Origin of the sequence: Bacillus sp. FJAT-29937 (assembly GCF_001509555.1) — a bacterium.
GTDB lineage: Bacteria > Bacillota > Bacilli > Bacillales > Cytobacillaceae > Cytobacillus.
Genome location: NZ_LMAS01000002.1, coordinates 288,358 through 346,028, shown reverse-complemented (window position 1 = coordinate 346,028; position 57,671 = coordinate 288,358). Strand labels below are relative to the sequence as shown.

The window sequence follows — 57,671 nt, the reverse complement described above, 5'->3', positions numbered from 1 at the left end:
AAATAACTTTGGTTATGTCCGCCACCAAAAAAGCCCCGTTTTAGGCGACAGGGTTTCCAATGTTAATTATGGAACCATCAATAAGGAGCAATTAGCTGATATCATTTCTGGCTACTGTACAGATATTCCAAATGTAAACGATATATCTACACTTGTGACTGATAAAGAAGTGCTGGTCATTTATCATACAGATTCAGATAATCGCAACATGATTGCTGACCAGGTGAAGAAAACAGCCATGTCTGTCGTTCCTAGATCGTACCATGTATATGTAAGTGATAATACAGCATTGCGTCCCTATGTTGAAAACTTTGCAACGAACAGTCCGAATACAAAAAATGTGAATTTCGGCCTCACCAAAGTAATAAAAGAAATGCTGAAATCTCCTCAAGGGAAAAAGATGGAGAATGGTGAAAATGCAAATGGAGAATTACCGGGCGAGGGAATTAATCGTTAAAAAAAAGGGTTCAGTATTGGCTGCTGAACCCTTTTACTTTTTATGCTTCTTTAAGCTTGATTTCTCCAAGTTCCTGCTGACGCTTAGCAGCAGCATTTACTTGTTCATCTGCATGGTAGGAAGAACGTACAAGAGGACCAGCCTCACAGTGACTAAAGCCTTTGCTTAAAGCAATTTCTTTCAATTCTTGGAACTCATCTGGATGGTAATATTTTACTACTTTCAGATGCTTTTTCGATGGCTGTAAATATTGGCCAATCGTCATAATATCAACATGATGGGCTCTTAAAGCGTCCATCGTTTCAATTATTTCCTCTTTCGTTTCTCCAAGTCCAATCATTAAGCTGGACTTTGTCGGAATATCTGGCTGCATTTCTTTTGCCCGTTTTAAGAATTCTAATGAGCGATTATATTTAGCACGTGCTCTCACTCTTGGAGTAAGGCGCTCAACCGTTTCTATATTATGGTTTAATATATCTGGGCGCGCATCCATCAATGTTTTTAGATTTTCATATACGCCACCCATATCTGAAGGCAATACTTCAATTGTTGTGAATGGGTTCTTTCTTCTAATCGCTCTGACAGTTTCGGCAAAAACAGCTGCCCCGCCGTCTTTCTGATCATCCCTTGCCACTGCTGTTACAACGACATGCTTTAAGTTCATCTTCACAACAGAATCTGCGACTCTTTCCGGCTCCTGCCAATCCAATTCAGTTGGCAATCCTGTTTTGACCGCACAGAAACGGCAGGCACGTGTACAAGTATCCCCTAGAATCATGAAGGTAGCCGTTCTTCTAACAGCCCAGCATTCATGAATATTCGGACATTTTGCTTCTTCGCAAACTGTATTAAGGTTATTTTCCCTCATCATTTTCTTTAAACCGGTATAGTTTTCATTCGTGTTCAGCTTTATTTTCAGCCATTCCGGCTTACGTATGTATTCCTCTTTCGTACTCACTCTCATTCCACTCCCTTTTGTGGCATGGTGCCTGAATTCCTGTATATGATGCAACTGTAACACATGAAAAAGCCTAGGACAAGTTGGAATGTTTTGATTACCATTAATTGATATATATTTATTTCTCCAATAATCACAAACTAAATAAGCATATATGTGAGGAAGGGAGGATTACTTTGAGGATTAAATTAGCTGTTATTCTAACATTGCTTTTTTCTTTATTTTCTCCTTGGATCGGAAAAGCACAAACAGTTGGGAATGAAGTATATAGAAGCCGGATGGAATTATATAAAAGGATTGAAGCGGTCACACACATTCCCTGGTATTATCTTGCCGGAATTGACCAATATGAACGAAATGTAAGGCAAACTAGAAGTAATATCCCAAAAGCTGAAGGACTAACAGGCATCTATATCAAGCCTGAAGAGTGGGCAGGACCTCTAAATCCGGATCCAGCTGACGAACATCCATTATCCATACAGCTTTTTAATGGAAAGGGAATGGATGGCGATGGGGATGGGAAAGCAAGCTTGACGAATGATGTGGATGTTCTCTATACGTTCGCTCAACATCTTCTTTCATATGGAATAGATCATGATAATATCAAAATCGGCTTATGGGATTATTATAAGCGTGATAAAACAGTGAGCATCATTATTGGGAAAGCAAGGCTTTACAAGCATTTTGGAAGATTGGATCTAGATGAACGGGTATTCCCGCTTCCATTAAGAAGCCACTATACTTATAAAAACACATGGGGTGCTGCTCGAGGCTGGGGTGGCAGAAGAATTCATGAAGGCACGGATATTTTTGCCGGGTACGGGGTTCCTGTTAGAGCAACAGCATATGGAATTGTTGAAATGAAGGGCTGGAATCGATTCGGCGGCTGGCGAATTGGTATTCGGGATATTAATAATAACTATCATTATTTTGCCCATTTAAGTGGTTTTGCGAAGGATTTAAAGCTAGGACAAATTGTCGAGCCCGGTATGCTAATCGGCGGTGTTGGAAGTTCTGGTTATGGGCCTCCTGGGACTTCAGGAAAATTCCCGCCACATTTACATTACGGAATTTACAAAGACAATGGCTTTACAGAATGGTCATTTGACCCGTATCCCCATTTAAGGTTATGGGAAAGACAGGAACGGAACAGGAAAAAATAAAAAAAGGGGACTGACTCTTGGAGTTGGTCCCCTTTTAACAAAGCTTTATTATTAATGCCCACCTAAGTAAGCTTTCTTGATTTCTTCGCTGGCCTGCAGCTCGGCGGCAGTACCTGAAACCGTTACGCGTCCTGTTTCGATGACATAGGCGCGGTTAGCAATGGATAAAGCCATATGTGCGTTTTGTTCTACTAGCAAAACTGTTGTTCCTTCACTGTTAATTTCTTCGATTATTTGGAAGATCGTTTTAACCATTAAAGGAGCAAGTCCCATTGAAGGCTCATCAAGTAAAAGAAGCTTCGGTCTTGCCATAATCGCTCTTCCCATTGCCAGCATTTGCTGCTCTCCGCCTGAAAGTGTCCCTGATAACTGTTTACGTCGCTCTTTCAACCGTGGGAAAGTTTCATACACCTTTTCGATATCCTTATGAATTTCTTTAGAATCTTTTCTCAAGAAAGCCCCTAACTCTAAGTTCTCCTCAACGGTCATGTTTGCAAATACACGCCGTCCCTCTGGTACATGTGAGATCCCCGCCTTCACAATCCCCTGAGCAGCCTTTCCGCCAATAGAGTCACCTAAATATTGGATGGTTCCATTTTTTGGCTTTAGAAGTCCGGATAAGGTTTTCAGCAGAGTACTTTTTCCAGCTCCATTCGCACCAATAAGGGTAACAATTTCGCCCTCGTTAACTTCTAAAGAAACCCCTTTAAGAGCTTGTATATTCCCATAAAACACGTCAATTTTATCTACCTTAAGCATCTTTTGTAACCTCCTCACCTAAGTAAGCCTCGATGACTTTCGGATGATTACGAATTTCTTCCGGTGTTCCCGCCGCAATAAGCTGTCCATGGTCCAGTACATAAATTCTTTCACAAATACCCATAACTAAATTCATATCATGTTCAATCAATAAAATCGTCAAATCAAATTCATTACGGATAAAAGCAATTAACTCCATAAGCTCATGCGTCTCCTGCGGGTTCATCCCGGCTGCTGGCTCGTCAAGCAATAGAAGCTTTGGACCTGCTGCTAGTGCCCTCGCAATTTCCAATCTCCTTTGCTGACCATAAGGGAGGTTTTTTGCCTTTTCATCCTTAAAATTTTCTAATTGAAAAATCTTTAGAAACTCAATTGACTTTTCCTCCATCTCCTTTTCTCCCGAGAAATGAGATGGAAGACGGAAAATCGAGCTTACAATCGAATGCTTCGCTAAAGAATGATAAGCTACCTTAACATTATCCAGAACAGAAAGTTCATTGAAAAGACGAATATTTTGGAAGGTACGACTAATTCCTAGGCGCGTCACCTTATAGGGAGGCAACCCATTTAGACGTTTTCCTTCAAAAAGAATGTCACCTTCTGTTGGCACATAAACACCAGTCAGTAAGTTAAAGCTTGTTGTTTTTCCAGCACCGTTCGGTCCAATTAGCCCAACTAGCTCACCTCGGTTAATTTCCATGCTAAAACCTTGAACAGCTTTTAATCCGCCAAATTGAATACCTGCTTCTTTAACCTGAAGTAATGGTGTATTGCCCATGCTAGCTACCTCCTTTCGCGCTTTTCCACTTAAATAAATCAGTGATTTCACGTGTACCCATTAAGCCTTGAGGACGATATAACATCACGATAACTAACACAAGACTGTACATAATCATCCGAGTTTCCGGGTAATCCTGCAAGAAGGTTGACACTAATGTTAATAATATCGCTGAAATAACCGCTCCTGATAAGCTTCCAAGCCCGCCAAGTACAACAAATATTAAAATATCAAAGGATTTTAAGAATCCGAAGTTTGTTGGCTGAATAATATAGAAGTTATGAGAATACAAACCACCCGCAATGCCGGCAAAGAACGAGCCGAGTGCAAACGCGATAACCTTATAATAGGTCGTGTTGATCCCCATCGCATCCGCTGCAATTTCATTTTCACGAACAGAAATACACGCTCGTCCATGTCTTGAATTCGTAAAGTTCATGATGACCAAAATCGTTACAAACAGACAGATGAACGTATAGGTCCAAGTCGTTAAATGGGAAACCTGCATACCGGCGGCTCCACCAACATAATCAATATTCAGGAATACAATCCTGATAATTTCCGCAAAACCTAAAGTAGCAATGGCCAAATAGTCACCTTTTAAACGAAGGCTCGGAATCCCAACGATAAGTCCCGCAATTGCTGCCATGAGTCCGCCCGCTATTAACGCAATTGGGAGTGGAAGATGAAGCTTCATCGTAAATATAGCTGAAATATAAGCCCCTACCGCCAAAAATCCAGCATGTCCAATCGAAAATTGCCCTGTAACTCCTATAACTAAGTGAAGGCTGACTGCTAAGATGATGTTAATGCCTATAAAGATGAGTGTATTTGAATAAAACGGGTTTAAGATTCCAGCACCAATTAGAAATTGCGCAACCCCATAGACGATGACAGATAAAATTAAAAATAGCCAAAATCCTTTTGCCTTTTTCATAGAATTTTTCACCTACACTTTCTCTCTAGCATTTTTACCGAAGATGCCCGACGGTCTAAATAATAGGATTAAAATGAGAATAATAAATGCTGCTGCATCTCTCCATAAAGAGAAACCGAAAGCGCTAACAACTGTTTCAACGATTCCAAGCACAAGTCCGCCAACCATCGCTCCCGGAATAATCCCGATTCCTCCTAAAACAGCGGCAACGAATGCCTTTAATCCCGGAATAATTCCCATTAGTGGTTCAATTTTTGTGTAATACACACCAAAAATAACACCTGCAGCTCCTGCCATCGCTGAACCAATAGCAAATGTAGCAGAAATCGTATTGTTTACATTAATCCCCATCAAACGGGCTGCGTCCATATCATGTGACACCGCACGCATCGCCTTACCAATTTTGGTTTTATGGACGATGAATTGCAAAATTAGCATTAGAATAATAGAAACGGAGAGAATTAATAGAGATTGGCTGCTGATTTGAGCACCAAATACATTAAAGGATTTGTTTGCTAAAACATTTGGATAAGCTTCTGGCTGCGCACCTCGAATGTAAATTACTCCATATTCGATAAGAAGGGAAACTCCGATTGCCGTAATTAAAGCGGCTATTCGAGTTGCATTGCGGAGGCGCTTATAGGCAATTCTCTCAATGAGAACCCCAAAAATCGCACAAGCTGTCATCGCGATTAATAATGCCGGGAAAAATCCTAATCCCCAGCCTGCGATTGCATAAAATCCAATAAACGCACCGATCATAAAAACATCGCCATGCGCAAAGTTTATTAATTTAATAATTCCATAAACCATCGTATAGCCTAATGCAATTAACGCATAAATACTGCCGAGTGAAATACCGTTAATTAATTGCTGTAACCATTCCATGAATACTCACTCCCTTAATAGAAAAGCATGGGTGCTGAACCAATTAATTTAATAGCTTTGACTGCTTTTCGACAAAATTTTTACCATTAAGAATGGAAAATGGGGGGATAGGATAATCCCCCCATTTGCTGTGGTTAATCTTAAGGATTAACTTTTGTTTTGAATTTCTGCTTTCCATCCACATATTCAAGAACGGATGCTGATTTAATTAAGTGGTGATTTTCGTCAACTGTAATCGTACCAGTGATTAATGCTAAATCCTTTGTCGCAGCAAGAGCATCTTTAATTTTCTCTGAATCAGATGTAGTGCCAGCACGTTTCATTGCATCTACAAGAAGGTATACAGTGTCATAACCAAGTGCGTTGAAAGCATCTGGTGATTTACCGCTATTCTTGTCTCCGTAAGCTTTAACAAACTTTTGGATCGTTGCGTCTGGATCTTCAGCAGAGTAGTGGTTAATAATGAACGTATTATTTAATGCATCTGCACCAGCTAATTCCACTAGCTTAGGAGAATCCCAGCCATCTGCTCCCATTAAAGGAACTGTAATACCCATTTCTCTAGCTTGTTTAACAATTAGACCTACTTCTTCATAGTATCCAGGAATGAAAATGAATTCTGGATTAGAAGCTTTAATACGAGTTAATGTTGAACGGAAGTCTGTATCCTTAGCTACATATGACTCTTCTGAAACAATTGTACCGCCAGCTGCTTCAAAAGTTTCTTTAAATGAAGCGGCAAGTCCTTTTGCATAATCACTTGCATTATCAGCAAAGATTGCTGCATTTTTTACTTTAGCATCATTTAAAGCAAAGTTAGCTGCAACTGTTCCTTGGAATGGGTCAATAAATGCCGTACGGAATACGAACTCATTTACAGATCCATCTTCACGTACAGTAACAGTTGGGCTTGTACCAGATGGTGAGATTAGAACAGTCTTATTATCGTTAGCAATTTGGGCTTGTGCTACTGTATTTCCACTTGTAGCTGCACCGATGATTGCCGTAACTTTATCTTGGCTCGTTAATTTAATAGCAGCATTTGTTGCTTCAGCTGCATCTGATTTATTATCAACTTTTACAAGTTCGATTTTCTTGCCATCTACACCGCCAGCCGCGTTGATTTCTTCAACAGCTAGCTCAACCCCAGAAGCAATTCCTGAACCGTAAGATGCAACACCGCCTGAAAGTTCTAAGTTAGCTCCAATTTTAATTGTATCTCCACCCTTGGAACTTGAACCGCCTGAATCTGCTTCCTTACTGCCGCTGCAGCCAGCAAGAATACCAGCCATTAATGTTGTAGCCATTAAGACTGATGTGATTTTTTTCTTGAAAACCATTTTGTTTCCCCCTTTTTTTCTATTCTGATTGTCCAAACATTTTGTAACATAGAAGGATCTTTTGAGTTAGATTAATAGTTTAGAAAAATCTATCTGCAACCTCCTATTACAAGTCAGACTAATTTCCTAATTTTAAACAAATAGATTAGGAATTAAAACATTTCTGACTATTTGTTTAATATATTGATAGTATATTATTTTTCAATTAGTCTGTCAAAACAATATTTTCCCAATAGTATCACTTTTTTAAAATAGTTTCGTAAATTTGTTGATTTTATAGTACTTTTTACTATAAATATGGTACTGAAGCGTTAAATTTCTATAGCCAAAAAAGACCCTTCTATATTAGAAAAGGTCTTAATAAATATTATTCAATTTACAGCTCAAGTTTTTTCTTCAACTACAAATAAAACCTTTGTTTTAAGTTGATCAATTAAAAGTGGTATCACAGCTAATAATAATGACGTTCAGCTCCTGCTTTAAATCAATCTCATAAGGAGTTACTTTTTCACCATGATACTCCATGACTCTAATAATTGGGCGGTCACCCAATCCCGTATTTTGTCCGCAAACAATTCCTTTTCGTCCATCATTAAGAACGACCGACAAACCAACTGGATAAATAGCAACCGCTAAGCGAAAGGCTTCAATCACCTTTTGATCAAATAATGCTCCCGAACCAGCATAAAGGATTTCGAGCGCTTCACTTGGGAGCATCGCTTTTCTATAAACTCGATTAGAGGTAACTGCATCAAACACATCTGCCACAGCAATTATTTTTCCGAAATAATGAATATCCGGTCCTAGCAATCCTCTTGGATAGCCTGACCCGTTCATTCTTTCATGATGCTGATAGGCGCAATGAGCCACTAAAAGAGGGATGGTATGTACCTTTCTTAAAATTTCAAATCCATCCTCCGCGTGCTTTTTTATAGCTTCAAACTCATGATCCGTTAGCTTTTCAGGTTTTAAGAGGATTTCTAACGGGACCTTGAGCTTTCCAATATCATGGTAAATTGCCCCAAGGCCTAATATTTCAAGCTCTTTAGCCGTTAGCTTTAATTCCATTCCAATCGCTAAGGAATAAAGAGTGACATTTAGTGAATGAATAAATATATAATTATCATGTGTAAATGCATCTGAAAGAAGATTTAGTAATTCCTTTTTCTCCTTTATTTCTGTTAAAAGACTGCGGATGATGTCAGATAATCGCTTTGAAGCCTTATCAACAACAAAGGAACCAGTAAGATTCGAGACACTTTGAATTTCCTGAAACGTGCTGCTGATCGTTTGAATAGCTTCCAGACGCTTAGTATCTGATATGCTTCCGTAATACTCTATATCTTCTGTTCCGTCTTCTTTTATAAAAATATAACTAATGCCTAAATCCTTAAGGCGCCGAATCAATGATTCTTTTAATGTTATTCCTTCATTTAATAACACTTGACCCTTTTCATTGTAAATAGGTTTTGCAAGGACTGCACCGGCCTCGATTGAAGTTGTTGTAACTAATCTCATGAAATACACCTTTTCATTGTGAAGTTCCATTATCTGCATGAAAAATTAGAATATTTTTCTACTTATTGCGACATTTTTCCTATTATTTCTACATTAACCTTTTGAGGCCGAATATTTCAACCTACAAAGGTCCTGTTTTTTTATAAAAAGATGGGATAAGAGTTATAAATTAGACATAAAAAAGAGGCACCTTCAACAGGATGCCTAAATCATCTTCAATAGCGCCTCTCTTCCAACCATCCCTTTATGGATGCCCAAAGCCTCGGCTTCATATGTGACTGATTCAAGTGGAGCATTAAGAAGCTGATCGATCGTTTTCACACCCACCGCTCTTCCTGCAATGACTTTCCGGTCTTTAAGCTTCTCATTTAATAATGCGACATCTAGAGCACCGCACATAATATATCCTTTATCGTTTGTCACAACAAGTAAATTTGTTTTGGGCAATTGCACAGAGACACATAGAAATGAGTGTCCCTGAATGTCTATCGGCTTTAAATCAATCAATGAAATAAACACTCCTTTCCCTTCCCATAACAAAGTATGCACAGCTAAGGGAAAGCGTGTATTTATGAGTAGACTAGTTTGTGGAATATTTTACATCGCAGTCAGTTTAAAAAAGATTTAATTGCCTTGGGGCTAAGTCATTGTATTCTATATTCAATAAATCAATTAGCTGTAAGGCATTATCGGCTGCGTCTCCGCCAGAATTATTGTTAAAAACGATATATACCGTTTGGCATCCTTTTTTCAATTTCTTAATGTGTTTGACCCATTCAGAAAGCTCTTGATTGTTATAGCGATATAAGTATCTGACTTCCCGCCAGTTATCAGCGGTTTTCTTTTGCCAGCCGTGTACATTCCTGCCATGAAAGCGAATAAGCACTTTTTCATTATTAGCCGTTTCTAACACAGTTGGTACGGAGCCCGATCCAGCCTGAGGTTCATCACAAATAGAATGGATCCAATTTTCTTCTTTCATAAATTGAATAGTCTTTTCCTTGTACTCGGGTTTAAACCATGATTGGTGCCTGAATTCCAGCGCACAAGGAAGATCCCCCATCTTTTCCTTACACCAGCGCAAATAATCTACATTCGGCTTCTTACAGTCAAACCAAGGCGGAAATTGAAAAAGGACCATCGCTAATTTATTTCCTTCTATATAAGGCTGCAAAGAGTCTTTAAAAGCTGTAAACATTTCATCCTTATCTTGAAAAGGAATTTCCCCTCTTTCGTGACCAGTCATACCTTGGTAGGCTTTTACGATAAATTGAAAGGATTCAGGAGTGTTTTTCACCCATCTCTCCGAATTTCTCTTCGGCTGGACGGCATAGAATGATGCGTCCACCTCTACTGTAGGAAAATATCCGCTATATTCCTTTAATTTATCTCTTGGAGAAATATTTTGAGTATATAAGCTATCATGATCTCCCCATCCTGTTACACCGATTAGAATCATAGAGGCACCTCCTTGTGAACTTATTAGCATACTTTATAAATGTTTGTGCTATACTGTTTTCGTGCATATAATTTGATTATCGTGCATATATCGGGATTATCGTGCATATAACCAGATTATCGTGCATATACCAAATTTAACGTGCATATTTCAAGTTTAGCGTGCATTTAGAAGGTTTATTGAAACGATTTCGTGTTTTCACGCTTATGAACATGTTAATCAGAAAAAATCCGCCGCCAATGATGGCAAGCGGATTTTCGTATTATATTAGCCGATTGAACCTTCCATCTCGAACTTAATCAAGCGGTTCATCTCAACTGCATATTCCATTGGAAGTTCTTTCGTAAATGGCTCGATGAAGCCCATTACGATCATTTCAGTTGCTTCTTCCTCGGAAATGCCGCGGCTCATGAGGTAGAATAATTGCTCTTCAGAAACTTTAGACACCTTCGCTTCGTGCTCTAAAGAGATGTTATCGTTCATGATTTCGTTGTATGGGATCGTATCAGAAGTTGATTGATTATCCATAATTAACGTATCACACTCGATATTCGCACGTGCACCATCTGCTTTACGGCCGAATTGAACGATTCCGCGGTATGTTACTTTACCGCCTTGCTTAGAAATTGATTTCGATACGATCGTTGAAGAAGTATTTGGTGCAAGGTGAATCATTTTTGCCCCTGCATCCTGGTGCTGACCTTTACCTGCTAATGCGATGGAAAGAGTCATACCGCGAGCGCCTTCTCCTTTTAAAATAACAGCTGGGTATTTCATCGTTAATTTGGAACCGATGTTTCCGTCGATCCACTCCATTGTAGCATTCGCTTCACAAACAGCACGCTTTGTTACAAGGTTATAAACGTTGTTTGCCCAGTTCTGGATTGTTGTATAGCGGCAATACGCATCCTTCTTAATGATGATTTCTACAACAGCACTGTGAAGTGAATTTGTTGTATAAACAGGAGCTGTACAACCCTCTACATAGTGAACATGTGCGCCTTCATCAACAATGATTAGTGTACGCTCAAACTGACCCATGTTTTCAGAGTTGATACGGAAATAAGCCTGTAATGGCGTTTCAACCTTAATTCCTTTTGGAACGTAGATGAAAGATCCGCCAGACCAAACAGCTGAGTTCAGGGCAGCAAACTTATTGTCTGTTGGAGGAATAACCTTCGCCCAATGCTCACGGAAAATGTCTTCATTTTCACGTAAAGCAGAATCTGTATCTTTAAATACGATTCCTTGTGCTACAAGATCTTCCTGCATGTTATGGTAAACAACCTCTGATTCGTATTGAGCAGAAACCCCTGCTAAATACTTTTGTTCCGCTTCTGGAATTCCAAGCTTATCAAACGTTTGCTTGATTTCTTCAGGAACTTCATCCCAAGAACGCTCAGTTTTCTCAGATGGTTTTACATAATACGTAATTTCATCAAAGTTTAATGACGCTAAATCTCCGCCCCACTGCGGCATTGGCATGCTGTAGAAATGCTCTAAAGATTTCAAACGGAAGTCAAGCATCCATTGTGGCTCTTCCTTCATCTTCGAAATTTCTTCAACAATTTCTTTTGTCAGTCCGCGTTTTGATCGGAAAATGGAAACGTCTTTGTCGGCAAAACCATATTTATAATCGCCGATTTCTGGCATCTTTTTTGCCATCGTCGTATTCCTCCATTCGTTGCAATAGGAGAGATCATTCCCCTATTGCAAAAATATTTTAAGCCCAAGACAGCATTAAATTATTCGTTATTCTTTCAAGCCTTTTTCCATTGCCTTCCACGCTAGTGTTGCACATTTAATTCGTGCTGGGAATTTGGCAACACCTTGCAAAGCTTCGATATCTCCAAGGTCTAAATCAACATCATACTCTTTTCCCTGCATAATATGTGAGAAAACCTCTGAAAGCTTCAATGCGTCTTCAATGTTTAAGCCTTTTATTGCTTGTGTCATCATGGAAGCTGAAGACATGGAAATCGAGCAGCCTTCCCCTTCGAATTTCGCATCCACTACTTTTCCCTCATCAAGCTTTAAAGTTAATTGAATACGGTCCCCGCATGTCGGGTTATTCATATTAATCGTTAAGCTATCATCTTCCAGGACCCCTCTATTACGGGGATTTTTGTAATGGTCCATGATTACTTGTCTGTATAGAGTATCTAAATTATTAGAAGACATCGCTGAAATACTCCTTTGTTTTGACAAGCCCTTTCACAAGCTTATCAATCTCTTCTTCTGTATTGTACAGATAGAAGCTTGCTCGCGCTGTCGCCGAAGCTTTCAGCCATTTCATTAGCGGCTGTGCGCAATGATGGCCAGCACGGACAGCTATTCCTTCAGCATCCAATACAGTTGCAACGTCATGAGGGTGAACATCATCAAGGTTAAAAGTAACAACACCCGTACGCTTCGATGCTTCCTTCGGTCCGTAAATCGTGATGCCCTCAACCTGTGACATTTTCTCCAATGCATAAGCCGCAAGCTTATGCTCATGAGCCTCAATATTTTCTAATCCAATCTCTTGAAGGAAATCAATAGCGGCGCCTAGTCCAATTGCTCCGGCAATAATCGGCGTGCCGCCTTCAAACTTCCAAGGGAGTTCCTTCCAAGAAGATTCGTATAATCCGACAAAATCAATCATTTCCCCGCCAAATTCGATTGGTTCCATGTTCTCAAGAAACTGCTTTTTCCCATATAGGACGCCAATGCCTGTCGGGCCGCACATCTTATGACCTGATAAAGCAAAGAAATCACAGTCTAAATCTTGGACATCCACTTTTAAATGGGGTGCACTTTGCGCGCCATCCACAACCATGATAGCTCCATTTTCATGAGCAATTTTCGCAATTTCTTTAACTGGGTTCACAACACCAAGTACATTGGAAACATGCATAATGGATACGATCTTCGTATTACTTGTGACAAGTTCTCTCACATCAGCAAGAGAAATCGTTTCATCCTCTTGAAGAGGTATATATTTCAGAACAGCACCTGTATGTTTCGCCACTTGCTGCCAAGGAATGATATTACTATGATGCTCCATATATGAGATAACAATTTCATCGCCCTCTTTAAGGTTTGCTCTCGCATAGCTTGAAGCAACCAAATTAAGGGCTGTCGTTGTTCCTCTAGTAAAAATAATTTCTTCCGTTGATTTCGCATTGATAAATTTTCGTACTTTTTCTCTTGCACCTTCATAGCCGTCAGTCGCTCTCGTTCCAAGCGTATGAACGCCTCTGTGTACATTTGAGTTATATTCACGATAATATTTATCTACCGCTTCGATAACCTGAATTGGCTTCTGTGATGTAGCAGCACTGTCCAGATAAACAAGCGGGTTCCCATTGACCTCTTGATGTAAAATTGGAAATTGTTTGCGAATATCCTGGATATTCATTATCTTACTTTCCTTTCGATAACTTCCACAAGCTGCTTGCTAACTCCCTCAATCGGAAGTGCAGTTACAACAGGTGCAAGGAATCCATGAATGACAAGTCGCTCTGCTTCAGCCTTTGGTATTCCGCGGCTCATTAAATAATAGAGTTGAAGCGGATCTACACGACCAACAGATGCTGCGTGCCCAGCTGTTACATCATCTTCATCGATTAATAGAATTGGGTTCGCGTCTCCACGCGCTTTTTCATTTAGCATTAGAACGCGTGATTCTTGTACCGCATTGGATTTAGAAGCGCCGTGTTCAATCTTTCCAATTCCGTTAAAGATGGATGTAGCAGAATCCTTCATCACACCATGCTTCAAGATAAAGCCTTCTGTATTTTTTCCAAAATGAACGATGCTTGTTGTAAAGTTTTGCGTCTGATCTCCGCGTCCTACAACAACTGTTTTCGTATCACCAAATGAGCCATCGCCCATCAAGTTTGTAACATTTTCGTAGATCGTGTTGCTGTCATTCATTAATCCAAGTGCCCACTCAATACGAGAGTCTCTTCCAGCTACACCACGGCGGTTAACATATCCAGTTAGACCTTTTGCAAGTGTATCAACTGCGCCATATTGAACTTTAGCACCAGACTTAGCTAGAACCTCCGTTACAATATTAAATACGCCGCTAGCAGCTTCCATTGTGGATACATAGTTTTCAACATAAGTAACAGAACTATTATCCTCAGCAACAACAATCACGTGATTAAAAAGAGTTGCCTTTTCGTTATCATGAACAAAAACTGCCTGAATTGGTTCAGCAACTTCGACATTTTTTGGCACGTATAGGAAAACTCCGCCATTTACTAAGGCTGCATGTAATGCGGTTAATTTATGCTCATCTGCTTTTACTCCCTCAGTCATGAAATACTTTTGGAGTAAATCACTATGCTCTCTCGCTGCTGTAAAGATGTCTGTGAATATAACACCCTTATCCTGCAGTTCTTTTGAAACAGAAATGTATGTTGGTCTATTGTTACGTTGAATATATAAATTTTGTTCTGCAGCTTCGAGCTTAATTAATGTTTTTACATCTTCCGGAAGCTCATTTAAAGAAGTGTAGTCTTCACTGCCTACAATATGCTGCTCGAACTGTGTTAAGTTCCAGTTTTTTATACTCGTTTTATCAGGTTTTGGCATTGGCAGATTCTCAGAGTTTTCAAGGGCCTTCAAGCGAAACTCTGTCAGCCATGCTGGTTCACCCATATCTTTTGAGAAGGAGCTTACATACTCCTTGCCAAATAATTTTGTTTCTGTCGACATAAAGGATCCTCCTAACAATTACGCTTCTTGGCCAACCGTTTCATCTTCAATACCTAGCTCTTGCTTAATCCAGTCATATCCTTCTGCCTCAAGGCGCTGTGCTAGCTCAGGACCGCCTGATTTTACGATGCGTCCTTGCATCATAACATGGACATGGTCTGGAGTGATGTAGTTCAGAAGACGTTGGTAGTGTGTAATAATTAAGCAGCCGAAATTTTCTCCGCGCATTTGATTGATTCCATTAGAAACAACCTTTAATGCGTCAATATCAAGACCTGAATCGATCTCGTCTAAGATAGCAATCTTAGGCTCAAGCATCATTAGCTGAAGAATTTCATTACGCTTCTTCTCTCCGCCAGAGAAACCTTCATTTAGGTAACGCTGTGCCATATCCGGATCCATTTCAAGGAATTCCATTTGGCTGTCCATTTTACGGATAAACTTCATTAATGAAATTTCATTTCCTTCATCTTGACGGCTATTAATAGCTGAACGCAAAAAGTCTGCATTTGTCACACCATTAATTTCACTAGGATATTGCATAGCTAAGAATAGGCCTGCACGCGCACGCTCATCAACTTCCATCTCAAGAACATCTTCATCATCTAAAGTAACGCTTCCTTTTGTTACTTCATATTTTGGATGACCCATGATTGCAGAGGAAAGTGTAGATTTCCCTGTTCCGTTAGGTCCCATGATGGCATGGATTTCCCCGCCCTTGATTTCAAGATTTACACCTTTTAATATTTCTTTGCCTTCAATTTCAACATGAAGATCATTAATTGTTAATTTAGAACCTGCCATTACTATACCTCCATCAATAAAAGAAGATTTTATCTTACGACGAAGCGCCGCAACCCTCTATTCTCATTTTATTCTCATTACAATCTTATAACAAATGAAAAGTATTAGCAACTCTTTCGATAAGTTAACACTACGATTGTATTGTAAACATAGTACCATTTTTCAGGGTGAACGAATTACTTTTTTAGATTCCATCTTTTAATGTTACCCTTATCCATTATGTTCATGTATAAATGAAATTGCCATGCTTTTTCGCACTTATTGCAAAAAAAAAAGAGAATTAGTATTGAATACTTAATCCCCTTTTTCTTCATTAATATATGTTTGATTTTATGAATGAATCTTTCTTTCGAAATCTGCAAGCATTCGCTGGCTTTTTATATATTCTTCTTGTCGCTTTTTTTCAACCTTCAGTCGTACATCGTGTTTTTGGCTATACAATGCATATCCGACACCATGGGCTCCACGCATTGCTTTCTCCATACCGTGCGTATAATTTAAGTGCAGCTGGTTAATAAAAACCAATCCTTTCGACAAAGCAATTTAAATTCATATAGAAATTTTACATCCACAACTTTTCAATGACAATGTCGATATAAAACGATTTTTTTTGCAGAGAACTTAAAATTCGCCATTTAAACGCTTACATTCATATCATGCTCAAAATATCATTATTTTTATTATGATAGACACGAAAAAAAGCAGACAACTTGTGTCTGCTTTTTGGGCGCGTATTATTGAACTGAAGTTACGGCACCTTGGTATTTCTCTTGAATAAAGTCTTGGATTTCTTTTGACTTAAGTACTTCTACTAATGCTTTAATTTCTTCGCGGTCTTTGTCCTCAGAACGAACAACGACTAAGTTTGCAGGAACAACATCACTGCCTTCGAATGCTACCCCATCTTCTTTAATATTCACATCGCCTTCAAGCGCATAGTTCGTGTTGATGACAACAGCATCTCCTTCTCCGCTTTCAAACGAAGTAGCTAGTAATTTCGCTTCAATTAATGTAGAGAAATCTAGGTTCTTCGGATTTTCAACAATGTCTTCAACTCTTGCAGAAGCTCCGACTCCCTCTTTCAATTTAATAACGCCTTCTCTTTCAAAAATTGGCAAGATACGGCCGTGGTCACTAAATGAATCACTCATAATAATTTTGGCACCGTCTGGAAGATCTTTTAAGCTTTTATATTTCTTCGAATAAACCCCGATTGGCTCTTGATGAATTTCACCAACACTTACAAAATCATAATCTTTGTTTTCTTCCATTTGAAGAGCAAGATAGCCAGGTGTTTGGAAGTAGTTCGCATCAAGCTCTTTATCTCTTAACGTCACATTTGGCAAAATATAATCTGTAAATACTCGAATTTCTAAATCAATGCCTTTTTCAGCTAATAAAGGTTTTGCTTCTTCTAGAATTTCTGCGTGTGGAACGGCGGAAGCACCAACTACTAATTTCTTATTTCCGCCTTCTGTTGTAGGCTCTTCTTTCTTACCGCCGCAAGCTGCTAAAGCAACTGATAGTAAAGCGATAACTAAAAAACTAAGTACTTTTTTCATTTTTTTCTCTCCTTAATCATCTTTTGTCTGTTTTCTTAGTAAAATAATCTCCAATGAATTGGATAATAAACACTATTATTACAATGGCTATCGTTGCTACTAATGTAACAACTGAATTATTGCGCTGAAAACCTTCAAGATAGGCGAAGTGACCTAAACCACCTGCACCAATGACCCCTGCCATTGCCGTAAAGCCTACTAATGATATAGCAGTAACTGTGATTCCGGATATTAATGCTGGTAAAGATTCAGGGATTAGTATTTTAAAAATAATTTGACTATGGCTAGCCCCCATCGATTGCGATGCTTCTATGACACCTTTATCGATCTCCCTCAATGCAATTTCAACCATCCTTGCATAAAAAGGAGCTGCTCCTATAATAAGTGCTGGCAATGCAGCGTTTGCTCCAAGTATAGTTCCAAGCAATAATCTTGTAAAAGGAATTAATAAGATAACTAAGATAATAAAAGGAATCGATCTAAAAACATTTACTACCGCAGCAATGATTGTGTTGAAAAACTTATTCTCCCACACATTCCCTTTATCTGTCAAAAACAACAGCAATCCAAGTAATAACCCAATAATAAATGTAGCAAGGACGGAAATACTTGTCATATAAATAGTTTCTTTAGTAGCAATGATTAATTTTTCCCATTTAATCATCTCGATAAATTCAGCCATTTGCAATCACCTCCACACCCACTTGCTGCAAGCCAATAAACTCAATGGCACTTGCAACCTCTGATTCAGTCCCTTCCAAATGGATAAAAAGGGTACCATACGAACCATTTTGTGTATGTGAAATTTTCCCTTGCAAAATATTCACAGTTACATCGAATTTCCGAATTAATTCGGTGATTAAAGGCTGTCCTGTAGAATCTCCAATAAAGGTTAATTGAACGACTTGACCTTCAGGATATTTCTCAAGAAGATGTTCAATTGTCTCATGTGTTTCCTCCGGTTCAGTTACTTGCTGGAGAAAACGTTTTGTAATTGGTTCTTTCGGATTTTTAAATACTTCTAAAACTGGGCCAATTTCGACTATTTTTCCGCTTTCCATCACTGCAACTCGATGGCAAATCTTACGGATCACATGCATTTCATGTGTAATCAGGACAATCGTTAATCCCAATCTTTCATTAATATCTACTAATAATTCCAGAATTGAATCGGTCGTTTCCGGATCAAGTGCAGAGGTAGCTTCATCACATAACAACACTTTCGGATTGTTAGCCAGTGCTCTAGCAATGCCGACACGCTGTTTTTGCCCTCCGCTTAGCTGAGATGGATAGGCATCCTCTCTTCCTTCAAGACCAACTAGCTTAATGAGTTCATCTACGCGTTTTAATCTTTCCTCTTTCGCAACACCTGCAATTTCGAGTGGAAATGCAATATTTTGTCTAACTGTTCTAGACCAGAGCAGGTTGAAATGCTGGAAAATCATGCTGATATCCTGTCTAGCTTTTCTTAGGCTCTTGCCTTTTATATGTGAAACTTTATTATTAGCCACAACAACGTTCCCGCTAGATGGAATTTCAAGTCCATTTAGCATTCGAATTAATGTACTTTTTCCAGCTCCGCTATAGCCAATGACACCAAAGATTTCTCCTTCGTTAATTTCTAAATTAACGTTGTCTACTGCGGTGACTTGGCCCTGCTTAGTAGCATATATTTTTTTTGCATTTTTAATTGAGATCATAATTGTTCACCCTCTCTAAATCCCATTTACAATATCATAACAGATGAATAAAGAGAATTATTCATGCTCAAACAAGAAAATGCCTTTCTGTTATGAGCAGAAAGGCATAATAAATTTATCCTTCCCCTCATCTTCCAAAGCAAGTCTGCTTTGTGTGAATTGGCACCATTTCATAAAATGACGGTTGCCGGGTTTCATCGGGCACATCCCTCCACCTCTCTTGATAAGAGCATTACATCTATATTCAATTTACACATTAATCTGATTAAGCATTTCAAATATTCATGATTGATATCGTATCATGGTATATAGAGAGCGTCAACGGTAAAATATTGGAATCATCTATCTTTTTACTTATGTGAACGCCATAAATAATTATGCTTTTGCAGTTAACGACGCAACGCCTGTTGCTGCTTCAATTGCTTGCTCTAAATCCTCGATAAGGTCCTCAACATTTTCAATTCCGATTGATAGACGAACTAGATCCTCAGGAACACCTGCAGCCTTCAGCCCTTCTGTATCAAGCTGCTGATGCGTTGTACTTGCCGGGTGAATAACTAAGCTTTTCGCATCACCTACGTTTGCAACATGCGCCCATAGTTCAAGATTATTAATGAAAGTCGCTCCGGCTTCTCTTCCGCCTTCAATACCAAATACGACAACAGAACCCGCACCCTTTGGTAAATACTTATCAACTAATGCTTTATCCGGATGATTTTCACTTCCTGGATATAGAACCCAATTAATAGCTGGATGGGCTTCTAAGTATTCTACCACTTTCTTTGTATTGGCAACATGCTCCTTCATCCGCACATGAAGCGTCTCAAGACCAAGTGCAAATTGGAAGGCGCTTTGCGGACTTAAAGCAGGACCTAAATCTCTCAACAGCTGAACTCTAGCTTTGATAATATAGGCAACTGACCCTAATGCCTCACTGTAAACAAGATTATGATAGCTTGAGTCCGGCTCAGTGAATCCTGGGAACTTTGGAGAATTCCAATCGAACTTTCCACCGTCTACAATAATTCCCCCAGTTGTTGTTCCATTTCCTAACAACCATTTTGTAGCGGAGTGGACGACAATATCCGCTCCAAATTCTATCGGTCTGCATAAGTATGGAGTAGCAAATGTATTGTCAATAATAAGTGGAACCCCATTCTCATGTGCGATTTCCGCAACCTTTTCAATATCTAACACCTTTAAGCTTGGATTCCCAATCGTTTCAGCAAAGACAGCCTTCGTTTTTTCAGTAATCGCATTTCGGAAGTTTTCAGGATCCTCAGGGTCGACAAATTTTACTTTAATGCCGTATTTTGGCAGTGTTACAGCAAAAAGATTATAAGTTCCGCCATATAGGTTCGCGGCTGAAACAATTTCATCCCCAGCTTCAGCGATGTTCAGAATAGCTAGTGTAATGGCGGCCATTCCACTAGCTACCGCAAGGGCACCAACTCCCCCTTCTAACAAAGCAACTCTTTCTTCTAAGACAGTAGTAGTTGGGTTGTGAATACGTGTGTAAATATAGCCAGGTTCCTTTAATGCAAACAAATTAGCTGCATGTTCGGTGTTCTTAAATTGATAAGCATTGTTTTGGTAAATAGGCACAGCTCTTGCTCCTGTTACAGGATCCGGCTGTAGTCCTCCATGTACTCCTAAAGTTTCAAATCGATAGTTTTTTTGTTTCTCTGACATGTTTCATCTCTCCCTTTTTCATGTACAATATTTTGAATTTTTACTTATAAAAAGAAGAGTTGAAAAAAACCCTCTTCACAAGAAGAGGGTTGATATCATCTCTTCTTATCTATCAGAGCAATTGCTCTGCTGGAATTGGCACCGCGTAATATACCGGTTGCCGGGCTTCGTAGGGCCAGTCCCTCCACCTCTCTCGATAAGAATATTTAATTGTTATACTTAAGTTATTACAGTGATATTATCATAATGATTTTAGGCGGTCAAGTCATATTTTAGAAATTTCTGATTTAAATAATTATTTTTTACATAGAAAGAAAAGAGATTCTAACAGTAATATTTTACGGAAGGTTGATTCTACTGATACCTTCTTCCAACGTATCGCCTCTCTTAACTTTTCACTTCCTGTTAATATGGAATGAATGCTTTCTTTGGATCCTGATATGATGGCATCGAAATGTTGTTTCTGATTATCGGGATAAATGGAAATATGGCCATCCAGAAATTTTATCGGAACCTCAACATCCCCGGCTTTGATACAAATTGAAAAGGAGGAATGGACTAACAATTTCTGTAAATGCGATCTACTCTTGACTTCTTCAATAAATGCATCAGTCATCTTTTCCATTTCCTTCACCTCTAAAAACAAACATATTTATTTCTTCTCACTATTTAAATTCAACAAAAGCAAAGACAACCCTCTTATTTCTGTTCGACACGATAAAAACAAAAAAAGACAATGCCTCGACTATTTTCAGCATTGTCTTTCATTTCCCGAGAAATATATCCTTTATTTGCATTTTAAAACTTGAAATATCTATAGCTTCCATCATTTTTTGTCTTATTGTGGTTCTTTAGTCCTACATAATGCTAATTCTATCTTACCTATGATTCAAATCGCCAGGCGATATGACCTGGTATTTTTATAGAACACTCTTTATTCTATCTAATAAAAAGGGAACTGAATGAAAAGCGTAAAGTTTTTCTTGAATATTTCCGTCCTTAATCATGATGAGGCAAGGAACACTTTCTACCCCTAGAATTCCAGCGAATTCAGGCATATAGTTTAAATCGGCTTTCCCCATTAGCTGATCAGGCAGCAGTTGTTCTATTACTGTTAACATTTTACTGGCTAGCTGACACGTTCCGCATAAAGGAGTATACAGATAGACCAAACCTGATTTGCGATCCTTGATAAGCTTTTCAATTTCCTCCTGTGACCATTCCTGCAATGACTATCATCCTTTATCCAAAAACTCTGTGTATACATCTATATTAGCCGATAATAACACGGTAGCAAGATGATGTTCAGGAGCCGTAGCAACCTCGCGATACATACGATCGATATAAAGGTGCTCAGCCTCTGGAAATTCTCTTTTAAATTGCTTTCGAAGCTTTTCCCCTGCAGCATCTGCATCGACTAATATAAAAACATCTTTATCATAAAGCATATCAATCAATTCATCCAGTTTTGTGACGCCTATCGTTCCGTTCGTGCAAATAATCTCAACTGGCTCACTTACTATCGCCTGTACTTTTCTCTTATCTGTTGTACCCTCTACAATAATAACTTTATCCGTAACCGCCTCATCCATTATAATCACCTGAACTGAGTTGTAGTTTTAATCTTCATAAAAGGAATTTATATTTACTATACCATATTCAATATTCTTGATAATGGTGTTGGACTCCTTCTTTTTATATTTATTATTAGGTTGACACATGTCTTTATGCTTTTTGAATTTATTTATTAAACAGAAAAAGAGGCTTCCAATGCGGAAACCCCTTTCATTTCTATGCAAACAGACTTATGTAAGATGTCCAAATGCAAGATTTACTTAATTTATTAATCTTCTTTTACCATTGCTTCATATTGTTCAGCTGTCATTAAATTATCAAGATTTGAATCTGATAACTCAACAACGATCATCCATGCTTTTTCGTATGGAGATTCATTAACGAACTCAGGACTATCGCTTAAATCTTCATTTACTGCGACAACCTTTCCGCTTACTGGTGAATAAAGCTCAGATACTGTTTTAACAGACTCTACGCTTCCGAAAGGCTCGTCCGCTGTTACTTCGTCTCCCACTTCTGGAAGCTCAACGAATACGATGTCACCTAGCTCAGATTGAGCAAAGTCAGTGATTCCAATGCGTACTTGCTCGCCTTCTGTTTTTACCCACTCATGCTCTTCTGAATAACGTAATTCTTTTGGTGTGTTCATTCTAAACCCCTCCATTGTTCTTTAGTTGATCGTGTAATCGATCTCTTCCTTCATCATGGCAAAAAGAACGATGTTTTTCAATCCTTTTTTAATTCAAGCCCATGATTTTTCGAAATCCTCTTCCTTAAAGCCAACAGTTACCTTCTGGCCATCTGTAAGAATTGGACGCTTAATCAGCATTCCATCAGTAGCCAGCAAATCAAGCAATTCGTCATCGGACGAAGATTTGACCTTATCCTTTAAACCGAGTTCACGGTATTTCATGCCGCTCGTGTTAAAGAATTTTTTTAAGTCCAACCCGCTTTTTTTATAAAGGTCCTCTAGCTCGCTGCGGGAAGGAGGATTATCAGCAATATGTACAGCTTCATAGGCAAATTGGTGATCATCTAACCAATTCTTAGCTTTTCGGCAAGTACCGCATTTCGGGTACCAATAAAATGTCATAGCCATTTTTTCACCACCAAAATTATCATTCCATTATTTTCACATATTAAATCACATAGTACCATAATTTTTTATGTAATCATAACTTTGGCTACCAAATGGATAATTCGACAATCTTCCCTATAATCCTTCTTTATTTGAAAATTATTTTTTGTATGTGTTTTTTTCCAACAGCCAAAAGGTCTGGCACAATTGCTAGAAGCAACAGCGCCAGACCCTTATTATTTTATTTCGCTATAAAACAAAACGCTCTGCTTCAATTATTTTTTCAGCTGCTTCGCGTTTCTTCGCGATTACATTAATTGGTGTGTGGCGGGTGAATTTACGCAGTGCCGAAATCATCATTCTTAAAGCATCGCCCGTTTCAACAGCCACAAGGGTTTCTTTTGCATCCTGCTCAATTTTATTAAAAGCTTCCTGACAGAAGATTTGTGTATAAAGAAGCTTTTGCTTGTTCTTCTCCAGTCCTGTCTTCTCAATGGCTTTCTCGGTACGTAGAACTGCCGATTCCATTGCGTATGCATTTGAAATAATGTCTGCAATATTCACTAAAACCTCTTGCTCTTTTTCTAAAGCCTTGCCGTATTTTTGGGCTGCTAATCCTGCAGCAAGCAAGCCAATTTTCTTTGCATTTTTCACTAAATATTTCTCCTGAGCTAAAGGCTCATCACCAGGCTCTTCAGGCATAAGCATCATGAGCTCCTCTTGCAGTGCCGTGGCTTTTTCGAATAATGGCAGCTCTCCCTTGAATGCTTTACGAATATAGGTGCCAGGTACTAATAAACGGTTAATTTCATTTGTTCCTTCAAAAATTCGGTTTATCCGGGAATCGCGATACGCTCTTTCAATTTCGTATTCAGCCATGAATCCATAACCGCCATGAATTTGAACACCTTCATCCACAACGTAATCAAGAACTTCTGTAGAGAAGAATTTATTTAGTGAACATTCAATGGCATATTCAGCAATGGATTTCGCCACTTCCTTGCCATCTTTAACTTCCTCTTCTGACAGTTTGCTCATGCGATCCTCAAACAAGCCAACTGTACGGTAAACAGAGCTTTCTGCAGCATAAATCTTTGAAGCCATTGTTCCGAACTTTTCCTTCGTCAAATTAAATTGGGAGATTGGCGTTTTGAACTGCTGGCGCTGATTTGCATACTGCACCGTAATTTCAAATGCCCGTTTTGAACCTCCTACTGCCCCAACCCCTAATTTATAGCGGCCGATGTTTAAGATGTTAAATGCGATAATATGGCCTCTGCCGAGTTCTCCTAGTAAGTTTTCCTTTGGCACAAGTGCATCCTGGAGAATTAATGTGCGAGTGGATGAGCTCTTAATTCCCATTTTCTTTTCTTCAGGACCAACAGATACTCCCGGGAACTCTCTTTCTACGATAAAGGCTGAGAAATGCTCTCCGTCCACTTTTGCGTAAACAACAAATACGTCTGCAAATGCAGAGTTCGTAATCCACTGCTTTTCACCATTTAGAACATAATGCGTGCCTTCCGCATTCAGTTTAGCTGTTGTTCTTGCACCTAGTGCATCCGAACCTGATCCTGGCTCTGTTAAAGCATAAGCTGCCAACCTATCACCAGTAGCTAAATCCGGCAAATATTGCTTCTTCTGCTCCTCCGTTCCGAATAGAACGATGGGAAGGGATCCAATTCCTACATGTGCACCGTGGGAGATAGAGAATCCGCCTGCACGTGCCATTTTTTCAGCAATGAGCGCCGAGCTTACCTTATCTAATGCTAAACCGCCGTATTCTTCGGGAACATCGGCACCTAGTAGTCCAAGCTCTCCCGCTTGCTTTAATAATTTGACTGTACGATCAAATTCATGGTTTTCTAAATGCTCCACTTCTGGAAGCACTTCATTTATGACGAATTCCTCTGTCGTTTTTGCAATCATTTTATGTTCATCTGTATAATCCTCTGGAGTAAACACTCGATTAGCGGAAAGATCCTCGATTAAAAAACTTCCACCTTTAATTAGGTTATCTGTTTGATTAGACATCATTATTTCCTCCATTCAATTATTTTTGGACTGTTATGTTCATTGGTTAAGACCCTATAGCAGTTCAAATACACCGGCAGCGCCCATTCCTCCGCCTATGCACATGGTGACGATGCCGAATTGCTGATTGCGGCGTTTCATTTCGTGAATGAGAGATAATGTAAGTTTCGCTCCTGTGCAGCCTAGCGGATGGCCTAGTGCAATGGCGCCGCCGTTTACGTTCACCTTTTCTTCGTCTAAGTCTAACTCACGAATGATTTGGATCGATTGGGATGCGAATGCTTCATTTAGTTCAAATAATCCGATATCTGATAATTCAAGGCCTGCTAGCTTTAATGCTTTAGGGATAGCGACAATTGGGCCAATTCCCATAATTTCTGGAGGCACTCCTCCGACAGCGAATGATCTGAATTTGGCCATTGGCTTCAAGCCAGTTGATTCTGCTTTTTCACGGTCCATGACCATGACCGCTGCTGCTCCATCACTTGTCTGGGATGAATTCCCTGCTGTTACCGTTCCAGTAACAGAAAATGCTGGACGAAGCTTCGCCAATGTTTCAATCGTAGAATCCGCTCTTACACCTTCATCTTGACTAAATATCATCTTTTTTTCGATCAATTTATTGTCTTTTCCAATTGATCGTAAAGTTACGTCAACTGGAACGATTTCATCGATAAACTTTCCTTCTTGAATGGCTTTTGCCGCTTTTTGATGGCTTCGAACAGAGAAGGCATCCTGATCTTCACGGGAAATCCCGTATTTTTTCGCAACCTCTTCAGCGGTGTGACCCATGCCCATATAGTACTCAGGAGCTGTTTCCGCCAATTTAATATTCGGACGAGTCACATGACCCATCATCGGAACAAGACTCATTGACTCAGCCCCGCCGGCAATAATTGTATCCGCGTGTCCGATCATAATTTTCTCAGCTGCGTAGGCAATGGATTGTAACCCTGAAGAGCAATAGCGATTAATAGTAATCGCAGGAACTGTATGCGGCAGACCAGCCAATGCACCGATATTTCTGGCCATATTTAAGCCCTGTTCTGCTTCCGGCATGGCACATCCAATAATTAAGTCATCGATATTTCCTTCATAATTTCCTGCCCGCTTTAATGTTTCTTGCACTACAAGGGCACCTAAATCATCCGGTCTTACATTGGCGAGCGTCCCTTTCTTTGCCTTGCCAACCGGAGTGCGGGCCCCTGCAACGATAACCGCTTCTTTCATTGTATTCCCTCTCTTTCCTTGATATTGGAAAAATAACCCTATTATTCTTCTACTATATTAATTACGCAGCGGCTTTCCTTTCACGAGCATATGCTGCATGCGTTGCAGTGTCTTTGGCTCGGCAAGCAGGCTTAGGAAAGCTTCTCGTTCTAAATCTAGTAAATATTGTTCATCCACTTCTGTTCCAAAAGGCACTTTTCCACCTGCAATGACATATGCTAACTTCTTCGCGATTTTCAAATCATGCTCCGAAATATAGCCGGAATAAAGCATGGCCTGTGCTCCTAAAAGTAAAGTAGCCAAGCCAGTTTCTCCTACAACAGGCACCTTTTTGCGGATTGGCGGTTTATAGCCTTTTTCATAAAGAGCTAGTACTGCCTGTTTCGCATCAAATAGAAGGTGATCCCCATTCACACTAATTCCATCAGCAGCATTTAAGTAATTGTTTTTGCGTGCTTCTTCCCCTGATGTAGAAACCTTTGCCATTGCAATCGATTCAAATACTTTGTTGGCAACTTTTTGAAGATCAAATTCTACCCCATTAGGCAGGCTATTAAGATGCTTTAAATAAAGCTCCTTATTGCCGCCTCCGCCAGGAATCAGCCCTACTCCTACCTCCACAAGCCCCATATAAGTTTCACTTGAAGCCTGAATATGCGCAGTTGGGAGACAAACTTCTGAGCCGCCGCCAAGTGTCATGCCAAATGGAGCTGCAACAGTTGGCTTTGAACTGTATTTAATTTTCATCATAGCCTGCTGGAATTGGCGGACGACCATGTCTAGCTCATAAATATTATCATCCTGTGCTTCCATTAGGATCATGGCAAGATTCGCACCAACGCTGAAGTTCTTGCTTTGGTTACCGATTACAAGCCCCTTGAAATTCCTTTCTACCTCATCAATGGAGTAGTTAATCATTTGGATACAGTCGAGGCCAAGTGCATTGCTCTTCGAATGGAACTCTAGCAAAGCAACACCATCGCCTAAATCAATTAGGCTTGCACCACTGTTCTTTTTAATGACGCCTTTTTGCTTTTTTAATCTTTTTAAATTTATATTCTTCGGATTTTCAACTACTTGCTTATATTCGCCATTTTCATAGTAAAAGAGATTTCCATCCTCGGCTTCTTTATAGAAAGTAGAATGACCGTTATCGAGCATTTCCTTTACCCAAACCGGAACCTCAAAACCGGCGTCTTCCATTTTCTTCACGGATTTTTCTACACCAATGGCATCCCAAATTTCAAATGGTCCTAATTCCCAGCCGAAGCCCCATTTCAGTGCTTGATCAATTGCAACAACATCATCAGCAATCGTTCCTAATAAATCAGCTGAATAAAGTAAAGCCGGACTTAATATATTCCATAGTAGCTGGCCTGCACGGTCATCAGCGTATATTAGCGCTTTCATTTTGTTGGCTGTGCCTTTTTCCTGCTTGCTTAATTCAGTTGCTGCTGTTTTCAATTTCTTGCGCGGCCCATATTCTAGGGTATTCGGATCAAGCTCTAGAATGTCTTTCCCTTGCTTGAGGAAAAAACCTTGGCCAGACTTGCTTCCTAGCCAGCCCTTATTAAGCATTTCTTTCATAAAGTCTGGCACTGTGAAGACTTCTTTTTCCTTGCCTTCCACTTGCTCATAAACATTATTGGCCACATGGACAAATGTATCTAAACCGACAACATCCAGCGTTCTAAAGGTGGCGCTTTTTGGGCGGCCGATTAACGGGCCTGTAATGGAATCAACCTCTCCAACACTATATCCGCCTCCCAGCATTTCCTGTAAAGTAACTAACAGCCCGTACGTACCGATGCGGTTAGCAATAAAGTTTGGCGTATCCTTCGCTACAACAACGACTTTGCCCAGCTTATCTTCGCCAAATTGCTTCATAAAAGCTAATACTTTACCGTCAGTGTTTTTCGTAGGAATGACTTCTAACAGCTTTAAATAACGTGGCGGGTTAAAGAAATGAGTACCGAGGAAATGCTTTTGAAAGTCCTCAGAGCGTCCCGCTGACATCGCCTCAACGGAAATTCCGGATGTGTTTGAGCTTACGATACTGCCAGGCTTTCGATAGCGATCTACTTTTTCAAAAACCTGCTTTTTAATATCGAGATTTTCAATGACAACTTCAATGACCCAATCAACATCCTTAAGACGCTCCATGTCGTCATCGAAGTTGCCAGCTTCTATTAATGCTAAATTCTCTTTAGACGTAAGCGGTGCGGGTTTTTGCTTTAATAGCTTTTGGCGGCCTGCTTCACTAATTCGATTTCGTACTGCCTTATCATTAAGGGTTAACCCTTTCGCTTTTTCTGCTTCATTTAATTCCCGAGGTACCATATCCAGCAATAGGGTTGGGATTCCAATATTCGCTAAATGAGCTGCAATACCAGAGCCCATCACTCCAGAACCAAGAACTGCTGCTTTTTTGATTTGTTGGATCAAGTTTATTTCCCCCTTTTACACACTTTGAATGAATACTCATTCACTTTTGTGGCAAAAAAAATATTTCGTGAATGAGTCTTATTATTTATAACTATAAAATATTTAAAATATTTAATCAATATTTTTTGTACATATTGGAAAAATATTTTTTTCGAATTATGATCATAAATTTACACGATTCACTATCGGCTATTTTTTGCTAGTGAAAATGCCCTTATTGGGTACTCTACTAATGGAGGTGATGAATGAATGGCAAGAAGAAAAAAGAATCCTTCGAAGGCTGGGGTCAGTGCTGCAAGTGTAAAAGGGAATGCTGGACCAACTGTTGAAGCAGACGGCGGCGGAAAAGTGAACAGCCAGAATAACCAATTTAAAAAGAGCTAGTCTTAGAGGAAAAATTTACGCTTGGTTCCCGCTACGGGAGATTTTCATGATAGACGGGTACCATTCAAACCTTTTGATGCCCGTGTTCAACCAAAAACACCTTTCAAGGGCATCATTCAATGCTTTTGGTTCCCGCTCCAGTGGATTTTCATGCCAGACGGGCATCATTCGAACCTTTTGATGCCCGTGTTAAGTGAAAAACGCCTTTCAAGAGCATCATTTGCTTCTATGCTCATCATTCAGCTTTTTTATCTCAGCTATTAAAGCTTTCATCTCTTCTTTCGCCTCGGGATATGTTTCATTCCAGTGTTTTGCCAGAGGGGCCATTGATTTGGCGATATATGAATAGATGATCCACGCTTGAACCTTATCCTTTAACTCTTCATTAGAGTCACCGATTAACAGCTCCGTATATTTTTCAAGCAAGCCGTCAAGCTTGGCCTTAAAATCCTGATTCAAAGGGCGGTTCCTCCTTTCAATTTAAATATTGCCGCTTTCTCGAAAAAACCCGCAGCTTTTGCGGGCTTTTTCATCTTAAATATACCAACCTAACCTCTCGCCAAGTCCTTTCGGTCCGGAGCAGAAGGCGGCTTTTCCAGCCAAACGGCTTTTCTGAAAATACGCAAAAAGCGGGGCTGATATCATGATCAAGCATGGATGGCTCGAACAGCCGCCGGGAACGAAGAACAGAGAGCAATTAGCTAGAAAGAAGGAAGGCTGAATATTAGCCTTCTTTTCATTTTCTTAAAAAGTAAATTTTGCCCATTCATTCATATTCTCGCTAATTTCGGTAACAATACTCGTAATACCTACAATGATGGTGATTGGATGAAAAAGTGGATTAGCACAAAGAAAAGCCAACAAAAACAAAGCAGCTGGGAAACAGAACTCAAAAAATCAGAGGATTTCACGCAATCCTATCACACAAGTCAAAAGACAAACATTCATTTTTGCCTAAGTTTTATGTCTACATTAGTAGATGAACAGGTTGTCCAACAGGGAGTTCTTCCTAATTTACTTGAAGATGATTTTCATACAATTGAAGATATTAAAAAGCTTCTGCCCATTGCAGATTTGGAAATATCGGAAGACCCTACAAAAATTATTCAAAAATTATTGAATGGCTACTTATTATTAACCATTGAAAATAATGTGTCGCAGTTTGCTTTTATTGCTGCACAAAAGGAAATTGTTCGGAGTCTATCTCCACCCGAAATTGAATTCTCTGTAATCGGTCCAAAAGAGGCTTTTGTCGAATCACTAGGACAAAACTTAAATTTAATTCGAAAAAGATTACCCGCAAAAGAACTGATTATTGAGGAATATACGTTGGGGAAGTTGTCTAAAACAAGAATTGCCATTCTTTTTATGGAAGGAATTACTGATGAAGCGAATGTCAACACAGTAAGACAAAGGATTAAAGACGTTGAGTTTGATGCCATTACAGACAGCTCCTATATCGTACAGCTTATTAGCGATAATTCAAACTCTCCCTTTCCGCAATTACTAGATACGGAAAGGCCTGACCGTGTTGTTGGGATATTGGCAGAAGGTAAAATAGCCATTGTCGTAGATGGATCACCACACGTTCTCATTACGCCAACGACCCTTGTTGAGTTTTTCGGTTCGTTTGAAGATTATTTCTTAAATTGGATTCTAGCCTCTTTTTTCAGGCTCGTCCGTTTTTTTGCTGTATTGTTTTCAATTCTTATTACGCCTATCTATGTCGCTGTTCTTACTTATCATTATGAGCTCGTCCCTAATGATTTAATCGGAACATTGGTTACGTCAAGAAGAATTGTTCCCTTCCCGCCTATTCTCGAAGCTATATTTCTTGAATTAACAATTGAACTATTAAGAGAGGCGGGAGCAAGGCTGCCGACAAAAGTCGGACAAACAATTGGTATCGTGGGCGGAATTGTGATCGGGACTGCATCTGTGGAAGCTGGACTTACAAGTAATGTCCTTCTTATTCTTATCGCCTTGGCTGCTCTTGCATCCTTTACGACACCCGTATATAAGATGGGCAACACAATCCGCTTGCTAAGGTTTCCGTTTTTGCTATTTGCCCAACTTTGGGGATTGCTCGGGATTGTTTTCTGCTTCTGTATTATGCTAGCCCATTTAATACGGCTAACTTCTCTTGGACGGCCATTTATGGAGCCTATTTATCCATTGAGGGTGAATGACTTAAAAGATACGATCATCAGGCTGCCCTTTTCAAAGGACACTACGCGGCCATACTTATTAAGAACAAAAAATCCATTTCGTTATAGTAAGGAAAAAGCGAATGCCAAAAAAGACATTGATGAATAAGAAAAGCGGAAGCGCCTCGATCACCCCCGACAAGCACAAGACGAGCCGGCAGGAAGGTCGCACTTTACCTTCTTGTGACCTCGAGGGGGTAGGCGCTGGAGCTAGACATTAGGGGGGAAACGTATGCAGAACCAGCAGATACCTGAAGGAGTAAAAGTATCCCCATTTTTCGTATTTTATATAATCACTTCTATGCAAATCGGGATAGGGATTCTCGGATTTCAACGCGTAGTTGTCCGCTATTCAGGGAATGATGCTTGGATTTCTGTTTTGCTCACTGGGCTTTCCCTCCATATCCTCATGTGGATGATTTATAAAATCACGGAAACAGTTAATGGGGATTTTGTCACAGCACATCAATATATTTTCGGAAATATAGTTAGCAAAATGATTGGTTCCATTTGTATTCTTTACTTTTCCTTGCTTGCTTTAACAGTTTTGCGGACATATATCGAGGTTGTTCAAGTTTGGATGTTTCCCGACTTCAAGACCTTCTGGTTTTCCTTGGCATTTTTGCTTCTTTGTATTTATATCATTTTCGGCGGATTTCGAACGGTTGTCGGCATCGCCTTTTTTTCAATGCTCCTGCCTGCTTATGTGCATTTTACTTTTGGCTTTAATTTGAAATTTGGCAATTACGAGCATCTTTTGCCCGTTTTTGATCATTCGATAAAAGATATCCTTATAGGCTCTTATCATATGTCACTCACCTATATCGGTTTTGAAATTGTTCTATTTTTTTATCCATTTATCAAGGAACCGCAAAAATCGAAAAAATGGGCCCATATCGCTCTGTTATTTACTACTTTTATATATACAAGCTTTATGATAGTGACGATTGTTTATTTTTCTGAAGAACAGCTTGAAAAGTCTATATGGGCAACTTTGACGATGTGGAAGATTGTGAAACTGCCTTTTGTCGAGCGTATCGAATACATTGGAATTGCCAATTGGAATTTAATCATCCTTCCAAATGTTTGCATTGCCCTTTGGGTCGCTTCAAGACTGTTGAAACGGGTAATAAATATTAAACAAAGTAAAGGAGTTATATTCATCGCACTAATCATATTAATCATAAGCCCTTTTATTGATACCCGGGAAAAGGTTAGTCTTCTAAATGATATTACTGGACAAGCGGGTTTTGTTTTTAATTATATTTATATTCCTTTCCTATTCATCTGTATAATGATTGCAAAGAAGGTGAAGAAGACATGAAAAATTGTGTAGGGCTTTCTTTTCTTTTAATCCTCTCCATTTTATTATCAGGTTGTGTCCAAAGGAAAGTCATTGATAATATTAATATCGAATCGGCAGCAGCATTTGATAAACTGGCAGAAGGTAAATTCATCGGCACGATTCTCACTCAAGAATATCTACCCGATAAATCAATTAGGAATAACACCTATACATCTGAAGCTAATTTAAGACGCGATCTTATGATGAATCTTCAAAAGGAATCATCCAAACCAATCGTAACGGGCGGCGTGTTAGTGTCGATTTTTGGAGACAAGCTTGTGGACGATGGAATTATTGATTTTGTTGATACTTACCAAAGAGATCCAAGCATCGGGGCAAGAAATTACTTAACAACAGCGAACGGAAGTGCCTTGGAAATTTTAAAAGGGGATTACGGGCCTGAGGGCAATTCAGCCTATATAAATGATCTAATTGAGCATAATATTCAGCACGGGGACATGCCCGATACTAATTTACATATATTTTTGCGTGATTATTATATGAAGGGAAAAGATCCCTATCTTCCTGAGTTAAAACAATTAACCCCAAACAAGATGGAAATAAGCGGATTAAGCATTTTTAGAAAGGATACAGAAGTAGATGTCCTTCCTAAAGAGGATATGTTCTATTTTAAACTGCTAGTCGACAATCATACAGAGGGCAGCTATAGAGTTCATTTAGAAAAAGGGAAAGATGCAGATGTTAAAAGCATAACATCCAAGCATAAATTTAAATTATCGAAAGAAAAACCGTTACATGTCACTATTGACATTAAAATTGTAGGTGTAATTAAGGAATATACGGGTGACAGGTTAACTCCAAAATTAGTAAAAGAGATAGAAAAAAATCTAGAAAAAGTTATCAATGAAAAATGTTTAGAACTGATCAAAAGATTTCAAAAGAAAAAATCGGACCCAGTCGGATTTGGCTTTTTGCATCGAAAGTATATTCGCGGCTATGATTTCAACAAGTGGGAGGATGATTACCAAAATTTAACAGTGAGAGTGAACACGAAAGTGAGGATCGCTGAAACGGGGGTAATCGATTAAAAGCGGGGCGAATAACGCCCCGCTTTTCTAATCACTATTTGAAAACATATACTTTTTATAATGGTAGCGAATGGAGAAAATTAAGCTAAGCCCGAGCATATTTCCCATTAATGAGCTGCCTCCATAGCTAATAAACGGCAGCGGGATTCCCGTAATCGGAAGAAGCCCGATTGTCATGCCAATATTCTGGAAGACGTGAAAAGTGATCATACTAATGACCCCTACACAAATATACGAATAAAAGTCATTTTTCGTTTCCATTCCTATCTTGGTAATCTGATATATAAGCAGGAAGAATAAACTGACTAAAACACTTGCCCCAATAAAGCCAAACTCTTCACCCACGATACTAAAGATGAAATCTGTGTGACTTTCAGGCAAATAAACTTCTCGCGTGCCATACCCTTTCCCGCTCGTTTCTCCCGACCCAATAGCAAGCAGCGACCTCGTTAATTGAAAGCCTGTCGAGCTCTGGTAATTATACGGATCGAGCCATGAATAAATCCGGCCAAATTGATACTCCTTCACACCTAAATACTTCTCCAAAATTTCAGGATGCCAAAGGACGAAGTAAAAAACAATTGCAATCAACGTAAGACCCGTTCCAAAAATAGGTGCAAGCAGCTTCCAAGTAATTCCCGAGATAAAAATCATTCCGAGCAAAATGGAGATAAAAACAAGGCCTGTCCCAAGGTCGGGCTGCTGCATGACTAGCAATAAAGGGATTCCCGTAAATACGCCCAGCTTAATTAAGAGCATGAAGTCCGTTTGGATCGTTTTGATTGGGTTCTTCTGATGATGTTCATCAATCACTCTTGCCAGAACAAGAATGAGAAAAACCTTTACAAGCTCAGAAGGCTGTAACGACCCCATCCCTGGCACTCTGTACCATGCCTTTGCGCCATTAATAACGGGTGCAATACTGCTGGGAGCCACGATTAGAAAGGCCAGCAAAAATAATCCAAAGCTATAGGCATACCAAGAAATCTTCCTTAGCTGCTCTGAATCAAGGGAAATCACTGCTGCGATAATCCCCGTTCCAACCATATACCAAACAATCTGCTTGAGAAGAAAATTCTCTTTATATTGCCCTGTCGTCTGGGCGCTATAAATCGAAATGCAGCTTACCAAAAACAATAAAAACAAAATTAAAACTAAGTTTAAATCAATTCTAGGAGGGGTTGTAGTTTTATTTGTAGACATAGCAAGACAATCTCCTTAATCGAAAAGCGGAAGCCCCTAGGCGCTGGAGCTAGACATTTCTCAAACTCTAAAAAGGTTATTCAGTACAACACTTCATTATATTTTTTTATCGGCCAAATAACAACTTCAGAACGCCGAATGGGTTTATTTCCCTTTATCCAAAATAACGCTCCTGTACATCATCCTTCATCCACTCTATATTATTTGGAACTTGAGGAATAAAATACCCAATAAATAATGGTGTCGTGACTGAGCGCGGCACTACTTTGGCATAGATATCTCCAGCAAACTCGTAAAAGAATAAATTATAGCTCGTACAAGGAAACGGAAAATGATTCAAAATATAATGGGCTGCCGTCTGAATATATTTCGCAAATGCCGTAATATCCTGACTATCGCCTAACTTCACATTGAACTCATAAAATCCAACTCTTGGTGCTATTGAGATGGAAAAAACCGTCCCCTTTTTCTCATGAATGGTTATCCCTTCGAAATCGCTTGCTTGCACCTTTTCGCTGTAATCAATATCCTCTAACCCAATAATCTGCATATGTGGATGAGCAATCGTTCCGCCTGATAATGGGCCATGATTCTTAAAAAAGATCACAGACTTATATTTCTTTGTCCCGATCATTTCCAGCCAATGGGTTAAGCCAAATCGAATTAGCTTATTTAAGTGATCTTCCGGATAGACGGATAGCTCACTATGGCAATCATCCGTTTCAATTAAGACTGTTTGATACGTATGTTCTAGAACAGGAAATTTATTTTTTAATAAGATAATCGAACTGTCTGTCGCTAGAATATCTGTCAGCTTATCCCTTTCGCAAAACGGACAGCTCTGCTCTTTATTACGAATGCTATTAGGCTTTTGCCTCCCAATCCCTGTGTTAAAAAATAGATGAGTATCTCTCATTTTGTTTGCACCTGCTTTTCTATCTATCTACTCTCTATTTTATTGATATTTTTACTTTTTAGCGAGGGGAAGCTATTATGAAAATTTTACAAAAAAGCGCAGTTCATGGACTGCGCTTTTTTCCTTATTCTACCGTTACTTCAACCTCAGTATGTTCATGGAGTCCTTCATCATTTTCTACATGAATTCTTATGATAAACTCACCGCTTGCAGGAAAACTATAATCAGTTTTATATTCCCCATTGGTGCCTTCCGTCATATTCACCCAAGCCGGATTTTGACCTTTTTGAAATATTTCAAGTCTTACCTTCGCCTTTAATAGGGGCTCATTGGATTTTTGCAAATGAACAGCTAAGGCTGTTTGCTCCGCTGCTTTTAATTCATCTGGTTTCTGCAGTTCGATGGAAACGTCACTATCATGATGATGGTGATCATCACCGCTTTCTTCTTGATGTTCATGATGCTCAGCCTCCACTTCACCAACCTGGATTGTTTTTGTTGGCATAGTATGCATATCCCTTGCTGTTACATGAGATTGAACATTAAATAGACCATTTTCTGAGAATGTATAGGCAGCCTCATATTTTCCTTTTTCCGTATGCTCTGCTACAACAAGCTCACTAGCATCTTTTTGTCCTTCTTTCCAAATTTCGAACTTAACCTCATTTGCATCTTCAACCGCTTCATTACCTTGCGAAACTGTAACAGCTAAGGTTACCTCTTCCCCTACCTCTGCTTTTTCGGGTACAGCTAAATCTGCTTCAATAATTTCAGGCAACGCTGCCTCTTCCTGTTGCCCTGTTTTACCGCAGCCAGCTAATAATAAGAAACTTGTACATATAATGGTCATCCACTTTTTCACGTATTTTCCCTCTTCCATAAATTAATATCTTCTAAATAAACTATAGATGTTAATTGTGATAAAAAAATGAAGTTTTCTCGTATTTAAAAGGAACTCTTCTTTTATTAGACTATTGTTATCATAACAAAATAAATGATTATGGGCCTTCAATAGTTTTCCCCTGATGGAATTTCCTAAACGTCTGTTCTGAATCGTACGGGGACTACATATAACAGTTGGGGGTTGTAATGAAAAAACATGAGCGGAAAAAGGGGGAATAAGTGGTATTCAGGGCTCTTATTCTGCTTTAATAGGTAGTAGAAACCTATATTGGAGTGATTAGATGAAGTTCGCCATTATTACTGGAGCATCAAAAGGTCTTGGAGCCGCGATTGCGGAACGAATGATTAATGAAAAAGTTGGTGTGATCGCTGTTTCCAGAACTGAAAATGCAGAGTTACGAGAGAAAGCCTCCGTAAACAACGTTTTCTATCAACATTTCTCATGCAATCTTGCAGTACCCGCGGAAATAGAGAAAAGCTTTCAAGAAATCCTTTCTTTTCTAGATTCGAAAAAAGCAGAAGGCATTTATGTAATAAATAATGCTGGTGTGATTGACCCGATTGCAACAACCGGCACACTTGATCATCAAGCATTGATTGCAAATGTCCAGATTAACTTAATTGCACCCGTGATGATCACGAATATTCTCTTAAAATATGCATCTGCACCTCTTAAAATTGCAAATGTATCATCTGGCGCTGCCGAAAGGGCTATTCAAGGATGGAGTGCCTACTGCAGTACGAAAGCAGGGCTGAATATGTTCACAGAAACAGTCGCTGCCGAACAAAAAACAGCAGGGGCATCACATGAAATCATCGCCTTCAGCCCAGGAATTATGGACACAGATATGCAGGGCACCATCCGTTCCTCTTCTAAAGAGGCATTTAATGATCTTGAAAAATTCAAGGAGTATAAAGAACAGGGCATGCTTCGCCCTGCTCATGTAGTGGCGGATGCATTAGTAAACTTGCTTTTGGAGGCTCAAATAGAAAGCGGGAAAATTTATCGTGTAAACGAGTTAATTTAGATGTATAAAAGAATTTCTAATGGGAACAATATTTACTACAAAGTGTATTTCCCCCTTATTTTAGTGCTTCCGGCTGGAGGCATTTTTTTTGCTATTTTATAATATTTGATACATAAATTGGAGCCTTATGGAAAAAATAGACTGAACATATCAATTCATAAAGGAGCTCTATTATGACGAAAAAGTACAACAAAGGAAGCAAAAATCAAAACTCACCTGCCGCTAATCAGGCAAATATTGTGAGTGGAGATAACAGCAAAGGAAATAAGCGCAATAAGGACCAGAGAAGTAAGACAGAATAACGAAAAGCTCTCCTTCCATAAAGGGGAGCTTTTCTTTTACATACAAATACTTCCCTGTTTTCCTAACAATCAGCCTCAAGACTTATATATAATTAAATCTAAGGCTCAATGATTTCTTGCTTATTATTTTATAAAATGAGGATAAGAAAAGGAATTAATCAGAAAGCAGGGATTTTTTTGAAAAGAATATTAATCATTTTCATCATTTTGATTGGACTATATTTATTGGTGACATCGAATGTAGCAAGCCTCTTTTCTTTTGGAAAGAGTGAAGCAGAGGCTAAGGTGACGAAAAATATTGATCTATTAGAAATTGATGCTTCTTCAATTAAAACGGTGATCATTCCAGAGAAGAGAAGCGATATTAAGGCGGAGCTTGATGGTAAAGGAGAAGTGTCCATTAAGAAAAGCGGGGACAGTATTCAGGTTAACTATAAAAAAAGCTGGTTTAACAGTTTTAGCTTTTTTAATAATAATTCAGTTTTATATATCTATATCCCTGAAAGCTATGACCGCAGCATGGATATTGATGTCGGCTCTGGGTATTTAGTGTTTGAAGGCAAATCGAAAAATCAGCCAATGAATCTTAAAGAGCTTGATATAGACCTCGGTTCAGGAAAAATAGATCTTAAACATTTGAACGTGGATGAATTCCGCAATGATGTTTCCTCTGGCATGATTACAATCAATTCTTTAACAACGAAGGATGGAACTGTAGAAGTGAATTCTGGAATTGTTAAAATCCGACAGTATGAAGGATTGCTAAATGCCGATGTTTCATCAGGACAATTAGATATCCAAATGGATAAAGTTACGGACGATATTGATGTCGAGGTTAGCTCAGGACATTTAAAGCTTGATCTTCCGGAGAATGCTGACTTTACACTAAATGGCAAGGTAAGCAGCGGAATCATTAAATCAGACATTTCCCTTACCGATAAAATCCAAGATAAAAACAAAATCAGCGGGAAATCAGGTAATGGAAAATATCAATTGAATGTCTCTGTATCAAGTGGGCTTGTGAATATTTATTAATAGAAACCTTTAAAAACTGGGTAGCCATATCCAGTTTTTTCATTTTAAAAACAAAGAGCGTGCCCCCAACCTAGAATGTAAAAACAAAAAACGAACCCGCCCTCGAGCAAGTCCGCTAAATAGTTTCGAATATTATAAGGTTTGAAATTTCTCACCTGCTGCTCCTTGTTCGACTACAAGAGGGCACATGGTGATGCTGTAGTTGCAAATCGCCTCAACATCTTGGCGGTCATGGGTCACGATCATACAGGTCATATTTGCTTTTCTTAAGATTAAGAGTAAGTCTTCACGGATGGATTCCTTCAAATCAGCATCTAAATTACTAAATGGTTCATCCATTAATAATAATTTTGGTTTTGGGGCAAGTGCCCTCGCCAAAGCCACCCTCTGCTGCTGGCCACCGCTTAGCTCATGAGGATAGCGATCTCCGAAATCCTCTAAATGGACAAGCTCAAGCATTTCCTGAACACGCGGCTTTCGATCCTTTCTAGCCATTCGCGATAAGCCGAATAGGATGTTTTCTTTCACAGACATATGAGGAAATAAGGCATAATCTTGAAAAACCATTCCTACCCCTCTGTCCTCTGGCTGAACAAATATACGATCATCGACAACTGTTTTGCCTCCAACGGTAATCGTCCCTTTTGTAGGCATCTCTAAACCCGATATTAAGCGCAGTAATGTACTTTTCCCGCTTCCGCTCTGACCTAATATACCAACAATTTCTCCCGTATCCATCGTAAAAGAAAAATCATCAATAATCGGTGTTCCTGTTCGCGTATAGCCAAATTCAAGATTCTTTATGTCCACTACTTTCATCGCTGCACCTTCTTATCAATCATTTGAAATACTACAACCGACAATACACTTATGCCAATAATCATCAAAGATGAAATCGATGCCTCATAGATTTGTTCATCTTTTGCATACTGAAAAGTCTTCGTTGCCAGCGTATCAAAATTAAACGGCCTTAACAATAAGGCTAGCGGAAGTTCTTTGCAAATTTCAACAAATGTTAAAATAAATCCGCTCACTAATGCTCCCTTTATTAACGGTAAATCTACTTTAAAAAATGTCTTCGTCATGCTAAGTCCAAGCATTCTAGACGCTTCAGAATACTTTGTGCCGATTTTCTCAAATCCTACTTCAACCGCATTAAATCCTGTCGCCATAAAACGAATCGCATAGCCGACAATCAGCATAACTAACGAGAGACTCAAGATCAATGGTGCCTTTCCTAATCCTATTAAGGAGTAAACAGGAGCAAGCCATTTATCAAGTGTAATAAACATGGCCAGGACGCCAATCGCGATAATTGCACCCGGAATGGAGTATCCTGTTGTTGTTAATTTTGCTAGAATATAGGAACCCGCCGTGTGTTTTCGGCTTACATTAGCAACGATCACTGAAAGAATGAGAATAATAAAGGTTGATATGGCCGCCACATAAACCGTTTGAAATAATAATGTATAAAAGGTATCGCTCCAAACCTTACTGAATGTCAGCTTTGCCCATGCTAATAACTGTATCAATGGAATGAGAAATCCCAGCAAAAACACGATACCGCAATAGGCAAAAGCAGCAGCCGCCTTTATTCCCTTCAGCTTCATGGGAACAAGCGGTCTTGATTTATTATTTAAATTATATCGGCGTCTTTGCCTCAACAGTCTTTCTAAGAAAAACAATCCAACAATAACGACCATTAGCCATGCCGCGAGCCTCATAGCTGAATCAATATCATACATCCCAAACCATGTCTGAAAAATCGCAGTTGATATCGTGTGGATGCCAAAATAGCTTGTCACCCCATAATCACTTAACACTTCATAAATGACCAATACAGCGCCCGCCACAATTGCCGGTCTTGACAGCGGCAATACGACCTGGATAAAAATCGCAAGCGGCTTCCTTCCAAGCAGCCTAGCATTCTCGAAAAACGAAGAGCTTTGGCTTTCCAGAAAGGCCCTCGTCATTATATACACATAAGGAAAAAGAAATAATGTAAAAATAAAGATGGCCCCGCGTAAGGATGAAATCGACAGCAGCTCCGGGTCAATTTGATAATTAAATTGGTTACGGAATGTTGATTGGATCACTCCTGTATAGCTGAACATCGTCCGATACGTATAAGCAGCGATATAGGGTGGAATAGCGAGCGGCAATAATAATCCCCAGCGAAAGAAGCGCTTAAGCGGAAAATCATATGCTGAGGTAAGCCATGCAAGCGTAACCCCCAATAACGCAGTAAAAATCCCTGTTAATACGACAAGGATTACCGTGTTTGCTACATATGTTTTTAATAAATACTGGCGAATTTGAAACCAATTATCATTTGGCTCCTGAAATAGCGAGAAAAAGATAAACAGGATGGGCAGCAGTATAACCGCCGCCCCCATTAGGCTGATGACCCACCAGCTATTAAAATCTTTTTTAAAGAATTGTTTGATTTGGTTTATACCCATTTTTACTTCCAACCTGTTTTATTAAAAATCTCAATCGCTTTATGGTTATGTTGCCCTAAAGTATCGAAATTAAGCTCTTGCATTTTAAAATCGCCCCAAGTTTGTAATAGTTCTGGTTTCTTTGCTTCAGGATTAACTGGGAATTCATAGTTATTGGCAGATAAATATTCCTGTGCTTCAACACCTGTCATGTACTCTATTAACTTTGTTGCATTTTCAGGGTTTTTGCTATGCTTTGTTAAACCAATTCCGCTAATATTCACATGTGTTCCATTTGTTTCTTGGTTCGGGAAGAAGACACCAATGCTTTCGCCGACTTTTGCCTCTTCTGGGTCTGAAGAATTCACAAGCAATCCAACATAGTATGTGTTCATAATCGCAACATCACCAGTTCCAGCTGCAATCGCTTTTGCTTGGTCACGGTCACCGCCATCCGGCTGTCGAGCAAAGTTATTCACAATCCCTTGCGCCCATTGTTCAGCTTTTTCTTCACCATTTAATTCAATGAAAGAAGCTAATAAAGATTGGTTGTATAGACTTGTTGATGAACGAGCCAATACTTTCCCTTTCCATTTATCTTCCGTTAAAGCTTCATATGTGGAAAGGTCTTCAGGTTTTACACGATCCTTAGAGTACACAATCACACGTGCCCTAGTTGACATTCCTACCCAATTATTATCTTTATCCCTAAAGTGGGCTGGGACATTCTCATTAATAATATCAGATTGAACAGGCTGAAGGACATCATTATTTTTTGCATTAGCGAGAACTCCGCCATCAACAGTAATAAATAGGTCTGCTTGTGTGCTTTCGCCTTCACGCTTTAAACGCTCAATAAGCTCTTCTGCTTCCCCTTTAACGACATTTACTTTAATGCCTGTTTCTTCTGTAAATTTCTTATACACTTCTTCATCGGCCTCATAATGTCTTGCTGTATAAACATTCACTTCTTGATTTTCGGCTTTTTTTGGTTCGTCAGCCGGTTTCTGACCTTCAGAGCTGTTTTCAGCTGCTCCACAGCCTGCTAACCCAACTGTTAATAAAGCACTTGCTAGGAAAGGCTTTAATAATTTTGAAAGTTTCATGTATGAGTCCACCTTTTAATTTATTAATCTGTGATAATGATAATTATTATCACTCGTCTGTTTTTATTCTACTTTTCATTCCATGATGAGTCAACCATTATTTTAAAAATTTCAATGAGTGTTTCTAAACACTTTGAAGAAATTGTGAAAAAAAAGAAGCAGCCCGCAACTGACTGCTTCACATTACTTAATTTGTACTTCTTTTAAATGGCCACCAATTTGCTTCACCAAAGTTTTTGACCATAACTGGGATAAACAATGGCAGCATGATAACCGCGAATAAGAATAATCCGCATATGACAATCGCTGCAATCTGGACTAATGACAGCATTCCAGAAGGCATCATCGCGGCAAAAGTTCCACCTAAAATGATGGCGGCAGAAATAATAACCGTCCCCATTTTCTTCATTGAGAGCAGCATGGCCTCAGTAACAGATAGATTCTTATATTCATTGAAACGATCCATTAAGAAAATACTGTAATCTACTCCAAGGGCGATCAGTATCACAAAACCGAAGAAAGGAACTGCCCAGCTGATGCCGGTATAGCCTAGAATATTGACAAATACCGCTTCATTAATAGCCATTGTTGTAAAATACGTTAAAATTAATGAACCAATAATATAGGCAGGCATGATGATTGACCGGAATAAAAAGACAAGAATAATCGAAATTCCTGTAAGCATTAGAATGACGGTGCGCGAATAATCTTGATCAGACAATTGGCCTAGATCAGCATTCGTGCTCGTTACCCCGCCGACTGCCACCACTGCATTTTCAAGCTTTGTATCTTTCGTTGCCCTTTTAACTGCTGACTTAATTTCATCTACCTGATCTATTGCGTCATTAGAATAAGGATTCGCCTCAAAGATAACATCCATTGTCATGACTTTCCGGTCTTCAGACATATAAACATCTAAAACCCGGGCAAAATCTTCATTTTCCAGTACATCATCAGGCAGGTAAAAACCATCACGTGTGCCAATGCCAGATAAACCCGATAAATAGTTCTGTGCAGAGCCAAGTCCTTCAGATACTTGATTTAATCCTTCTGTACTTTGACTTAAGCCCTCTGTTAGCTGACCAATCTGCCCGCCTAAATCGCCAAATCCAGCAAGCAGCTGCTTCTGGCCTTCATTTAGGCTTCCTAATCCATTTGCTAGCTTTGGAATATTGCTGACAATCTGTCCTTGCCCATCCGCCAATTGATTTAGACCTGAAGCTTGAGCTTCAATTCCTGCGATTAATTGCTGAAGGCCATCAGCAAGACCGCTTTGCCCAGCGATTGCTTTTTCAAAGCCGGCATTGGCTCCAGCCATTCCGCCATTTATTTTTGCTAAGCCGGTATTTAACTCCTGTACATTCGCAGAAAGGCCAGTTAATTGCTGCTGCAGCCCATTAATCGTTTGCTTCATCACCTGATACTGCTGGTCTGCTCCAAGATCTGAATACTTGTTTTCTATATAGCCAAACATCGCACCGTTTGCTTGGGAAATTCCATCAGATAAACCGGCTAATCCGGTGCCAACCTTTTGATAATTCTCCGTTAGGACGTTTAAGTTTCCTTGTAATTCTTGATAGTCTCCAAGCAACTGTTGATAACCTGTTAATAACTCCTCAGCACCCGCTTTTGATTTTTCTAAGCCCGCTTTGATTTGATCAGAGCCGGCGGAGCCTTGTCTGATACCATTTTCAATTTTGGCAAGGTTTGTTTGTACCGCTTGAAGCCCTGTTTGTAATTCATTTGTCCCAGAAATTAACCCTTCAATGCCATTTGTCGCTTCTTTTAGTTTCGGCTCAGATTTTGATAATTCAGTCCCTGCTTCATTTAGGCCTGAACTAATTTTATCAATCCCTTCTTTTCCTTCGCCAAGCCCCTCTTCAAGAGTTTCTGCTTGTTTGGCGACAAAGAAGTCTTCCAAAGGCTCGCCAGTCGGACGCGTAACGGAACGGACGGTGTCCACTAGATCAACCTTCTCTAGCTCCTTGCTGATTTGTTCTGCTAGACTGATATATTCAGGGGAATCCATTTTTTCATCATTTTTCAGCACGATTTTGGTAGGCATCGATTCTCCAGGGCCAAAGCTATCTGCAATGGCATTGAATGCCTTGATTGAGTTCACATCTCCGCTAATTTCCTCTAACGAGTTGTAGGATAATTCCCCGTCATACGTTATGAGGAAGGGCACACAGATTGCCGCGACAATCATTAAGGCTAGAAGCGGGCGTGCCAATGAAAATTTCCCAACCGCTCCCCAAAGCTTGCTTTCCCCATGGTCAGCTGTTTTCTTGGAAGGCCAGAAAACTTTCCGTCCCAGCACAGCCATGAAAAACGGAACAATCGTAAATAAAGCAATTAGAAGTATAGCAACACCAATTGCAACAGCTGCTGCGGACTGATAAAGAATAAATTGCGAAAATCCGATCGCAGCAAAACCAATCATGACGGCAACACCGCTAAAAAATACAGTGCGTCCCGCATTGCGGTACGTTTCTATAATGGCCTCTGCAATACTTTCCTTTTGCGAAAGCTCCTCTTTAAATCGGCTTAAAAGTAAAATACAGTAGTCTGTGCCAATCCCAAATAGAACGGCCACTAAGAAAATTTGTGTGTAACTCGATAACGGAAAATCAAATTTGTCCACCAAAAATCCGACAATGGATTGTGAGGCAAGATAAGTAAATCCAACTGTTAGCAGTGGAATGATTGGCGCAACAATCGATCTAAATACTAGTAGAAGCACAATCAAGATAAAGGCGACCGTAATCCCTTCAGTCTTCTTTAATCCTTCTTGGGAGCTTGTAATTAAATCCTCACTGATAAGCCACTCACTCGTGTAATAATGTTCCACTTTAATATTTTCTAATGTACCGTAAAGGGCATCCCGGAGCTCTTTTGGTTCACGGTCATTCCAGTTGATTGTAACGGATGCCAGAATCGATTTCCCATCCTTTGAAAAGAGCTGATTCTTTAAACTTTCCTCATTAAAGTGGGTAAGTATGTCAGTGATGCCAAGCTCCTTCTCATTATCTTTTAAAAGATTAATAGCTTTTTCAGCTTCCTTTATATCTTCTTTAGAAAGCTTTTTATCATTATGGAAAACGAGAGCCACACTCGTTTCATCACCGCCGCCCTCCTGCTTTCGGACATCATCCATCATTTTTCCAGCGAGAGAGGATGAGTACTCATCAGGGACTTTAATTTGCCCTTTTTCTCGGACTAAATCGGCCATATTGGGAGCTGACATTAGCAGGCCGACAACGATTGCAATCCAGGCGATCATCACAAGCCATTTATTTTTTATTATTCCATTCACGTTTTATTCCCCCACTTGTGAATTCTTACTGTCTATCAAAATTTGGTTCAGCTTTTCATATGTTTTCATAAACTGAGTAATTTCCGCTTGATCAAACTGGGTAATGAAGGACTCAACAAGGTTATAAACACGTTCCTCTGTTTGTGTGAACAGCTCGTTTCCTTTATCTGTTAGCGTCAAGTAAACGACACGCCGATCATTTTCATCGCGGGTGCGTTGAATCAGCCCCTTTTCCCAAAGACGGGAAATGATCGCTGTGATTGCACTTTTTTGCACATAAAATTTCTCGGCTAATTCAGAGGACGTGCATGATCCAACCTTGCGGATATACCTTAATGTATAATGCTGGTCATTCGTTAAATCACTGCCAATTTGCTCCTTCACTAAGCACTCCGCCTTGCGTTGGACGGAAAAAGACAGCTCTATATACTTATCAATCAGGTCTTTGATCACGTTATCCGACATGGATTTGCTTCACCTCCATACTATTTTAATTCTACTGTTTAATTATTCAACTGTTTAACTATTAATGTAATTAACTTTAATGTCCTGTTTTGTGAATGTCAAGCAGAAGATGTGCGGGAATCAATCTGATAATTAATAGGTCAAAAAACAAGCGCTTATCCTTGTTATAGGATAAGCGCATATTGAACAAAGAGCATCAAAATTCGATGCTCTTTCTTCACTTCCACTATTATTAACTAGCTCGATTAGGTTCCTTTATATCTGTTTTTTCATTTGTGTGTATATGCTCATCCTCCTTTAACCATTTAACGAAGGATGCAATCATTAAGATCATAATGAACACAAGAGGCAGTGCGGTAATAATGGTAAGTGTTTGTAAGGCATTTAATGCATCTCCATACATTAATACAATGGCAATGCTAGTTAATAAAATACCCCAGAATACACGATACCACCTTACAGGCTCTTCACCTTCTTTTAAATTTTTTGAAGCAACATCTGCAAGTGTATAGGCACCTGAGTTAACAGTAGTTGCTAGGAAAATCGCTGCAACAAGTACATATATTACAGTGACGATGCCACCTAATGGAAGTGCCTGCAAAGTCGCGAGAATTGCTGCCGTGGCACCTGCATTATTTAATGTTTCAATGACCGGAACCGTATTCGTAATCTCAAAAAACATACTTGTATTCCCGAAAATAGCAAACGAAACCCAGCAGCCTAACGTTCCGCCAATTAGTTGCCCAAAAATAAGCTCCCTAATGGTTCTCCCTTTCGAGATACGAGCAGCAAACATTCCCGTGAATGGAGCATAGGAGAACCACCAGCCCCAATAAAAGATTGTCCATGCTTCACTAAAACCGGATTTCCCTACAGAATCCGTATAAAAACTCATTCTGAAGAAATTTTGAAATAAAACACCTACACTATCAGTAAATGTAGAAAAGATAAAAGCTGTCGGACCAAAGACTAGAACAAAAATAGCAAGTGCAAAATATAGGTATAGATTCCAATCGCTCAATAGTTTTAAGCCTTTTTTCAGACCAAAATACAGACAAATACAGAAGAAGATTGTTAAGCCTAGTACGATACTTAAATTTAAGCCCGTAGTTTTTTCGACTCCAAACCATGTATAGATCCCTTCTGCAATTAACGGAGTTCCTAAAGCTAGTGATGTTCCGATCCCACCCATTAATCCAAACATGAAGCATACATCGATTACTTTTCCAAGCAAACCATCTGCGCGGTCACCGATAATCCCTCGACAAGCAGTACTTAATCTAACTGTATTATATTTCTTAACATAGAGGGCATAAGCGATTGGAATAGAAGGAACACAATAGATAGCCCAAGCCGAAAATCCCCAGTGAAACATTCCATAAGTGGAAGCAAAGGCAGCAGCATCGACACTTTTAGACTCTAATCCGAATGGCGGACTATCATAATAATAGGCCCATTCAATAATCCCCCAATACATGATTCCTGATCCAATCCCAGCTGTAAAAATGAGGGCAAGCCAGCTAAATGTTGAAAACTCTGGTTTCTCACTGCCAAACTTAATTTTTCCATATTTACTAAAGCTAAGCCAAAGTAGAAATCCAAATATTCCAATACAAGCCCATAAATAAAACGGCCCAAACTTACCAGTAATAAAGTTTAATACGCCAGATAAAAAAGCAGTGCCCTTTTCAGGGTTAAGCATAATGGGAACCGTAATAATAGCAATTAGAACTAAAGCCATTCCTAAAATTTGAAAATCAATTTTTCCCTTTTTCATAAAATCCCCCTTATCCATCTACAGGATTAAAGATTGGCAATTTTCAGTAAATTAATTTAATAATAGCGCTGTCCTATAATGCCTAGGCACCTTGTAGGACAGCCTCATTCTTTCAAGACATATGTTCTTCCCTGCTATTTAGAGCCAATTAAAGCTGTAATTTGTTCAGCAACAAAAGTTCCAACTTCCTCCGTAGTAGCCGTTCCACCCATATCAGGCGTAAGGCTTTTTCCCTCAATTAGGATCCGTTCAATAGCTTCTATTATTAGGCTACCATAATTTTCGTGACCAAGAAAATCCATTATTTGACTGGCAGACCAAATCGTTGCCAACGGATTAGCCAAACCCTTACCTGCAATATCAGGGGCAGATCCGTGAATAGGTTCAAACATAGACGGATAGTTTCTCTCTGGATTTACGTTAGCACCTGCAGCTAATCCAATTCCACCGGCTAGTGCAGCTCCTAAATCTGTCAAAATATCTCCAAATAAATTAGAAGTAACCACCACTTCAAACCGCTTAGGGTCTTTAACCATTAGCATAGCAGCAGCATCAACAAGATAGGATGCAGTCTTCACTTCAGGATAGTCCTTGCTTACTTCTTCAAAAACTTGATCCCAGAACACCATCGAATAATTTAAAGCATTGGCTTTGCTAATACTCGTTAAGGTTTTGCCCTCTTTTTTGGCCACTTCAAAGGCATAACGGATAATTCGTTCTGTTCCTTTTCTAGAAAATACAGCGTTTTGGAGCACAACTTCATTTTCTTGGCCTTCAAACAGCCAATCTCCAGCTCCAGCATATTCCCCCTCTGTATTTTCACGAATGAAAAGCATGTCAATATCTTCTCGCTCCACATCTGTTAAAATATGTGGAGCTCCTTTTAACAGCTTAATCGGTCGAATATTTACATATTGATCAAAGCCCTTGCGAATTCTTAGCAATAAATCCCAAAGTGAAATATGATCTGGAACACCGGGGTAACCGACAGCCCCTAGGAAAATCGCATCGAATTCTTTTAAGATTTCCAATCCATTTTCGTCCATCATGACACCATGCTTTGCATAGTACTCGCATCCCCATGGAAAATAAGAGAAATCGAATTGAAAGGATGAATCTTGTTCAGCGATCGTATTAAGAATTTTGACTCCTTCTTGTATGACTTCAGGGCCGATTCCATCGCCTGGAATAACAGCAATTTTATAATGTTTCATTCTTAATCTCCTCGCATCCTTAGGCTTGGTTCACTACAATTAGTTTCATTTCAGTCATTTCTTCTACTGCGTACTTAAGTCCTTCTCTGCCTGTACCGCTATTTTTAATCCCGCCATATGGCATTTGGTCAACACGGAACGTTGGAACATCATTGATCATGACAGCCCCGACTTCTAGATGATCCGCCGCTTTAAAAGCTTCATGGATATTTTCCGTGTAAATTCCAGCTTGAAGCCCGAACTGTGAATCATTCACATAAGCAATCGCTTCCTCAATAGAATTAACCTTGTTTATGATGACAACAGGTGCAAAAACCTCTTGACAGGAAACCTTTTGTTTCGGGTCTACATCCACAATAACAGTAGGAGCAAGAATGCCGTTTTCAGTTTCTCCGCCAGCTAGAATCTTAGCGTGATTTTGCTTAGATTCCTCAATCCATCCTAAAGCACGATCTGTCTCACTTTTTGATATTAAAGAAGAAATGTACGTTTCAGGATCTAATGGATCTCCGATTGTTAATTTTTGTGCCGCTGCTGTAAGCTTTTCTACAAGCTCATCATAAACCTCATTATGGGCATAAATCCGCTGCAATGAAATACATACTTGACCTTGATTTGAGAAAGCCCCAGTGACGAGACGGTCAACAATTTTATCGATCTTGATTCCTTTATCAACGATTACAGCTGCGTTAGAACCGAGCTCTAACGTTGTTTTCTTCAATCCTGCACGGTTACGGATGCCAATTCCAACTGCTGGGCTGCCAGTGAAGGTAATCATTTTGACACGATCATCTTTAATAATGGCCTCACCGACAACGCCACCGGGCCCTGTTACAACATTTAAAACACCATCAGGCAAACCGGCTTCTTGAAAGAGCTCGGCAATATATAAAGCAGATAGTGGTGTTTGAGAAGCTGGCTTTAGCACAATTGAATTCCCTGATGCAATCGCTGGTCCTACTTTATGAGCAACTAGATTCATTGGGAAGTTAAAAGGGGTAATAGCCCCGATTACGCCAATCGGTTTGCGAACAGTAAAGCCGATTTTTCCCACCCCGCCGACAGCCGCATCAAAAGGAATCGTTTCACCATGAATTCTTTTTGCCTCTTCAGCAGCGAATTTATATGTTTCAATTGTTCTAGCTACTTCTGCTTTCGCAAATGTAATAGGCTTAGCAGACTCTAAAGAAATGACTTCAGCCGCTTCTTCCGCTCTTTCTTTCAAAAGCTCCACTACTTTTTCTAAAATTTCTGCCCGTTGATAAGCAGGCATAGCGGAAATCACTTTAAAGGCTTCTGAAGCGGAAGTGATTGCATCTTTCGTAAGCTTTTCATCTGCAAGCGCAATTTCCGCTATCATTTCTCCTGAATATGGAGAATACAGAGAAGAATAGTTAGCTGTTTCAACCTTTTTTCCATTGATCAATAAATACTTTTTAGATGTTTCAATTGTTTTATTCATTATTTATCCAGAGCCTCCAATACTAAATCATGGAATTGAACAATGGCCTTTTCAGATGAGGAATATACGCCTTTGTTAAAGGCACGTGAACGGAAACCAATTTGCTCTAGTTCAACTAACTCGACATCCTCTTGACGAACCTGTTCAGCAAAAGTAACAAGATCTTTTTCTTCCTGTGATAAGTTTTCATCTCTGAAATAGTAAGTATAGACGCCTAGAGTCGTTTCATGGTCAATCGGAATCATTTGGATCGTTGCAATATTTCCTGGACCAGGGTATATGGTCATCATAAGGTTAGGCCATAACCAGTAGAATTCTCCACCTTTAACTTCAGCTTGATTTAAATCCGTTTCACCCATCATCTTATCTGGCTTTATATCACTGAATTGCAGGGAGTAATTTTCGCATGTGATGATTTGATAATTCTCCATATCTAATGTTCCAACAAAGCTAGGGTGAGCGACATAGCAGTGGTCACACTCTAAATAATTATCAATAAACGCTTTCCAGTTCGCTTTGATTACACGTGTTTTGGAGTTGATTCTTTTTAGTTCTTTTAAGAATGGGAACTTCTTCAATCTTTCTGCGAAATCACCGTAAGATTCATTTAGAGACTTACAATTATCGTCTAAATTTACGAAAATGAAAGATTCCATAATTTCCATTCTAACCCCTCTTAAACAACGGTCGCTCACACAATGAGCATCTTCGCCTCTAAAGTTTGGCGCTTTGTTTAACTGGCCATCCAAATGGAATGTCCATCCATGATACCCACATTGGAAAATTTTCTTCTGACCTGCTTCGCTTTTTTCAAGCACTGTTGCACGGTGAGGACAAACATTATAGAACGCGCGAATGACTTCGTCTTTTCCTTTCGTGACAATAATCGGTTCCCCATTTACTTCAGTCGTGAAGAATTGACCAACGTTTTGTACTTGACTAATATGGCCCACAAGCTGCCATGATTTTGAGAAAATTTGCTCCTTTTCTAATTCAAACACTTTAGGATCTGTATATAAATCATAAGTTAACGTTCTTTCGTAAGTTCTGCTCGCTTCGTTTAAGACTGGTCTATAAGCCATTATTAATTCCCCCAATTATTATTTTTTTGACCAAGATGATCATTTTTCCAAATGAATATTTTCAACTCTATCAATCTGCTAACCGTTTATTAATATCAATATTAAAACGATTACATTTATTAACAGGTTTACACAGAATACATTCTATTGTTAAATAAGCATAATCACTCCTTTTTAAAAGCATAAAGATTCATTATATTAAAACTATTTACATTATCTAATGCAATTACTGTGCCAATAGTAGAAGTGTTCAGAATATAAGTGATTTATATCATACTTTGTTCAAAACTGAGGAAAAATGAACGGATTTCAATTCATCTGAGTTGGTTTCAACTCATTATATAGATAGGAGGAGGGTAAAATTGTTAAAGTTATCAGAAATGTCTGAGCCCTTTGAGATCACAGGGGAAACCTTAAAGAAAATTCTAGATTATTCATCTGATGAAATTTTTGTTTTGGATAGTGAAATGCGAATTGTATTTGTCAATAGTGTGTGTGAAAAACATTATGGACTAAAACCGCATGAGGTTATGGGGAAGTATAATGTGGAATTATTCGAAAAGGGATACTGGAAACCCTCGATTGTTCCTATTGTCTTTAGGGAGAAAAAACCTGTAACCATTAAACAGACTACTTATATCGGTGCAGAACTTTTAACAACTGCCGTTCCTATTTTAAATGCACAAAATGATATTGAACTTGTTGTGATTACTTCACAAGAATTACAAAATTATCAAAGTGTTAAATACGAAAAAGATGTTGAAGGTCAGAATGACGCTGAGTGGAATTTGATAACGAACTGCAAAGAAATGAAAGATATATTGAAAATGTGCCAAAAAATCGCCAAAGTAGATTCAACCATTTTAATTCATGGGGAATCTGGAACTGGTAAAGGCGTACTTGCCCATTATATTCACCAAATTAGTAACAGAAAAAATAACACATTCATGAAAATTAACTGTGCCGCCCTTCCGGAAGACCTGCTAGAATCGGAACTTTTCGGCTATTTAGATGGAGCTTTTACAGGAGCAAGAAAAGCTGGCAAGATTGGATTAATTGAAGCTTCAGATGGTGGCACATTATTCCTGGATGAAATAGGAGAGGTGCCATTATCTGTGCAAGCAAAACTCCTTCAAGTCATTCAAGAAAAACGATTTATTCCCATTGGCGGTCATGTGACGAAAAAAGTAGATATCCGTATTATTGCTGCAACAAACCGGAACTTAGTTGAGATGGTCAAGAACGGACAGTTTAGAGAGGATTTATACTATCGATTAAACATAATTGATGTTAAAATTCCCTCCCTTCGCGAACGAAGGGAAGATATTATTCCGTTAACCTACCATTATTTATATAAATTTAACAAAGAATATCAAATGAATAAATTAATATCCCAAGAATGTCTAGATATATTTAACCGCTATTCTTGGCCAGGTAATATCCGTCAGTTGGAAAACTTAATTGAGAGGCTAGTCGTTACAAGTGATTCAGTTATTCAGCACACAGACTTGCCGGAATTAATTTCAGAAAACGTCACCCTACATGACCATTCGATTCTATCTGCAGACCTAGACGAGGCTATCGATTATGTAAAACAAACGTTAGTCACAAAGTCCTATCAAAAGCATAAAAGCTCCAGAAAAGTCGCAAAGGATTTAAATATTAGTCAAACAAGGGCAGTAACCCTAATAAATCAATATTGTAAGCCTTGAAATTACAAGATTGGCAATCAATTATGAAGCACTTAGAGCATCAGGACAGGAATCCTCACTAGATTCAATATTTTAACATTGGGCCAATGGGAATGGATCAGACCCTCCCCCCAAATCTTATTATTTTTTTGGGACCGTATTTGGCGGACACTTGGTCCTCAAAAATTATTTAAGGTTAAAATTAAACAGGAGGGCTTTCATTTTTAGTGTAGATTAATCCTTATTGACTAAAATCAGAGCACACTGTAAGATACATCTAAAAATCCAATCTATTTTATTACAAATTCACAAAACTAATTTATGACTACTTACAAGATCGCGGGGATATATGATGAATTCCGATAGTTCTGCTTTAAGAAAAAAGGGGATTATCCTTGTGCTAATCGGAGCTATTCTTTGGGGAGTTTCCGGTACCGTTGCTCAATTCCTTTTTCAGCACCAAGGATTTAGTCCAGAATGGGTAGTTGTTGTGAGACTATTAATCTCGGGAACTATCCTATTAGGCATCGCCTATAAAAAAGAGAAACATAGAATTTGGGCTATATGGAAGATCAAACATGATGCATTCAGCATTACTCTCTTTGGGATCCTTGGAATGCTGGCTGCTCAGTACACATTTTTCGCGGCTATTCACCACGGGAATGCAGCGACCGCTACGGTTCTTCAATATTTAGCTCCAGTTTTGATTATGTGCTATTCTGCTTTTCGTTCAAAACGAGTGCCTACTATAATAGAAGGATTTGCGTTAATACTCGCCATCGCCGGCACGTTTTTGCTTGTTACGAAGGGGAGTCTCCACACACTTTCTATATCTGGTCTAGCCCTTTTCTGGGGTCTAACCTCTGCGGTTGCCTTGGCCTATTACACACTTAAGCCACTTAAGCTTCTTGCTAATTGGGGATCCACCATTGTGGTAGGCTGGGGAATGTTAATTGGGGGCATTTTCTTTAGCTTCATCCATCCCCCTTGGGTTTTCGAGGGAGAATGGTCGATGCCGTCTATTTTTGGAGTTGTATTTATTGTGGCTTTCGGAACAATTATTGCTTTTTATTGCTATTTAGAAAGTTTAAAGTATATAAGTGCTTCAGAGACTAGCTTACTTGCCTGCGCAGAGCCATTAGCAGCCGCATTCTTGGCCATCGTTTGGCTTCATGTTACATTCGGCTATGCCGAATGGCTCGGAACTATTTGTATTTTAAGTACGATTGTGCTGCTGTCGGTTAAGAGAGAAAAACGGTCCGTGCAGGTAATGGAAAAAGTATAATATAATGTTCATCAATAATAATAGAGACCGACCATATTTAATTGAGGCGGTCTTTTTTGTACCCAAAAAAGGCATCCTTTTTGATATTCTTTTTTGATACATAATTATTTTGTAAATAAGTAGAAATTGATTCTACTATTGACTTCGGTCCAGCAACAAAGTAGTTACCATTATTCTCATATAATGTGGAAAACTTATCTATCTCCTGATGTAAGTCATCCCTTGAATCTAAGTAAGTTATACTTATTGAAGTATTTTTAGCTAATTCATCAAGTTCATCTTTATATATAAATGACTTTTGGCTATCCAAATAGAGTAGGTGTATTTGTTTCTCAACTCCATCCCCTTCTGAATCTATTTGTTTTAATATCGCCCGAAATGGAGTAATTCCAATTCCGCCTGCAATCAAGAGTGAAGGACTGTCATCTTTTAAATAAAAGCCCCCAACAGGCCCACTCATTTTAACTCTCATTCCCTGTTTTAGTTCTAGCATTGCTTTCTTAAAATCACTTGGGTTTTCATTAATGCGCATGGTTATTCTTACAATATTCTCTGTAGGAGCGGATGCCACAGTGAATGGTCGTATCGGATTTTTTATTTTCTTATGAGTAATAGTAAACAAACCATGCTGCCCAGCTTTCCAAGTTAAATCTTGCTCTTTTTCAAATAAAAAGGTATATACATCTTCTGATTCTTTATAGCTTTCTAAAAATAATAATTCCCTCTTTTTAAATATTGATAATGTATCTTGAAAAAAACTCATTTCCTAATCTCCCTTTTTATAATATTTGTTCTAATAAAACAACGGCTCAGTATATCGAGCCGTTGTTTCTGCCAATTTATTAGCTTGGTAAATTAAAATAACTGGTTCAGGTCTAGTCCTATAATTCCCCTAACGCCTTTTTAAGTTCATCGACCATGCCTGCCCAACCATACTTCGCACCGTTAAACGCTTGATCTTCTTTTTCGAAACCAGTTTGTTCAAGGTGTAAGTGAGTTGTTCCATCCTCTTCCTTCAATGTCCATGTGACTATAGTATCTATAGGGCCGCCCACCCATGTATAAGATAATTTATAAGGCTCGTCCACCACTAATACTTCACAATCTACAATTAAATTCCATTGCGGATTTCGGAATTGACATTTATGTCCTACGATAGGTTTAAAGTCATTTTCCATAATCCATTTTGCAAGGGTGTCTGAATCCGTTAACGAGTTCCACACCTTATTGATTGAACTTTTAAACTGAAAATCTAATGAAACCTCTGCCATTAGTTATTCCTCCCCTAATAAACTTTTTAAAAGTGACACATTGCCGGTCCAAAACTTTTCATAAAAGGATACCCAATCCTTAATCTCCCTTAATGGAGTTGCATTTATTCGATACCTTGTTTCTCTGCCAACCTTTCGATCAACTACTAAGCCAGCTTCTTTAAGGATAGCCAAATGTTTTGAAACAGCGGTACGGCCCATTTGAAATTGAGCGGTTAATTCGTAAAGCGGTAACTCTTCCGCATCTGCTAACAAACGCAGCAATTTACGTCTTGTAGGGTCTGCGATGGCTACATAAACATCACGCTCTTGATTTTTATCAGTCAATAGCCCCCTCCCCCCTTATAAATTGGACACCAATTAGTGTCCTAATTATATGACACCAATTGGTGTCCAGTCAATGTTTTTTTTGACATAATGACATTAGTTTTATGATTTACTCAATAGATGTATTGATGTAATAATAAAAAAACCCAATTTCTCACTTTGAGAAATTAGGCTTTTTATATTAGGATTATTATTTCCTAAATCTATCTATGACTTAGCAGAATATTTTTTTTAGCTAAACGTTTCTGCCAAACAATTGTTACTAACAGTGTTATAACCAAGAAAAATAGCCCCATTATGAATGGATAGATGATATTAACATCATATAACACCCCAGCCAGTGTTGGTCCAAGAACATTCCCAATACTCATATAAGCATTATTCATTCCCATGGCGAAGCCTTGTTCATTCCCGGCCATTTTGGAGATAAGGGTATTTAGGACAGGTCGAAGTATAGATGTGGCAAGGAAGATTAACAGAGTAATCCAAAAGAAAAGTGCATATGAGGACGCAAGCAGCGAAAGAAAGAAACCAATTGCGGCAACTCCTAAAAAGATCTGTAGGACAACGCCTTCCCCATAAAGGCGAACAATTCGATCCACTACGAAAAGCTGCACAATGACGCTTACAATACCCGTAGATGTTACCATCAACGCAATTTGCTGCGGGGTTGCACCAAATTGATTATCAACAAATAGACCAAGAACTGATTCAAATGCCATTAATCCAAAACTCATGACGAGGGTTATAATCAACGGAATAAAGTAAGGCATCTTCA

General features: G+C 39.1%; 55 protein-coding genes, 1 pseudogene and 2 riboswitches (2 of these 58 only partly in view). Of the genes and pseudogenes, 12 read left to right on the top strand and 44 right to left on the bottom strand.

Annotation, left to right across the window (positions count from 1 at the left end):
* Positions 1–457: the 3' portion of a YhcN/YlaJ family sporulation lipoprotein gene (locus AR328_RS05390; RefSeq protein ID WP_331457153.1), read on the top strand. 251 nt of this gene lie to the left of the window's left edge; only the last 457 of its 708 coding nucleotides appear in the window; its start codon lies off the left edge, out of view; the stop codon is at positions 455–457.
* Between the two features lie 40 nt (positions 458–497).
* On the opposite strand, the gene lipA is transcribed toward AR328_RS05390, so the two are convergent.
* Positions 498–1,421, bottom strand: a complete 924-nt coding sequence (lipA, locus tag AR328_RS05385) for a lipoyl synthase (RefSeq protein ID WP_442854432.1) — start codon at positions 1,419–1,421, stop codon at positions 498–500.
* 200 nt (positions 1,422–1,621) lie between these two features.
* Here lipA and AR328_RS05380 point away from each other — a divergent pair, with 200 nt between their 5' ends.
* A complete protein-coding gene (locus AR328_RS05380; RefSeq protein ID WP_066291938.1) occupies positions 1,622–2,578 on the top strand; it encodes a M23 family metallopeptidase in 957 nt (318 codons plus the stop codon).
* Positions 2,579–2,629: 51 nt separating this feature from the next.
* On the opposite strand, the gene AR328_RS05375 is transcribed toward AR328_RS05380, so the two are convergent.
* From AR328_RS05375 to AR328_RS05250, 26 genes are all read right to left on the bottom strand, one after another.
* Positions 2,630–3,337: an ABC transporter ATP-binding protein gene (locus AR328_RS05375; RefSeq protein WP_066291311.1), complete on the bottom strand. Its 708-nt coding sequence runs from the start codon at positions 3,335–3,337 to the stop codon at positions 2,630–2,632.
* Positions 3,330–4,115 (bottom strand): ABC transporter ATP-binding protein, encoded by a 786-nt coding sequence (locus tag AR328_RS05370; RefSeq protein ID WP_066291304.1) that lies wholly within the window; start codon positions 4,113–4,115, stop codon positions 3,330–3,332. Before AR328_RS05370 ends, AR328_RS05375 begins: the two co-directional genes overlap by 8 nt.
* Position 4,116: 1 nt before the next feature.
* Positions 4,117–5,052: a branched-chain amino acid ABC transporter permease gene (locus AR328_RS05365; protein WP_066291302.1), complete on the bottom strand. Its 936-nt coding sequence runs from the start codon at positions 5,050–5,052 to the stop codon at positions 4,117–4,119.
* Between the two features lie 12 nt (positions 5,053–5,064).
* Positions 5,065–5,940 carry a branched-chain amino acid ABC transporter permease gene (locus AR328_RS05360; protein ID WP_066291300.1) on the bottom strand — a complete coding sequence of 292 codons (876 nt, stop codon included), beginning with the start codon at positions 5,938–5,940 and terminating at the stop codon, positions 5,065–5,067.
* A 140-nt stretch (positions 5,941–6,080) separates the two neighbouring features.
* Positions 6,081–7,280: an ABC transporter substrate-binding protein gene (locus AR328_RS05355; RefSeq protein ID WP_066291294.1), complete on the bottom strand. Its 1,200-nt coding sequence runs from the start codon at positions 7,278–7,280 to the stop codon at positions 6,081–6,083.
* Between the two features lie 429 nt (positions 7,281–7,709).
* Entirely contained in the window at positions 7,710–8,798 is a 1,089-nt protein-coding gene (locus AR328_RS05350; protein ID WP_066291286.1) for an HD-GYP domain-containing protein, read from the bottom strand.
* 204 nt (positions 8,799–9,002) lie between these two features.
* Positions 9,003–9,305, bottom strand: a complete 303-nt coding sequence (locus AR328_RS05345) for a YunC family protein (RefSeq protein ID WP_066291283.1) — start codon at positions 9,303–9,305, stop codon at positions 9,003–9,005.
* A gap of 106 nt (positions 9,306–9,411) precedes the next feature.
* Positions 9,412–10,257, bottom strand: coding sequence for a DUF72 domain-containing protein (locus AR328_RS05340; protein WP_066291278.1), 846 nt, complete (start codon positions 10,255–10,257; stop codon positions 9,412–9,414).
* 267 nt (positions 10,258–10,524) lie between these two features.
* Positions 10,525–11,922 (bottom strand): Fe-S cluster assembly protein SufB, encoded by a 1,398-nt coding sequence (gene sufB, locus AR328_RS05335; RefSeq protein WP_066291271.1) that lies wholly within the window; start codon positions 11,920–11,922, stop codon positions 10,525–10,527.
* Positions 11,923–12,009: 87 nt separating this feature from the next.
* Complete coding sequence (gene sufU, locus AR328_RS05330; protein WP_066291269.1) at positions 12,010–12,438, bottom strand: Fe-S cluster assembly sulfur transfer protein SufU; 429 nt, start codon at positions 12,436–12,438, stop codon at positions 12,010–12,012.
* Positions 12,428–13,657, bottom strand: a complete 1,230-nt coding sequence (locus AR328_RS05325; protein WP_066291263.1) for a cysteine desulfurase — start codon at positions 13,655–13,657, stop codon at positions 12,428–12,430. Before AR328_RS05325 ends, sufU begins: the two co-directional genes overlap by 11 nt.
* Positions 13,657–14,964 carry a Fe-S cluster assembly protein SufD gene (gene sufD / locus AR328_RS05320; RefSeq protein ID WP_066291260.1) on the bottom strand — a complete coding sequence of 436 codons (1,308 nt, stop codon included), beginning with the start codon at positions 14,962–14,964 and terminating at the stop codon, positions 13,657–13,659. The genes AR328_RS05325 and sufD overlap by 1 nt, the downstream gene beginning before the upstream one ends.
* A gap of 18 nt (positions 14,965–14,982) precedes the next feature.
* Positions 14,983–15,768 (bottom strand): Fe-S cluster assembly ATPase SufC, encoded by a 786-nt coding sequence (gene sufC, locus AR328_RS05315; protein ID WP_066291253.1) that lies wholly within the window; start codon positions 15,766–15,768, stop codon positions 14,983–14,985.
* Positions 15,769–16,098: 330 nt separating this feature from the next.
* Positions 16,099–16,239 (bottom strand): hypothetical protein, encoded by a 141-nt coding sequence (locus tag AR328_RS05310; RefSeq protein ID WP_197414424.1) that lies wholly within the window; start codon positions 16,237–16,239, stop codon positions 16,099–16,101.
* 263 nt (positions 16,240–16,502) lie between these two features.
* Positions 16,503–17,330, bottom strand: coding sequence for a MetQ/NlpA family ABC transporter substrate-binding protein (locus tag AR328_RS05305; protein WP_066291246.1), 828 nt, complete (start codon positions 17,328–17,330; stop codon positions 16,503–16,505).
* A 16-nt stretch (positions 17,331–17,346) separates the two neighbouring features.
* A complete protein-coding gene (locus AR328_RS05300) occupies positions 17,347–18,012 on the bottom strand; it encodes a methionine ABC transporter permease (protein WP_066291244.1) in 666 nt (221 codons plus the stop codon).
* Complete coding sequence (locus AR328_RS05295; protein ID WP_066291238.1) at positions 18,005–19,030, bottom strand: methionine ABC transporter ATP-binding protein; 1,026 nt, start codon at positions 19,028–19,030, stop codon at positions 18,005–18,007. Before AR328_RS05295 ends, AR328_RS05300 begins: the two co-directional genes overlap by 8 nt.
* 124 nt (positions 19,031–19,154) lie before the next feature.
* Positions 19,155–19,260, bottom strand: a riboswitch (SAM riboswitch).
* Between the two features lie 145 nt (positions 19,261–19,405).
* Positions 19,406–20,722, bottom strand: a complete 1,317-nt coding sequence (locus AR328_RS05290) for an O-acetylhomoserine aminocarboxypropyltransferase/cysteine synthase family protein (protein ID WP_066291236.1) — start codon at positions 20,720–20,722, stop codon at positions 19,406–19,408.
* Between the two features lie 102 nt (positions 20,723–20,824).
* A riboswitch (SAM riboswitch) is annotated at positions 20,825–20,925 on the bottom strand.
* A gap of 92 nt (positions 20,926–21,017) precedes the next feature.
* On the bottom strand, positions 21,018–21,347 hold the full coding sequence (locus tag AR328_RS05285) for a hypothetical protein (RefSeq protein ID WP_066291232.1): 330 nt from the start codon (positions 21,345–21,347) through the stop codon (positions 21,018–21,020).
* Positions 21,348–21,642: 295 nt separating this feature from the next.
* The gene (locus tag AR328_RS05280) at positions 21,643–21,951 is read right to left on the bottom strand and encodes a thioredoxin family protein (protein ID WP_066291223.1); all 309 of its coding nucleotides are present in this window, start codon (positions 21,949–21,951) and stop codon (positions 21,643–21,645) included.
* Positions 21,952–21,957: 6 nt separating this feature from the next.
* Positions 21,958–22,314: a toprim domain-containing protein gene (locus AR328_RS05275; protein WP_066291218.1), complete on the bottom strand. Its 357-nt coding sequence runs from the start codon at positions 22,312–22,314 to the stop codon at positions 21,958–21,960.
* Between the two features lie 251 nt (positions 22,315–22,565).
* The gene (gene gcvH, locus AR328_RS05270; RefSeq protein WP_066291217.1) at positions 22,566–22,946 is read right to left on the bottom strand and encodes a glycine cleavage system protein GcvH; all 381 of its coding nucleotides are present in this window, start codon (positions 22,944–22,946) and stop codon (positions 22,566–22,568) included.
* A gap of 93 nt (positions 22,947–23,039) precedes the next feature.
* Positions 23,040–23,396, bottom strand: a complete 357-nt coding sequence (locus tag AR328_RS05265; protein ID WP_066291214.1) for an arsenate reductase family protein — start codon at positions 23,394–23,396, stop codon at positions 23,040–23,042.
* Between the two features lie 228 nt (positions 23,397–23,624).
* On the bottom strand, positions 23,625–25,409 hold the full coding sequence (locus AR328_RS05260; protein ID WP_066291211.1) for an acyl-CoA dehydrogenase family protein: 1,785 nt from the start codon (positions 25,407–25,409) through the stop codon (positions 23,625–23,627).
* Between the two features lie 54 nt (positions 25,410–25,463).
* Positions 25,464–26,639, bottom strand: a complete 1,176-nt coding sequence (locus AR328_RS05255) for an acetyl-CoA C-acetyltransferase (RefSeq protein ID WP_066291209.1) — start codon at positions 26,637–26,639, stop codon at positions 25,464–25,466.
* 57 nt (positions 26,640–26,696) lie between these two features.
* On the bottom strand, positions 26,697–29,081 hold the full coding sequence (locus tag AR328_RS05250; protein WP_066291935.1) for a 3-hydroxyacyl-CoA dehydrogenase/enoyl-CoA hydratase family protein: 2,385 nt from the start codon (positions 29,079–29,081) through the stop codon (positions 26,697–26,699).
* Positions 29,082–29,333: 252 nt separating this feature from the next.
* Here AR328_RS05250 and AR328_RS22100 point away from each other — a divergent pair, with 252 nt between their 5' ends.
* Positions 29,334–29,468 carry a YuzL family protein gene (locus AR328_RS22100; RefSeq protein WP_082677131.1) on the top strand — a complete coding sequence of 45 codons (135 nt, stop codon included), beginning with the start codon at positions 29,334–29,336 and terminating at the stop codon, positions 29,466–29,468.
* Between the two features lie 216 nt (positions 29,469–29,684).
* Here the strand turns inward: AR328_RS22100 and AR328_RS05245 are convergent, their stop codons facing one another.
* Complete coding sequence (locus tag AR328_RS05245; RefSeq protein WP_066291207.1) at positions 29,685–29,927, bottom strand: YusU family protein; 243 nt, start codon at positions 29,925–29,927, stop codon at positions 29,685–29,687.
* A gap of 157 nt (positions 29,928–30,084) precedes the next feature.
* Here AR328_RS05245 and AR328_RS23450 point away from each other — a divergent pair.
* The 4 genes and pseudogenes from AR328_RS23450 to AR328_RS05230 all read left to right on the top strand — a co-directional run.
* Positions 30,085–30,189: pseudogene (locus tag AR328_RS23450) on the top strand (DUF3231 family protein); the annotation flags it as partial.
* A 107-nt stretch (positions 30,190–30,296) separates the two neighbouring features.
* The gene (locus AR328_RS05240; protein ID WP_066291205.1) at positions 30,297–31,784 is read left to right on the top strand and encodes a spore germination protein; all 1,488 of its coding nucleotides are present in this window, start codon (positions 30,297–30,299) and stop codon (positions 31,782–31,784) included.
* A gap of 123 nt (positions 31,785–31,907) precedes the next feature.
* Positions 31,908–32,999 (top strand): GerAB/ArcD/ProY family transporter, encoded by a 1,092-nt coding sequence (locus AR328_RS05235; RefSeq protein WP_066291203.1) that lies wholly within the window; start codon positions 31,908–31,910, stop codon positions 32,997–32,999.
* Positions 32,996–34,069, top strand: a complete 1,074-nt coding sequence (locus tag AR328_RS05230) for a Ger(x)C family spore germination protein (RefSeq protein WP_066291201.1) — start codon at positions 32,996–32,998, stop codon at positions 34,067–34,069. Before AR328_RS05235 ends, AR328_RS05230 begins: the two co-directional genes overlap by 4 nt.
* Positions 34,070–34,096: 27 nt before the next feature.
* Here the strand turns inward: AR328_RS05230 and AR328_RS05225 are convergent, their stop codons facing one another.
* The 3 genes from AR328_RS05225 to AR328_RS05215 form a co-directional block, all read right to left on the bottom strand.
* Entirely contained in the window at positions 34,097–35,272 is a 1,176-nt protein-coding gene (locus AR328_RS05225; RefSeq protein ID WP_066291193.1) for an FtsW/RodA/SpoVE family cell cycle protein, read from the bottom strand.
* A 154-nt stretch (positions 35,273–35,426) separates the two neighbouring features.
* Positions 35,427–36,188, bottom strand: coding sequence for a DUF4931 domain-containing protein (locus AR328_RS05220; RefSeq protein WP_066291188.1), 762 nt, complete (start codon positions 36,186–36,188; stop codon positions 35,427–35,429).
* 124 nt (positions 36,189–36,312) lie between these two features.
* Positions 36,313–37,050: a FixH family protein gene (locus AR328_RS05215; protein WP_231734759.1), complete on the bottom strand. Its 738-nt coding sequence runs from the start codon at positions 37,048–37,050 to the stop codon at positions 36,313–36,315.
* Between the two features lie 322 nt (positions 37,051–37,372).
* Between AR328_RS05215 and AR328_RS05210 the strand changes: the two genes are divergently transcribed.
* The 3 genes from AR328_RS05210 to liaG all read left to right on the top strand — a co-directional run bounded on the left by AR328_RS05210 (position 37,373) and on the right by liaG (position 39,456).
* Entirely contained in the window at positions 37,373–38,119 is a 747-nt protein-coding gene (locus AR328_RS05210) for a (S)-benzoin forming benzil reductase (protein WP_066291185.1), read from the top strand.
* A gap of 173 nt (positions 38,120–38,292) precedes the next feature.
* The gene (locus AR328_RS23265) at positions 38,293–38,421 is read left to right on the top strand and encodes a hypothetical protein (protein ID WP_269433502.1); all 129 of its coding nucleotides are present in this window, start codon (positions 38,293–38,295) and stop codon (positions 38,419–38,421) included.
* Between the two features lie 177 nt (positions 38,422–38,598).
* A complete protein-coding gene (gene liaG / locus AR328_RS05205) occupies positions 38,599–39,456 on the top strand; it encodes a LiaG family protein (RefSeq protein WP_066291183.1) in 858 nt (285 codons plus the stop codon).
* Positions 39,457–39,588: 132 nt separating this feature from the next.
* Here liaG and AR328_RS05200 read toward each other — a convergent pair whose 3' ends face one another.
* From AR328_RS05200 to AR328_RS05160, 9 genes are all read right to left on the bottom strand, one after another.
* Entirely contained in the window at positions 39,589–40,275 is a 687-nt protein-coding gene (locus AR328_RS05200) for an ABC transporter ATP-binding protein (protein ID WP_066291181.1), read from the bottom strand.
* Positions 40,272–41,918: an ABC transporter permease gene (locus AR328_RS05195; RefSeq protein ID WP_066291176.1), complete on the bottom strand. Its 1,647-nt coding sequence runs from the start codon at positions 41,916–41,918 to the stop codon at positions 40,272–40,274. Before AR328_RS05195 ends, AR328_RS05200 begins: the two co-directional genes overlap by 4 nt.
* A 2-nt stretch (positions 41,919–41,920) precedes the next feature.
* Positions 41,921–43,003 (bottom strand): Fe(3+) ABC transporter substrate-binding protein, encoded by a 1,083-nt coding sequence (locus AR328_RS05190; RefSeq protein ID WP_066291174.1) that lies wholly within the window; start codon positions 43,001–43,003, stop codon positions 41,921–41,923.
* A gap of 187 nt (positions 43,004–43,190) precedes the next feature.
* A complete protein-coding gene (locus tag AR328_RS05185; RefSeq protein WP_066291172.1) occupies positions 43,191–46,319 on the bottom strand; it encodes an MMPL family transporter in 3,129 nt (1,042 codons plus the stop codon).
* 3 nt (positions 46,320–46,322) lie between these two features.
* Positions 46,323–46,784 (bottom strand): MarR family winged helix-turn-helix transcriptional regulator, encoded by a 462-nt coding sequence (locus AR328_RS05180; RefSeq protein WP_066291171.1) that lies wholly within the window; start codon positions 46,782–46,784, stop codon positions 46,323–46,325.
* 232 nt (positions 46,785–47,016) lie between these two features.
* Positions 47,017–48,561 carry a BCCT family transporter gene (locus AR328_RS05175; RefSeq protein WP_066291166.1) on the bottom strand — a complete coding sequence of 515 codons (1,545 nt, stop codon included), beginning with the start codon at positions 48,559–48,561 and terminating at the stop codon, positions 47,017–47,019.
* A gap of 134 nt (positions 48,562–48,695) precedes the next feature.
* Complete coding sequence (locus AR328_RS05170; protein WP_066291162.1) at positions 48,696–49,775, bottom strand: tartrate dehydrogenase; 1,080 nt, start codon at positions 49,773–49,775, stop codon at positions 48,696–48,698.
* A gap of 19 nt (positions 49,776–49,794) precedes the next feature.
* A complete protein-coding gene (locus AR328_RS05165; RefSeq protein ID WP_066291159.1) occupies positions 49,795–51,237 on the bottom strand; it encodes an aldehyde dehydrogenase family protein in 1,443 nt (480 codons plus the stop codon).
* Positions 51,237–52,319, bottom strand: coding sequence for an aromatic ring-hydroxylating oxygenase subunit alpha (locus AR328_RS05160; RefSeq protein WP_066291155.1), 1,083 nt, complete (start codon positions 52,317–52,319; stop codon positions 51,237–51,239). The genes AR328_RS05165 and AR328_RS05160 overlap by 1 nt, the downstream gene beginning before the upstream one ends.
* 380 nt (positions 52,320–52,699) lie before the next feature.
* Between AR328_RS05160 and AR328_RS05155 the strand changes: the two genes are divergently transcribed.
* Together AR328_RS05155 and AR328_RS05150 are read left to right on the top strand one after the other, a co-directional pair.
* A complete protein-coding gene (locus AR328_RS05155; RefSeq protein ID WP_066291930.1) occupies positions 52,700–54,031 on the top strand; it encodes a sigma-54 interaction domain-containing protein in 1,332 nt (443 codons plus the stop codon).
* A gap of 331 nt (positions 54,032–54,362) precedes the next feature.
* Entirely contained in the window at positions 54,363–55,295 is a 933-nt protein-coding gene (locus tag AR328_RS05150; protein ID WP_066291152.1) for a DMT family transporter, read from the top strand.
* A gap of 37 nt (positions 55,296–55,332) precedes the next feature.
* Here the strand turns inward: AR328_RS05150 and AR328_RS05145 are convergent, their stop codons facing one another.
* The 4 genes from AR328_RS05145 to AR328_RS05130 form a co-directional block, all read right to left on the bottom strand.
* On the bottom strand, positions 55,333–56,058 hold the full coding sequence (locus AR328_RS05145) for an FAD-dependent oxidoreductase (protein WP_066291149.1): 726 nt from the start codon (positions 56,056–56,058) through the stop codon (positions 55,333–55,335).
* Between the two features lie 118 nt (positions 56,059–56,176).
* Complete coding sequence (locus AR328_RS05140; protein ID WP_066291146.1) at positions 56,177–56,566, bottom strand: SRPBCC family protein; 390 nt, start codon at positions 56,564–56,566, stop codon at positions 56,177–56,179.
* A 3-nt stretch (positions 56,567–56,569) separates the two neighbouring features.
* Positions 56,570–56,893: an ArsR/SmtB family transcription factor gene (locus AR328_RS05135; RefSeq protein WP_066291143.1), complete on the bottom strand. Its 324-nt coding sequence runs from the start codon at positions 56,891–56,893 to the stop codon at positions 56,570–56,572.
* A gap of 203 nt (positions 56,894–57,096) precedes the next feature.
* On the bottom strand, positions 57,097–57,671 hold the 3' portion of the coding sequence (locus AR328_RS05130) for an MFS transporter (protein ID WP_066291138.1). It continues 619 nt past the right edge of the window; only the last 575 of its 1,194 coding nucleotides appear in the window; its start codon lies beyond the right edge, outside the window; the stop codon is at positions 57,097–57,099.

Bases quoted from the DNA above. Each gene is read 5' to 3' on its own strand.
- AR328_RS05370 (WP_066291304.1), bottom strand. From the start codon at position 4,115: ATGGGCAATACACCATTACTTCAGGTTAAAGAAGCAGGTATTCAATTT.
- AR328_RS05300 (WP_066291244.1), bottom strand. From the start codon at position 18,012: ATGGCTGAATTTATCGAGATGATTAAATGGGAAAAATTAATCATTGCT.
- AR328_RS05360 (WP_066291300.1), bottom strand. From the start codon at position 5,940: ATGGAATGGTTACAGCAATTAATTAACGGTATTTCACTCGGCAGTATT.
- AR328_RS05175 (WP_066291166.1), bottom strand. From the start codon at position 48,561: ATGAAAAAGGGAAAAATTGATTTTCAAATTTTAGGAATGGCTTTAGTT.
- AR328_RS05230 (WP_066291201.1), top strand. From the start codon at position 32,996: ATGAAAAATTGTGTAGGGCTTTCTTTTCTTTTAATCCTCTCCATTTTA.
- AR328_RS05180 (WP_066291171.1), bottom strand. From the start codon at position 46,784: ATGTCGGATAACGTGATCAAAGACCTGATTGATAAGTATATAGAGCTG.
- AR328_RS05285 (WP_066291232.1), bottom strand. From the start codon at position 21,347: ATGGAAAAGATGACTGATGCATTTATTGAAGAAGTCAAGAGTAGATCG.
- AR328_RS05145 (WP_066291149.1), bottom strand. From the start codon at position 56,058: ATGAGTTTTTTTCAAGATACATTATCAATATTTAAAAAGAGGGAATTA.
- AR328_RS05240 (WP_066291205.1), top strand. From the start codon at position 30,297: ATGAAAAAGTGGATTAGCACAAAGAAAAGCCAACAAAAACAAAGCAGC.
- AR328_RS05375 (WP_066291311.1), bottom strand. From the start codon at position 3,337: ATGCTTAAGGTAGATAAAATTGACGTGTTTTATGGGAATATACAAGCT.
- AR328_RS05290 (WP_066291236.1), bottom strand. From the start codon at position 20,722: ATGTCAGAGAAACAAAAAAACTATCGATTTGAAACTTTAGGAGTACAT.
- AR328_RS05365 (WP_066291302.1), bottom strand. From the start codon at position 5,052: ATGAAAAAGGCAAAAGGATTTTGGCTATTTTTAATTTTATCTGTCATC.
- AR328_RS22100 (WP_082677131.1), top strand. From the start codon at position 29,334: ATGGCAAGAAGAAAAAAGAATCCTTCGAAGGCTGGGGTCAGTGCTGCA.
- AR328_RS05295 (WP_066291238.1), bottom strand. From the start codon at position 19,030: ATGATCTCAATTAAAAATGCAAAAAAAATATATGCTACTAAGCAGGGC.
- AR328_RS05165 (WP_066291159.1), bottom strand. From the start codon at position 51,237: ATGAATAAAACAATTGAAACATCTAAAAAGTATTTATTGATCAATGGA.
- AR328_RS05340 (WP_066291278.1), bottom strand. From the start codon at position 10,257: ATGATTCTAATCGGTGTAACAGGATGGGGAGATCATGATAGCTTATAT.
- lipA (WP_442854432.1), bottom strand. From the start codon at position 1,421: ATGAGAGTGAGTACGAAAGAGGAATACATACGTAAGCCGGAATGGCTG.
- AR328_RS05155 (WP_066291930.1), top strand. From the start codon at position 52,700: ATGTCTGAGCCCTTTGAGATCACAGGGGAAACCTTAAAGAAAATTCTA.
- AR328_RS05255 (WP_066291209.1), bottom strand. From the start codon at position 26,639: ATGAAAGAAGCGGTTATCGTTGCAGGGGCCCGCACTCCGGTTGGCAAG.
- AR328_RS05140 (WP_066291146.1), bottom strand. From the start codon at position 56,566: ATGGCAGAGGTTTCATTAGATTTTCAGTTTAAAAGTTCAATCAATAAG.
- AR328_RS05325 (WP_066291263.1), bottom strand. From the start codon at position 13,657: ATGAATATCCAGGATATTCGCAAACAATTTCCAATTTTACATCAAGAG.
- AR328_RS05220 (WP_066291188.1), bottom strand. From the start codon at position 36,188: ATGAGAGATACTCATCTATTTTTTAACACAGGGATTGGGAGGCAAAAG.
- AR328_RS05190 (WP_066291174.1), bottom strand. From the start codon at position 43,003: ATGAAACTTTCAAAATTATTAAAGCCTTTCCTAGCAAGTGCTTTATTA.
- AR328_RS05275 (WP_066291218.1), bottom strand. From the start codon at position 22,314: ATGGATGAGGCGGTTACGGATAAAGTTATTATTGTAGAGGGTACAACA.
- sufU (WP_066291269.1), bottom strand. From the start codon at position 12,438: ATGTCTTCTAATAATTTAGATACTCTATACAGACAAGTAATCATGGAC.
- AR328_RS05170 (WP_066291162.1), bottom strand. From the start codon at position 49,775: ATGAAACATTATAAAATTGCTGTTATTCCAGGCGATGGAATCGGCCCT.
- AR328_RS05225 (WP_066291193.1), bottom strand. From the start codon at position 35,272: ATGTCTACAAATAAAACTACAACCCCTCCTAGAATTGATTTAAACTTA.
- AR328_RS05260 (WP_066291211.1), bottom strand. From the start codon at position 25,409: ATGTCTAATCAAACAGATAACCTAATTAAAGGTGGAAGTTTTTTAATC.
- AR328_RS05305 (WP_066291246.1), bottom strand. From the start codon at position 17,330: ATGAAAAAAGTACTTAGTTTTTTAGTTATCGCTTTACTATCAGTTGCT.
- AR328_RS05265 (WP_066291214.1), bottom strand. From the start codon at position 23,396: ATGGCTATGACATTTTATTGGTACCCGAAATGCGGTACTTGCCGAAAA.
- AR328_RS05235 (WP_066291203.1), top strand. From the start codon at position 31,908: ATGCAGAACCAGCAGATACCTGAAGGAGTAAAAGTATCCCCATTTTTC.
- sufD (WP_066291260.1), bottom strand. From the start codon at position 14,964: ATGTCGACAGAAACAAAATTATTTGGCAAGGAGTATGTAAGCTCCTTC.
- AR328_RS05355 (WP_066291294.1), bottom strand. From the start codon at position 7,280: ATGGTTTTCAAGAAAAAAATCACATCAGTCTTAATGGCTACAACATTA.
- AR328_RS05350 (WP_066291286.1), bottom strand. From the start codon at position 8,798: ATGAGATTAGTTACAACAACTTCAATCGAGGCCGGTGCAGTCCTTGCA.
- sufB (WP_066291271.1), bottom strand. From the start codon at position 11,922: ATGGCAAAAAAGATGCCAGAAATCGGCGATTATAAATATGGTTTTGCC.
- AR328_RS05210 (WP_066291185.1), top strand. From the start codon at position 37,373: ATGAAGTTCGCCATTATTACTGGAGCATCAAAAGGTCTTGGAGCCGCG.
- AR328_RS05200 (WP_066291181.1), bottom strand. From the start codon at position 40,275: ATGAAAGTAGTGGACATAAAGAATCTTGAATTTGGCTATACGCGAACA.
- AR328_RS05160 (WP_066291155.1), bottom strand. From the start codon at position 52,319: ATGGCTTATAGACCAGTCTTAAACGAAGCGAGCAGAACTTACGAAAGA.
- gcvH (WP_066291217.1), bottom strand. From the start codon at position 22,946: ATGAACACACCAAAAGAATTACGTTATTCAGAAGAGCATGAGTGGGTA.
- AR328_RS23265 (WP_269433502.1), top strand. From the start codon at position 38,293: ATGACGAAAAAGTACAACAAAGGAAGCAAAAATCAAAACTCACCTGCC.
- AR328_RS05310 (WP_197414424.1), bottom strand. From the start codon at position 16,239: ATGCGTGGAGCCCATGGTGTCGGATATGCATTGTATAGCCAAAAACAC.
- AR328_RS05150 (WP_066291152.1), top strand. From the start codon at position 54,363: ATGAATTCCGATAGTTCTGCTTTAAGAAAAAAGGGGATTATCCTTGTG.
- AR328_RS05195 (WP_066291176.1), bottom strand. From the start codon at position 41,918: ATGGGTATAAACCAAATCAAACAATTCTTTAAAAAAGATTTTAATAGC.
- sufC (WP_066291253.1), bottom strand. From the start codon at position 15,768: ATGGCAGGTTCTAAATTAACAATTAATGATCTTCATGTTGAAATTGAA.